Here is a 56,664-nt window from a genome sequence, read left to right as displayed (position 1 = left end):
CGCTCTCCTCGGAAAGCATCGGCACAGCGAGGACACGGTGAGGCTCGTCGTGCTCATGAGCAGGGGCACTCTGAGCGATGAACTCGAACGCTCGTTCGGCGATGTCGTGTACCTGGACACCCCGCCGTCGTCTCGGAACGTGTTCAAGATGGTGGGACAGCTGCGCGCGCAGATCCGGCAGTTTCGGCCCGACGTGGTGTCATCGCACCTCTTCCACGCCGATCTGGTCTCAGCACTGAGCTTCTGCAAGATGCCGCTCACCACGACCGTGCACACGCACGGCTTTGGCGAGAGTGACCACCCGCTGACCAAGCTCATCGCCCGAGCCGTGGGTCTCCTGTCGTTCAGATTCGCCAGCGTCATCCCGTCGAGTGACAGCGCCGAGATGCGTCGCTTCGTGGCTCAGCTCGGGTTCAAACGGGTGTCGGCGCCGATCCTGAACGGCTCTGAGCTGCCGGCGGAGCCGGGATTCTCGCCCCGGTCGAGGGCGTTCCTGTCGATTGCGCGCAACCATCCCGTCAAGGGACACGACGTCCTGTTCGGCGCCTTCGCCGACGTCGCGGACGAGGTTCCCGATTGGGAGCTTCGCGCTTACGGCCCGGGCGTCACCGAGGACGATCCGCGCATGCGCGAGCTGCTCCGCGCCGCAGCGGCCGAAGAGCTCGTGGAGGCTGGCCGGATCCGATTGCTGGGGCCCACGAGCGAGCCGGATGAGGCGCTTCGTGGGGGCGCCGCGCTCGTGATCTCGAGCCTCTACGGCGAGACCTCGCCGCTCGTCGGTTCAGAGGCAGCCGGCCAGGGAGTGCCCGTGATCACGAGCAACATCGGCAATTGCGCCGCATTTGTCGACGATCCGCGCTTCGCCGTGCCCGCGGGGGACCGCCAGGCACTGGCTGCGGCGCTGCGTGAGTACGCGCGGCTGTCCGACGAGGAACGCATGCACCTCAGCGGCGAGGCGCGCAAGCGAGCGGAGCGCGACTACTCACCAGCCAGGGTCAGCGACTCCTATCGACGCGTGTTCGCAGGGCTCGTGGCGAAGGACACCAGCAGGTGAGCCAGGGCGTGCTCTCGCGCACCATCGTGTCGACGGCCGGCATGGTGGTGCAGGGCGCTGCTCGCTTCGTGTACACCCTCGCGATCGGCAGGATCGTTGGCAAGGAGAGCCTCGGTGAGGTGAGCACGATTCTCTCGCTTGCCGTCTTCGCCTCACTGTTCTGGCCGGCCGCCGCCGGCGTCGCAGCGTCGCGCTTCATCCCCAGCCAGGGTGCCCGTGGCTCGGCGGTGCGCTGGCTGAAGCGGAGTCTGCTCGCGAGCGTCAGCGTGCTCAGCGTGCTCTCGGTCGTGGCGGCGATCGCAATGGATCAGGATGTGGCCCAGGCAATCGGTGCGGCGGCGCTCGTCATCGGCTACTCGGGGTACGTGTTCGTGCGCGGCGTGCTGCTGGGCGCTGACCGCATTGTTCGGGCAGCGGTTATCGACCTGATCACCTCGTTCGTTGCGATCGGGGCGCTCCTGCTCGTCCTGCTGGGCAAGCTCGACTGGGCGCTGCTCCTCCCTCTCGCACTGGGCTACGCCGTGTTTGCGGCGATGAGCTGGCCGGTCACCGACCACGGGGTCGCGTTGCCCGACCGACGTGAGAGCCGCGAGCTGTTCCTGTTCACCCGAGACTCGGCGATTTCGCTCGTGGCGACGGGTGCCCTGCTGCCCGCGACGATGATTCTGGTCGGCGCGACCGAGTCCAAGACTGTTGCGGGCATCTTTGCCGCTGGGCTCTCGCTCGCGACACCCGCGAACCTCGTCGCGCAGTCCGTCAATCAGGTTCTCGTCCCGCATTTCGCTCGAATGGTCGCCGCGGGCGATAGGACGATCCGGCGCTCTCAGCGGCGGCTCCTCGCCGTCACGTCGCTGGGCTTCACCCTCGTGTTTGGCCTGATCATCCTTCTCGCGCCCTGGATCCTTGGCCTCTTCTACGGTCCACGGTATGCCTCAGGGGCCCTGAGTATGCAGGTGCTGCTCCTGGCGGTGTGGCTCATGTCGGTGATGTCCGTGCCTGGCGCTTACCTCGTCGCGGTCGGTCGGCAGCGGGTGTATGCCCGGATCTGGCTGGTGTCGACGATCGTTGGGCTCGCAGTTATGGCGGTGGCCGCTCCGTTCCTGGGCCAGTGGGGCGTACTTGCGGGCTTCACCCTCGGCGCAGCGGGCGGGTCCATCGCGGTCGTCATCGCCGGGCTGGTTCTCTCCCCGAAGGCTCGCCTGGCCCCGTCCGCAGTTCAGTGAAGACAGCCTAGAATCTACTTTCGGACCGCGCGTCAACCATGGCGCGCCAATGGGTAGGGGAGCGACCGAGACATGAGCCACCTGAAGCGAATACTCGCGTGTTCGGCAATTGGGGTGCTCTCCATGCTGCTGCTCGGAGCGTGGGCGCTTTCTTCGCCCGTCGGTGCAACCCCGGACGAGGATTTCCACCTCGCCAGTATCTGGTGCGGCAGCGGAGAACGCGAGGGACTGTGCGGTCCCGGATCGGTTCCGGAGAACCGCGCCATTCCCGACAAGATCGAGGAGTCGATCTGTTACGCGCACGACGACACCGAGAGCGCTGCCTGCCAGGGGCCGAACTTCCAAGATGCGGGATTCGGCCTCACCGACACGCGTCGTGTCAATTCAGATACTCAGTACCCGAGCGGCTATTACTTCTGGTCCTCGTTGCTCGCGAGCGATAATCTCGCACTCTCAACGATCGCGCTGCGCTTCGCGCACGCGGCCGTGTTCACGGTCCTCGCCATCTCGCTCTGGCTCCTGCTGCCCCGCGGCAACAGGCCAGGGCTGCTCGGCGGGATTGCGCTCACCTTCGTGCCACTCGGGCTCTTCCTCATTCCCTCGGTCAACCCGAGCGGCTGGGCGATCGCGTCCGGTGCGCTCCTCCTCCCCGCGCTCGCCGGGTATTTCCGCTCCTCCGGGTGGCGGATGTGGGCGCTCGCGGCGTTCGCCGTTCTCGCGGCGCTGATGAGCCTCGGCTCGCGCGGTGACAGCGCCGCCTACACGGTCGTAGCCGCCCTCGCCGCATCGGTGCTCTCGTTCGAGCTGACGCGCGGGTTTTGGCTGCGGGCGATCCTGCCCATCGCCATCGTGGTGTCGGCGGGGGTCGCGTTCCTCTCCGCCGGGCAGACCGGCCTCGCGCTCGAGGGCATGACGCAGAACGGCTTCGACTACCTCAACCCGGGAGAGTTGCTGATCGAGAACATCCTCGCGCTCCCCGAGCTTTTCGTTGGCGTGCTCGGTCAGAGCTTCGACGGCACCGAGTTCACTGGACTCGGCTGGCTCGACACCCCACTGCCGGCCACCGTGTGGGGCCCCACGGTGATCGTGTTCGCCGGGGTCGTTTTCGTCTCGCTCAAGTGGATCGATTGGCGGCGAGCCGTTGCCCTCGCCGGGGTGGGCGCGGCCGCGGTTGCGGTGCCGCTCTACATTCTGAGCACGAGCCACGTGCTCGTGGGGTACCAGGTGCAGCCGCGATACATCATGCCGCTCATCACCATGTTCGCGGTGGTAGCCCTCACGCCCTCGATCGTGGCCCAGCGCGCGGGGATCGGGATCCCGGGCCTCACCCGGTTCCAGTCCTGGATCGTGGCCGCACTCCTGAGTCTCGCGAACGCCATTGCGCTCTTCGCCAACATGCGCCGCTACACCTGGCCGGGCAATTTCAACCTGAACGGTGGGGATTGGTGGTGGAACGCCGGGCCCTCGCCGATGATGACGCTTGGGATCGGCGTGCTCGCGTTCGCCGTTCTCGCCGTGATGCTCGCCGAACTCGCCTGGCGGAACCGCTCCCGACAGGAGGTAGAGGCATGACCCGCGTGACGGCGCCCACCGGCGCGAGGGCCGGAAGCCCGATCATCGGAGCGCTCATCGCAGGAGTGCTCCTGCTCCTCGGGCTCGGCGCATGGGCCATCGCCTCGCCCGTCGGCTCCAGCCCGGACGAGGACTTCCACCTCGCGAGCATCTGGTGCGGGGACGGGGAGAGGGAGGGCCTCTGCGCGCCCGGATCCGAGCCGGACACCCGGATGATCCCGGACAACATCGAGGATGCAATCTGTTTCGCCCACGAACCGGGGGAAAGCGGTGCGTGCCAGGGCGAAGGTTTCCTCGACGGTTCGTTCGGTCTCGCCGAAAGCGACCGTGTGAACGGTGACGGACTCTACCCCTCCGGGTATTACTTCTGGACCGGGCTCCTCGCGAGTGACAACATGGTTGTTTCGGTGATCGCGATGCGATTCGCCCAAGCGTTCCTGTTCACGGCGCTAAGCATTGGCCTGTGGCTCCTCCTTCCGCGCCGCAACCGTGCCGCCTATGTCGGCGCGATCGTCTCCACATTCATCCCGCTCGGCGTGTTCTTGATCCCGTCCATCAACCCGAGCGGCTGGGCGATCGCCTCCTCCGCGCTCCTCATCCCGTCGCTCGTCGGGTACCTCACCGAACGCGGCTGGCGGAGCCTGGCGCTGGGCGGCTACGCGGTGCTCGCGGTGGCGCTCGGACTCGCAGCGCGGGGCGACAGCGCGGCCTACACGATCATCGCGGTGCTCGCGGCTCTCGTGCTGACGTTCGAGCTGACCCGAGGCTACTGGGTGCGGGCCGTACTCCCGATCCTCATGGTGGTCGCGGCGGCCGTGGCCTTCCTGAGTGCAAACCAGACAAGTTCGGCTCTCGGGGGAGGCATGGCTCTGGATGGTGCCGCGGCCGTACCGAAGAAGGCACTGCTGCTCAACAATGCCATCGACCTGCCGGAGCTGCTGCTCGGCGTGCTCGGTCAGAACTTCGAGCGCAGCCCATACACGGGCCTCGGGTGGCTCGACACACCGCTCCCCGCGCTCGTCTGGGTGCCGACCACGCTCGTGTTCGGAGGCGTGCTCTTCGCCTCGTTCGCGCGGATGGACCTCCGCCGTGCGATCGCGCTCGCCGGCGTCGCACTCGCGACCGTGGGCATTCCCATGATCCTGCTGCTGCAGAACAACGTGGGCGTCGGCTGGCAGGTGCAGCCTCGCTACATCATGCCGCTCGTCGTCATGCTTATGGCGACCGCACTGACTCCCACCGGTCGCGGTGAGCGAGAGGCCATCCACGGCACGGGCATCGACGCCAGGGCACCGCTGTTCGGGATCCCGCAGCTCTGGGCCGGCGCTGCGCTGCTCGCGGTCGCGAACTCCGTCGCCCTGTACACCAACATGGTGCGCTACGTCGCGCCAGGAGAGATCGGCTTCGGCTCGATCGACTGGTGGTGGCGCGTGGGGCCCTCGCCCACCGCGGTGTGGGCGATCGGGTCACTCGCCGTTGCGGCGCTCCTGGCTCTCGGCGCGTGGCACGGCGGGCGCGAGATCGCGGCCGAGCGCGGCAGTGTGAACACCCGCGCCGACGAGCGGGCCGACGACGAGCGCGACGACAACTCGCAGCTCCAGACTGCCGAGCGGGGCGGCGAGCAGCGCGACTGAGATCGCTGCCGCGAGCAGCCAGCCGGCAGCGAAGAGTGTGTGCCGGGACGCCGCGAGCACGGCCGAGCCCGTGGCGGTAAGGATCCCGAGGCAGCCAGCCGCGGCGACGAGACCCGCGAGGGTGAGCGGGGCGAGCACGAAATCCTCTCCGAAGAACAGGCGCAGGAGCGGAACGCCCCACAACCAGGCCGCCGCGGCGAGCAGGCCACCGGCCGCGGCGATCCCGAGCACGAGCTTCGAGAGGAACCGGCCTCGGCCACCCCGGAGACCTGCGAATCGAGCAATGAGCATGCTCTGGAACGCGGTGAGAGGGACGAGGATCGGTGCCCTCGTGAGTGTGAGGGCCAGGATCACGCGACCGAGCTCGTCCTGGTCGGTGCGTGCGAAAGCGCTGATGAAGACTGGGAAACCGTTGATCAGTATCGCGGAGGCTACTGAGGCGGCAATGGTTCGGGCTACGTTCTGGGACAGCGCGGTTGCGGTCCCGGGAATCCTTGAGCGCGCTGTGATTGCGTGAAGGTTGCCGAAAAGTACGATCCCGAGCGAGATCGGGAAGGGCAGCGCGACGGCCCAGGCGAGCGCCTCACCGCCGAGCCCGAATCCGAGCACGATCCCGATGAGCACGAGGCGGATCACGCCGTCGAGCAGGGCGAGGAGCGCAAACGGCCCCCACGTGCCGCTGCCCGCAAGGATGCCGTTCGTCGCCGCGACCACCGCGTACGCTCCGATCGCAACCGCGAGAGGAATCCCCCACATTTCCGTTCCGGGGCCGAGGAGTTGACGCGCCCACAGCGGACTCGATACGGCGATGAGGAGGAGGAGTGCCGCGCCGAGCACGAGGGAGAATCGGAGCACGGAGACCGAGCCGGACCTCGCGGCGCTCGCCGGCCCGTCCTCGTGCTCGGAAGCGGCGCGGTGACGCTCCGCGGCCGCGGCGGCCGAAACGCCCCGGGTTGACTCCTGTTGCACGCCGAAGAGCACGGCGACCACCATGAAGAGTGCCGCCCAGTACACCATGAACGGCGCAGATCCAGCGGCGCCGAGCACTCTCGCCACGACGAGCAGGATGATGAAGCTGCTCGCGGCCGACACGACCGTCGACCCGAGCACGAGCATGGCGCCGGATCGGCCGCTACGCCCCTGTGGCGCGGCAGAAACCGCGGCGGGATCCCGTCCTGCCGATTCGCTCATCGGGGGCTCACCAGGGGGCTGACTCTAAGATGGAGAGAACGCATCCCTGCAATTATTGCAGGGCCGAGGAGAGGGGCGATGGGTTGACCATCGACATTCTGATGCCCTACTACGGGGATCCCGAGCAGCTGCGAGAGGCCGTCCTGAGCGTGCAGGCGCAGCGGGATGGCAACTGGCGGCTCGTCGTACTCGACGACCGCTACCCGAAGTGGGACGCGGAGCCGTGGGTGCGGGGTCTCGGAGACCCTCGCATCGTGTTCGAACGAAACCCGCAGAACCTCGGGGTGAGCGGATCCTTCAACCGCTCGATCGATCTCGCGGAGACCGAGTACGTGACGATCATGGGCTGCGACGACCGCATGCTGCCCGACTACGTTGGGACGGTGCGGGCCGCGATTGAGCGCTTCGGTCACCCGTCCTTCGTGCAGCCTGGGGTGCGTGTGATCGACGGGTCGGGGGCGCCGGCGTTCCCGCTCGTCGACCGAGTGAAGAGCTGGGTGCGCCCGCGCGTGTCTTCCGGCGGTGCGCTCCTGCGGGGGGAGCCCGTGATGACGACCCTGCTGCGGGGGGACTGGGCCTACTTCCCGTCGATCTGCTGGCGGCGCGACGTGCTCGAGCGGCACCGCTTTTCGAAGGAGTACGAGATCACGCTCGACCTGGTGCTGAAGACCGACATCCTGCTCGAGGACGGCGACCTCGCGCTGCTCTCGGAGCCGGTGTTCGAGTACCGCAGGCACGCGGAGAGCGCCTCTTCCTACACCGCGAAGGACGGCACCCGATTCGATGAGGAGCGGGCCTTTTATCGCTCGGCCGAGCCTCGGCTGCTGGCGAAGGGGTGGAAGCGGGCCGCGCGCGCCGCGCGCTGGCGCATCACCTCACGTCTGAACGCGTTGACGAAGCTGCCCTCGGCGCTCTTCTCCCGCTCGGCCGAGGCGCGGCGGACGCTGCTGCGTTACGCGTTCGGCAGGTGACGGATCCTCGGCCGAGAGGAACTATGATGTCGGATATGTCTGCCTCCCCGGAACGCGTCCTCATCGTGATGCCTGCGTTCAATGAGTCGGAGGTCATTGCGAGCGTCGTGGAAGAGGTACGCAGCACGCTCCCCGGGGCAACGGTGCTCGTCGTGAACGACGGATCTCGTGACGACACGAGCGCGATCGCCCGCGGAGCCGGAGCCCGAGTGCTCGAACTCCCGTTCAACCTGGGCGTGGGCGGGGCGATGCGCCTCGGCTTCAGATACGCGCGTGACAACGGCTTCCCTGTGGCCGTGCAGCTCGACTCTGACGGTCAGCACAACCCGGCGGACGTGCCTGCGCTCGTCGCGATGCTCGACCTCGGCAGCGGAGAGGGCGTCGATGTCGCCGTGGGCGCGCGGTTTGCAGGCAGCGGGGACTATTCCGTGAGCGGGCCTCGGAAGTGGGCGATGCGGTTCCTGTCTTCGACGCTCAGCACGGCGCTCGGCACGAGCCTGAGCGACACGACCTCGGGATTCAAGGCCCACGGTCCGCGCGCGGTGGATCTTTTTGCGCTCGACTACCCAGCTGAGTATCTCGGCGACACGATCGAGTCGATGGTGATCGGGCACCGCTCGGGCCTCCGCTACGGGCAGCTCGGTGTGACCATGCGCGAGCGCGCCGGTGGCACGCCCTCGCACAATCCGCTCAAGTCGGCCATCTATCTCGGCCGGGCTTTTCTTGCCCTCACGATCGCGTTCATGCGCCCCAAGGAGAAGGAGAGGCCCACCGCATGACGGTTGCCAGTTACGTACTCGGCATCGCGTCAGCGCTGCTCGTCCTCATCATCGTCTTTGAACTGCTGCGTCGGCGCCGGCTGCGAGAGCGCCACACGCTGTGGTGGATGATCGCGGGTGTGCTCGGACTCGTCCTTGCGATTTTCCCGCAGATCGTCGAGGAAACGGCTCACGCGCTCGGCGTCGAGGTTCCGCTCAACCTGGTGTTCTTCCTCGCCATTTTCGTGCTGTTCATGGTGCACCTGCAGCAGTCGAGCGAGCTGACCCGCCACGAGGAGCGCACTCGCGTGCTGGCTGAGCAAACGGCGCTGCTGGAGGATCGGATCCGGCAGCTTGAAAGCGAGCGCGAGACCCGCGAGGGCGAGTCGCCTCAGCAGTAGCGCGCGGGGCGCCGGCTGAGCCGCGTCCCAGAGCCACTCACCCCGCGAGGTACTCCCGCAGCGCCTCGTCAGCGTCGCGTGGCGTGAAGCCTGTCGCCGCGATTTTGTCGAGCGACAGCACGCTGTTGAGGGGCCGGGGCGCCGCCTGCTTGCCCGCGAAGTACGCGGCGGTGGTCACGCCCGTGACGCGGGCGGGGTCGTGCCCGGTCAGCTCGAACACGCGCGCGGCGATCTGGGCCCAGGAGCCGGGCTCACCCGAGTTGCTCACGTTGTAGACACCATACGCCGGTCGCTCGGCGAGCAGGTGCAGGATCGCGGCGGCGATGTCCGGGGTGAAGCTCAGGCGCCCGATCTGGTCGTCGACCACGCTCGGGTCGATCCCGCGCTCCGCGAGCGATGCCATGGTGCGCACGAAGTTACCGCCCTCGCCGATCACCCAGCTGGTGCGGACGATGTAGTGGCGGGGGAGCGTCTGCACGATCGCGTCGCCCGCGGCCTTCGTCTGCCCGTAGACGCCGAGCGGTGCGACGTTGTCGGTCTCGACGTAGGCGCCCTCGCGGGAACCGTCGAAGACGTAGTCGCTCGAGACGTGTACGAGGGTGATCCCGTGCTGCGCGACGTGGCGCGCGAGGCGCGCGACGCCCGTGACGTTCGCGTCCCAGCAGTTCGTCCGGCCCGCGGGGGTCTCGGCCTCGTCGACCGCGGTGTAGGCGGCCGCGTTGATGACGGTGTCGTAGTCGCTCCAGCGCACACGGTCGAGGCTCTCCTCGTCGAAGAGGTCGATCCGCGCGCGGTCCGCGAAGTCCGCGCCGGGGAGCGCGGCCTGCAGCGCGCGTCCGAGCTGGCCGTTCGCCCCGATCACGAGCGTGCGGCGCGGGGGCATCGGCTCGACGTCCGCGAGCTCAGGGTGCGCGAGATCCTTCGCGCTCCGCTCGGACTCCTCGAGCGGGATCGGCCACGCGATCGCCGCGGTCGGGTCGGCGAGGTTCAGGAAGGTGTACTCGCCCTGCGCCTCGGCGCTCCAGTGGTCGTTCACGAGGTAGACGTAGGCCGTGTTGTCCTCGAGCGTCTGGTACGAATTGCCGACGCCGCGCGGCACGAAGATCGCCTGCGACGGGTCGAGTTCAGCCGTGAAGACGGCGCCGAAGCTTGGCCCCTCGCGCAGGTCCACCCATGCGCCGAAGATGCGACCCGTCGCGATGGACACGAACTTGTCCCACGGCTCGGCGTGGATCCCGCGGGTGGCCCCGCGGGCGTCGTTGAAGGAGATGTTGTTCTGCACCGGCCCGAAATCGGGGAGCCCGAGCGCGACCATCTTCTCCCGCTGCCAGTTCTCCTTGAACCAGCCGCGGCTGTCGCCGTGCACGGGAAGGTCGACGAGGAGGAGGCCCGGAATCGTGGTCTCGTGGACCGCGAGCTGCTTCGCCGCCACGCTCACTGCCCCTGCTCGCGGTACTTCGCCTCGGTCGCATCCTTCTGCGGGCGCCACCACGGTTCGTTCTCGCGGTACCAGGCGATCGTGTCGGCGAGGCCGCGGTCGAAGTCCTGATAGGCGGGTGCCCAGCCGAGCTCGTCGCGCAGCTTCGAGGCGTCGATCGCGTAGCGCAGGTCGTGGCCCGGGCGGTCGACGACGTGCTCGTAGGCGTCGCGCGGCTGCCCCATGAGCTCGAGGATCGTCTCGAGCACGTCCTTGTTGTTGCGCTCGCCGTCGGCGCCGATCAGGTAGGTCTCCCCGATCCTGCCGGCCTCGACGATGCGGAGCACGGCGGAGGAGTGGTCGTCTGCGTGGATCCAGTCGCGCACGTTGAGGCCCTCGCCGTAGAGCTTCGGGCGGTCGCCGACGAGGATGTTCGTGATCTGGCGCGGGATGAACTTCTCGACGTGCTGGCGCGGGCCGTAGTTGTTGGAGCAGTTCGAGATGGTCGCCTGCAGGCCGAACGAGCGCACCCACGCGCGCACGAGCAGGTCCGAGCCCGCCTTGGTCGAGGAATAGGGGCTCGACGGGTTGTACGGGGTCTGGTCGGTGAACCGTTCGGGGTCGTCGAGCTCGAGGTCGCCGTACACCTCGTCCGTCGAGATGTGGTGGAAGCGCTTCTCGTGGCGGCGCGCCGCCTCGATCAGGGTGTAGGTGCCGATGATATTCGTGTCGAGGAAGGGGCGCGGATCGTGCAGCGAGTTGTCGTTGTGCGACTCGGCGGCGTAGTGCACCACGACGTCGGACTCGGCGATCAGCCGATCTACGAGCTCGGCGTCGCAGATGTCGCCGTGCACCACGGTGACCCTGTCCTCGGGAAGCCCCGCGAGGGAGGCCTCGTTGCCGGCGTAGGTGAACTTGTCGAGAACCGTCACGCTGTCGTCGGTGTTCGCAACGAGGTAGTGCACGAAGTTCGAGCCGATGAAGCCGGCGCCTCCGGTCACGAGAATCCTACGGGCCACGCGTTTCCTCCATGTGGGATCGGGTCGCGGCCGGCTCGGGGCGAGCACGGCACCGCCGCTAGTGTATCCGCCCGTCGCTGGAGAGGCTCAGCGGTCGGCTGACCTGCCGGTGCTGCGCCGCGTGCGCCTCAGCGCCGGACGCTCGACGATGAACCAGCTGAGCACCGCGAGCACTGCCGTCCCAGCAAGGGCGATCGCGGAGAAGGTGAAGACGTCGAGGGTCCAGAGCCCAAACACCGCGAGCAGCTGCTGTACGGGGAAAGCGTAGATGTAGACGCCGTACGAGACATCGTGCTTTGCGATCCACTTCGGCTGCGGGATCACGGTCGACAGCCACAGGATCCCGTATGCGAAGAGCGGGGCAAGGGCCTGCGCGGTCCAGAGCGGGCCGAAGTACACGGCGACGACGAGCACGACGAGCGAGAGCGAGCCCGCCCGCCAGTCGAGCCCGATGTACGGCTTCAGCACACGGATCAGGGCGCCGCCGAGGAAATAGGGGAGGAGCGAGGCGAGGAGCCAGATCGACTGGTCGCCGTTGACCGCCTTGACCGCGAGATCGGCGTTCGCGAACACCACCGCGGAGAGGACGAATGCGACCGCGATCGGCCACACGGTGGTACGTGCACGCCTCCAGATGAGGAGGATCCCGACAAAGAGATAGCAAAGGAACTCGAAATAGAGGGTCCAGAGCGACCCGTTCCAGACGTTGGCATAGGGAACCGAGGCCAGCGTGTCGCCGATGTCGTAGGTATTGATCTCGAGGAAGAGATTCGAATACACGTAGGTGAACGGTGTCGTGCCCGTCGTGAAGTATCCGGCGAGCGTGCCGTGATTCACGAGCTGGGCGATCGGGGCGAAGACCGCCGCGGTCATGAGGAGGACCACGAGGAAGGCCGGATAGATGCGGCCGACTCGGAGGAGCAGGAAGTTCGCGAACCCCGTGCGCTGGCGGCTCGCGGTGATGAGATACCCGCTCACCGCGAAGAAGCCGGCGACGGCCCAGCCGCCGAGGCCCTGTCCTGCTAGCGGGGGTGCCTGCTCGAGACGCCCGGTCAGCGGGTAGCTGTGGGCCACGAGGACGGCAGCGGCGAACACGAGCCTGATCAGATTCAGGCTGTTTGTTGTGCCGAGCGACCTACCGAAATACCGGGGCGATTTCTGATTCCACGGCTCACCCGGGTGCATCAGCGGTGTTGTCGCGGCCATCGTCCTCCCAAAATCCTGATGAGCCCGCAAAGCGACGCTCCCGGGGCAGTCTAGTCGGGTGCGTGGAATAGGCTTGACTGGTCTCGACGAAAGGGAAGTGATTCGCGTGAAGGGCATCATTCTCGCCGGCGGCTCCGGCTCCAGGCTCTGGCCAATCACCAAGGGCATCTCAAAGCAGCTCATGCCGATCTTCGACAAGCCCATGATCTACTACCCGCTGTCGACGCTCATGATGTCCGGGATCAGGGAAATCCTGGTCATCACTACTCCGGAGCACAACGCGCAGTTTCAGGCGCTGCTTGGCGACGGATCGCACCTCGGTATGCGGCTCGAGTATGCCGTGCAGCCCTCGCCTGACGGGCTGGCGCAGGCCTTCACGATCGGCGAGGAGTTCATCGGGGACGACAGTGTCGCGCTCGTGCTCGGGGACAACATCTTCCACGGCACCGGCCTCGGCACGAACCTTCGCAAGCATTCGGAGGTCGACGGCGCCGTCGTCTTCGCCCACCACGTCGCCAACCCGCGTGCCTACGGCGTGGTCGAGTTTGACGCGGACATGAAGGCGGTCTCCATCGAGGAAAAGCCGGAGCATCCGAAGAGCAATTACGCGGTGCCCGGCCTGTACTTCTACGACAACGACGTGATCCGGATCGCGAAGACGATCACACCGAGCGCCCGCGGCGAACTCGAGATCTCCACGGTGAACGAGGAGTATCTGAAGGCCGGCAAGCTGCAGGTGCAGACCCTCGACCGAGGCACGGCCTGGCTCGACACCGGCACCGTGGTGTCGATGATGCAGGCCTCAGAGTACGTGCGGGTGATCGAAGATCGCCAGGGATTCAAGATCGGATGCATCGAGGAGATCGCCTGGCGCAACGGCTGGGTGAGTAACGAAGAGCTCGAGGAGCTCGCGGCCCCACTACGCAAGAGCGGCTACGGGGTGTACCTCGATCGCCTGCTCGCCGAGTAGCGGGGCGGCGCAGGTCGGGGCCGGATCTCGACCGACCGGCCGGCCTAGCCGCAGGCGGTGAGGCGGTACAGCCTCGCCGACCCCTCGTGATCGACGAGCTCGAAGCCCTCGGCCCGGTCGAGCCGCTCGATCCCCTTGTAGCGGTGGTTCTCCTTGTGCACCTCGCGCCTGCCGAAGTCGAGGACGTAGCGCACGCCGAGCCGATCGGCGGCCTCACACACCTGGGGGTTCGTCGCGGCGTCGCGCAGGTGATCCATCACCATGATGCGGTCCGCGCTGATCTCATTCATCAGCATGTGTGGGAGCACGACCTCCCGATCGGCGAACGCGAACGCGAGCGAAGTGCCGGTCCACGGGCTGCCCGCGATGACCTCGTCCTCGCCCACCTCGCTCGGCAGCCGCTGCAGCAGCGCGAGCTCATCAGTGGAAATGAGGAGCGACCGCGGCTTCGTCTCGTAACTGAAATTCAGGCGATCAACGAGGGTGGGGTACCCGGCCAAGGCCTGGGTGCCGAGCGCCACGAGCACGAGGGCAGCGGCGGAGGGGAGCCACCGGCGTGCCTCGAAGCGGGGCCGTTCACTCAGCCACTCGGCGACCCGGCGCACCGCGATGACGGCGAGAGGGATGACCGCAATGGGGTAGAGCGCAGCGAGCCGCGGCGCGTCCCCGTACCAGATCAGCGTGGGATTCCGGAGCCAATAGTTTGAGATGCCCGCCGCGACGAAGAACAGCGCGGCCGCGATCAGCCAGATGCCCGCCGCCGAGTATCCGACGCGGTTGCGGTCTCGCAACGCGAAGAAGAGGCCGATCCACATGAGCACTGCGGTGAGCAGGGGGAGCCCGATTCCCCACAACGACAGCGAAACGGTCTGCCAGGCGGCCTCGACGGGCTTCATCCGTGCACCCCACCAGTCGCCCTGCCGCAGGAAATAGAGCAGCAGGAGCCCGATGACGACAAAGAGACCATAGCCGAGCACGCGGAACAGTCGGCGCTTGGGGGTGAGTCCCGTCCAGCCGGCGAGCATCGCGATTGTCGCGGCCGGCACGACGAGGGCCAGCGCGCTCATCATGGCCGCGGGATGCGCCATGAGGAGCGCCGCAGTCACGCCCGCGATGAGCACCGAATGCGAGGCGGGCGTGGTGAGCCTGGGCTCGCGTGTGATCCCGAGGAGATTGAGGCTGAGCGCAAGCACCGCCGGGACCATGAGCATGCTGAAGAAGTACGGGTAGAGCACGCCGTAGTGGAAAAGGTTCAGCGGGAACGCGGGGAATGCTGCGGCCAGGATCCCGGCCGCCAGCGTCGCCGTCCGCGACGATCCCGCGATCTGCCGGCTCAGCAGCATGATGCCGGTCGGCCAGGCGACTGCGATCGCAGCGAAGTTGAAGGAGTTGATGGCGAGCGGGATGCTTGCCCCGGTGACCTGCTGCGCGAGCTGCACGAGGGCATGCCAGCCGTCGGGATAAAACCCGGGGTCACCGTCGGGGGTCGTGAGTCTCGCCACCTCGAACGGCGACGCATTACCGGTATCGCCAATGAGGGCGATCGCGTTCATATGGAACACATTGTCGAAGGTCTGCGAGAAGTTCTCCGCGCTCATGATGCCCGCGATTGCCCAGGAGAACAGGATCACCGTGGGGATCGCCCAGCCGACGACGGTTGGCCAGGCGCGCCCCGACTCCGGGGGTGTCGAGATGAACTTCGTGCGAAGCAGGAGACGGAAGAGCAGCACCACGACCGCGCCGAACAGCGCCGCGAAACTCAGGGCCGTCAGTGGATTCCACGACAGCCCTGCCATCGGCAGGATGACCGAACCTGCGGTGACGAGCGTGACTGAGATAGCCGGCGCTACGGCAACGAGCCAGAGTCTCCGGAGCCCGATGAGTGCTCCCACGATGAGGCCGGGGAACAGGAGGAGCGCGGCGCTCACGATAAACGTGGGTATCGCGGACAACCAGGTCATGTGATGGGGCTCTCTCCAGGTGGGGTCGGGCTGCTACTGGAGGGATTCTAGTCTTCGGCGCCTGGGCTGAAGCGGTGACTGGCCGAGCTACTCCGCTTCCTGGCCGGGTCGCACGGTGCGCGGGCGCTGCGGCCCTGTGGAGGGTTCCGTGGGCATGAGCGCCTGCTCAGCCAGATCGATGAGCTCGGCGACCCTGAGATTGTCGCGCCGAATGTCGGTGAGCTCGGTTTCGAGTTCGCTGACGCGCTCTCGGAGGGTGTCGAGCTCGGCTGCGTTCCCTCTCGATCGCGCTCTCAGGAAGAGCTGCCTGAGTCGCTGCTTCACGGAGAGATCCTTTCGCTGATAGGGGTGTGTGTTGAGTGTGAAGACCACGCCGTAGGGGGCCCGATCCTCTTCATGGGGTCCGGGATCAAGGTCGGTGAACTCGACGACGAGCCCGAACTCCCGCGCGTGCGCGCGGAGGTCACTCTGATCCAGGTGCCAGGTCGTTGGGTCGAGCTGGTTCACGTCGTGAGCAGGATTCGCGTATGCCGTCGCGACCGCAGAGCCGCCGGAGCGGAGCGCCATGCGCGCAAGCCTGAACGCATTCGCGCGACCCAGATGCCCGACCTGTTCTAAGAGATGATTCGAGGCAACGTCGAACGGGGTGCCGATCCCGAGCCGCCTCGGGGCCGTCAGCGAGTTGAGCCGATAGAGATTGACGTGTGAGGTCTCGAGCCCAGACATGCGCGCCAGGTAAAGTGCCTCGCTCGAATAATCGCAGGCGATGACTCTGCGTCTCGGACTCGACAGGCGGGCAGACAGACCGCCCGAGCCGCTCCCGAGGTCGAGCAGCGTCGGGCTTGTGAGATTCTGCGCGGCGATCCAATCCGCGCCATGCTTCCAGGTGTCTTCGGACTCTGACATCCGCTGGGAAATAAACCGTTCGTCCCAGAACTCGCGTTGGAAGTTGAAGCCGCCGAACCAGCCGTCGAACAACTTGCGCGTCTCGTCCGGCGTTTGCAGCACGAATCCCGGGATCGGTTCGCGCCAGCGCTCGTCATAGTTGAGAGTGAGCCAGCGATCCGTGTCCGCAGGCGCAGGGAACTCGGCACCCTCGATGCTGACCGTGCCGAATGGGAGCATTTGGTCGACGCGCATCCTTCCCCGCACATGGAACGGCTGATTAATGTGTCCGTCGGAAGTGAAGAATGCGGCGAATACGTCAATGTAATGAATCACGACTTCAGCTTCGTCCCGAAAGAGCAGTTGCATGTGTGTCGCGCTGTGGCGTTGAACCTCATATCCGAGCTCTGCGAGTCGGTTGCCAACCGAAAAAGCCTCGATTGCCACGTCGGCCGGCTGCGTGAACGTCGACAGGTACGCGATGTCGGCGTCGTCGTCATGGGGAAGGAGTGAGCCGTCGCGCACGCCGCCGAGTAGCGTGCCGCCGACGACAAATGGTCGAAGGCCGAAGCTCCTGAGTTCCTCAACGAGGGCGAGCGATCGGGTGACGATGAGTTGCCGAATCTCTGCCCCGAGAGCCTCGAGCGAAGGTCCGAGGCGTCCCCACTTGTTTACTACGAGAGGCACTCCGGCGGGATCCTGCACCCTCGTGCGTTCCGTTGAGTCATCGAAAGCGACGTCGGTCGCAGAGAGTTGGGTGCCGCTCTCGGAATCTGAGATCGCGATTCGCGTCCGGCCCGTCAGGTGCGGGGCCAAAGATTCCGGCCAATCGAGCTGAACGGGATTTTCCGACTTAGGCAGATCCTCGACGTCAATCGACCAGATCCGGCGGCCGTCAAAGCTCACGTCGAGCGAGGTGGCAGACTCCGGGAGGGAGTTCACCTCGAGATGCGCCTGAGTGACAATTAACTGCATGTGAAATACCTGTTGTCTAACGGTATACGACAGTGTATCCGCGTAAGCTGGTCGGCATGGATCTACTTGTAGTCGGCTCAGGTTTCTTCGGTCTTACCATCGCCGAGCGCGCAGCGAATGACGGGAAGCAGGTGGTCGTCATCGACCGCCGCTCGCACATCGGCGGCAACGCATACTCGGAGGCGGATCCCGAGACCGGGATCGAGGTCCACAAGTACGGGGCCCACCTCTTCCACACCTCGAACCCGCGCGTGTGGGAGTACGTGAACCGCTTCACGACCTTCACGAACTACCAGCACAAGGTCTACTCGAACTTCAAGGGCGAGGTGTACCCCCTCCCCATCAACCTCGGCACGATCAACCAGTTCTTCCGCGCCGCATACGGCCCGGACGAGGCGCGCGCCCTCATCGCCGAGCAGGCCGGCGAGTTCGACACGAAGAGCGCCAAGAACCTCGAGGAGAAGGGCATCTCCCTGATCGGGCGCCCGCTCTATGAGGCGTTCATCCGCGACTACACCTCGAAGCAGTGGCAGACGCCCACGACGGAGCTCCCCGCGGAGGTCATCAGCCGCCTGCCCGTGCGCTACACCTACGACAACCGCTACTTCAGCGACGCCCACGAGGGCCTGCCGACCGAGGGCTACACGGCGTGGCTCGAGAAGATGGCGGATCACCCGAACATCGAGGTGCGTCTCAACACGGACTTCTTCGACGCGTCGCAGCCGCTCAACAAGGACGCCGTCGTCGGCAAGGTGCCCGTCGTCTACACGGGCCCTGTCGACCGCTACTTCGACTATGCGGAGGGTGAGCTCTCCTGGCGCACGCTCGACTTCGAGACCGAGGTGCTGCCGACGGGCGACTTCCAGGGCACGAGCGTCATGAACTACGCCGGATCCGACGTCCCCTACACCCGGATCCACGAGTTCCGCCACTTCCACCCCGAGCGCGAATACCCAAGCGACAAGACCGTGATCATGCGCGAGTTCTCGCGCTTCGCGTCCCGCGACGACGAGCCGTACTACCCGGTCAACACCCCCGAGGACCGCGAGCGCCTGCTCAAGTACCGCGCGCTCACGGACCAGGAGCCGCGCGTGCTCTTCGGCGGCCGGCTGGGCACCTACCAGTACCTCGACATGCACATGGCCATCGGCTCGGCGCTCTCGATGTATGACAACAAGCTGCCGGGGATTCTGTAGGGATCCCCGGACAAGACCGGGGCCTGGCGCCGCCGGCGCCCCGCGGCATTCGGAGACCCGAGTGCCGGCACATCCGACTGGGAAGGGGCGGAATCATGAGGCTTGAGGGCAAAGTCGCGATCATCACGGGAGGTGCCGGGGGAATCGGCCAGGGAATGGTCCGCCACTTCCTGACCGAGGGTGCCGACGTCGTGGTGGTCGACATCATTGAGCAGGCGGACGGCGACGCGCTCGTCGCCGAACTCGCCGGATCCATCCGCGGCGCGGAGCACGCCATGTACCTCCAGAAGGACATCGCCAAGGAGGAGAACGCGGCGGCCATCGTTGCCGCGACGGTGGAGCGCTTCGGCAAGCTCGACGCGCTCGTCAATAACGCCCACGCCTCGAAGCAGGCCCCGATCCTCGAGACCACGCAGGAGATGTGGGAGCTGTCGCTCGGGACCGGCATGTGGGCGACCTACCACCTCATGCGCGCCGCCCACGGCGAGCTCGCGAAATCGAAGGGTGCGATCGTCAACTTCGCCTCGGGCGCCGGGATGAAGGGGCTGCCGACGCAGGTCACCTACGCGGCGGCCAAGGAGGCGATCCGAGCGATCAGCCGCGTCGCTGCGAACGAGTGGGCAGCCGACGGGATCCGCGTGAACCTCGTCTCGCCGATCGCGCTCACGCCGGGCATCAAGCAGTGGGCCGAATCGTTCCCCGAGGACTACCAGGAGGTCGTCGACGGCATCCCGCTCGGACGCCTCGGCGATCCGGAGCACGACATCGCCCCGATCGCGGCGTTCCTCGCGAGCGACGACTCCCGCTACATGACGGGCCAGACGCTCATGGCGGACGGCGGGTCGATCAAGCTCTACTGAGCGCCGAAGGTGCCGCCGCGCGCTCGCGCGTGACGCTCGGGTGCGTGAAGGTTGAGGGGCCGGTTCGGGATCAAGATCCCGAACCGGCCCCACGCATAACCCGCGGGCGTGCGACTACTTCTCGCGCCCCTCGAACGTCTTCTTCCACTCCTCAACGGACGTGATCCGCGGCAGCGCCTCCCGATACTCCCGCGAGAGTCGATCCCAGTTGCGCTCAATTTCCCTGCGCAGACCGTTCGCCTCGCGGAGCAGGCGGCGGAACTTGGCGCGGTCGTGGCGATACCACATCTTGCCTGCGCCATCAGCGGAGCCGACGAGAACACTCTCGTGGTGCGGGATCTGCCACCACACCGCGTCCGGCTTCGAGTATTCGAGTTCAGGAGTCTTTGCGTCCGTCTCGTTTGACTTGCGGAACCAATGGCGAGGAAGCATGCGGGCCGTGTAGATCGCGAGCCCGAGCCCAACCGGATAGCCCTTGCGCTTTTCGCCGATGAACGGGAGGGCGCGCCCCCGTCGCGACACGGGCGCGTCCGGATCATTCGAGCGATACACGCGGGTCTCGGGAAACTCCTTCGCTCGAGCGCGCGCCGCGGGCATGTCCTTCGCGATCTGCTCGTGCAGGGCGTAGGGCCCCTGCAGCACGGAGCGCATGCCGTCCACGGCGAGCTGCGTCGCGTAGTACTGCATGTTCAGGAGCTTCTTGATGTCCTGGCGTCCGCTGTTCTGCATGAGCTTGCCGCTCTTCGGGCGATTCGAGTGCAACAGGCCGGCGATGATGCGGTTCCGCGTGTGGAAGAAGGCCTGCCAGTCCTGGCTGTCGTCCTTGTCGAGCCAGGAGACGTGCCAGAGGGCGACACCGGGGAGGGAGACCGTGCGGTAGCCGGCCTCCTTGGCGCGGAGCCCATACTCGGCGTCGTCCCACTTGATGAAGACGGGGATCGAGAGCCCGATCTCGGCGATGACCCGCTTCGGGATCATGCACATCCACCAGCCGTTGTAGTCCGAGTCGAGACGAGCGTGCATCCACCTGGTCTGCCGGAGGTTTGCTCTCCGGAAGTCGTGGCGATGCTGTTCCTTGAACGACGGGCCCCAGAGGAACGGCTCGGGGCGCACATCCTCAGCCCACGCGTGGAGCACGGGCTTGTCGAGGAGGTCGAACATGTGGCCGCCGACGATCACCGGAGTGCGGCTGAAACGACCGAACTGGAGAGCCCGGAGCGCGCTCTCCGTTTCGAACTCGACGTCGTCGTCGATGAGGAGGAGGAACTCGGTGTCCTCGCGCTCGAGGGTTTCGGCCATGGAGCGGGAGAAGCCGCCCGAGCCGCCGATGTTCCCCTGCTCGATCACTTGCAGGTGATCGCCAAGACGGGCGGCGACCTCGGCGAAGCCCTCCTGATCCCGCACCTTTTGCGTGCCCTGATCGACGAGGAAGATCCGATCGAGGCCCTCGAGGAGCGCGGGAGAGTCGGCCACGTTCTCGAGGGTCGCGACGCAGTAATCGGGTTTGTTGTAGGTGGTCATGCCGAGGCTCAGCTTGCCCGGTACGGCCGGCTCGGCATCGGTCGACCAATCGCCTGAGTCGAGGATGAGGTCCTCGTTGCTCGCGATGAGGTCGAACCAGTACCACCCGCCGTCGGTGAAGCTCGTGAGCGGCAGTTCGAAGACGCTCTCCTGAGAGCCCGAGACGCTCCGGGAGTCGACCCGCTGCGAGACTCCGCCAGCGTTCGACCGGTACACGATCACGGTGCCGGGGCCCGTGGTGTTGAGGGTCAGCGTGACGCGCTCCACGACCGTCCAGCGCTGCCAATAGGATGCGGGGAAAGCGTTGAAGTAGCTCGCGTAGGAGACTCGGGTGCCGGCGCGGACGCGCGTGCTCGTCCGGGAGAGCACGTTATCGATACTCGCGTGTTCGGTCAGGCGGACGTGCCGCTTGCCGAGCTTGGACCAGGCTTCCGCGTCTGCATACAGGGGAAGGACATCGGGGTCCTTCGCGATGGGGAAGACGACGGTCTGCAGGGTGGTTGGCATCGAACGGTGCCTCTCTTCACGGCGATTGCGAACCGGACCAGTCTACCGACCCCTGTGCCTTGCCGGTTCTGCGCTCCCTGTGTGCTCCATCCGCGATACATCGCGCATGGAGCGCAGAACCGGCAAGGTGGATCCGGTCGGGGGGGGGGGACACGGCGCCGGCGCCAGCGCGCGAGCGCGGATCAGCGCGGGGCGATCGACGCGGAGCGGCGCCACACGGCGACCGTGAGCTGCGGGGCGGCGTCCGCGATCTCGCGCAGCAGTTCGAACTCGACGCGGTCGGCGTTGCGGCGGTGCTCCTCGGCGTCGGCCCCGCCCGAGAGCGCCGCGAGCCGCGCGAGGCCGAACTCCGCGAGCCGCCCGCGCTCCTCGAGCAGTTCGTCCCGGAGCTCACGCACCACGAGGTCGTCGACCTCGGGCACCTCGGCGTACGCCGTCGCGGGGTCTTCGCCGTCGCGCACGCGATGCTCGAGCATCGTCTCCCGCTCGAGCCGCGCGTCGGCGCGCAGCCGTTGCAGGCGGTCGGTCGTCATGATCAGCATGCCGCCACCGCCTGACCCCCGAGCCTCACCGGACGATCCCGACCGGGCCGGTCTCGTGGACGATGGGTGCTCGCCGCCACGGCAGCTTCCGGGGTTCCGCGTCGAGCGACGGCAACTCGAAGTCGAACCTCGACTTCACGGCGAGCAGGATGAGGAGCACCCAGTGCCCCTCGATAAGCAGCCGGCTCTCGGTGAGCGACTGCACGAGCAGGGCGACCATCACGAGGAACGGCCACAGCGCGCTCGTCGCGTAGGGGAGCGGCGGCCCGAAGCCGCGCCGCGGCGGATCCACCGCGCGGAACCACACCCGCCACATCGTGAGCACCACGATCGGAGCGAACGCGAGCACCCCCACGATCCCGAGCTGGAACCACACGTCGAGCCAGGCGTTGTGCGCGCTCATCACGGGCACGCCGGCCTTCACGTCGAGCGACTTGAAGGGCTCGGCCCACGGGGCCCAGTAGCTGACCCAGCCCCAGCCGAACCACGGCCGCTGCTCGCCGAGCTCGATCACCTTCTGCCAGGTGTCGAGGCGGCCCGTCATGTCCCCGCTCTTGCCGAGCAGCCCGAACACGAAGTCGCGCGCGAAGAGCGCGAGCCCGAGCGCGGCGACGAGGATCGCGCCGCCCGTGACGTAGAGCGGCGTGCGCCGCTCGGGCCCGAGCCTGCGCGCCCACAGTGCGAGGGCGAGCGCCACGGCAGCCGCGGCGAGCGCCACCCACACGGTCGCGCCGCGCGTGAGCAGGATCGTCGCCGCGGCGACGATCACCCAGCACCAGCCGGCGAACGGCCGCACGAGTCCCGCGCGCAGCTGGATCCCGAACACGATGAGCCCGAGGAGCGCGATGAAGCCGAGCACGATCGAGCTCGCGACGAGACCCTGGATCGGGCCGCCGGAGAAGAGCAGGTCGCGGCTCCAGAGCAGCAGCTTCGGGATCTTCTCGCCCTCGGGCGGCAGCTCGATGAAGTTCTGGGGAACCGGGTGCCGCACGAAGGCGGAGACGATGAACTCGAAGAGGAGCGAGAGCCCGATCAGGTATCGCAGGGCGGTGCCGAGGGTGCGCAGCACCTCGTGCCAGGTCAGTACGAACGCGAGCACGACCGCGATGAGCGTGGTCGCGAGCTGTGCGAGCACGCCGAGCACGCTCTCGAGGCGGTACTGCGACCATGCGATCGACAGCACTGCGAGCGCGAGGAACCAGTAGATGGGTGACGGCAGTCGGTACCACCTGAAGCGCGCGGGCTTCTCGCGCACGAAGATCGCGATGCCGACGCCAACGAGGGCCACCGCCGTCGCGAGAAAGCCCGGCCAGCCCACGAGATTGCGGACCGCCGTGCCACCCAGGGTGACGAGGAAGACGCAGATCGCGTACGCGCTGATCCCGAGTCTCGTCTTGCTCTCCGCCATAGTCGGTATGGTAGAGCATGCCCCGGACACGTAAACGGATGCGCGCTCCGAGAAGCGAGCTGACGACCGACCGTGCTCGACTGCGAGGAGCTTCGTGCTGATCTTCATCGAGAACACCCCGAAGAGCTATGCCTGGGGCTCGAAGGACGCGATTCCCGAGATGCTCGGTGTCGCGCCGACGGGCGAGCCGCAGGCGGAGCTCTGGCTCGGCGCCCACCCCGGCAGCCCCGCCCACGTCGCGAAGGCAACGAACGCGCAGCGCACCCTCATCGACCTCATCGAGAGCGACCCCGAGCGCTGGGGCGTCGACGGCGGCCCCCTCCCCTTCCTGCTCAAGGTGCTCGCGATCGAGGCACCCCTGTCTTTGCAGGTGCATCCGGATCGGGATCAGGCGTTCGCTGGGTTTGCCGCCGAGGAGCGCGCGGGCGTGCCGCGTGAGGCGCGAGAGCGCAACTACGGCGACGCGAATCACAAGCCGGAGCTCCTCGTCGCCCTCACCGAGGTGCGGGCGCTCTGCGGCTTCCGCCCGCTCGCCGAGGTGCGGCACGATGTCGCGCGGCTCTCGGCGGCGGCGCACGCTGCCGGCGATGAGGCCGGCGCCGCGGCGCTCGCCGCCGTGGGGGACCGGCTCGCGGGGGAGGATCCTGAGCCCGTGCGCCTCGGGTTCCTGCGCTGGGTGTTCACCGGGGATCCCGCGGTGCCTGCCGCGCTCCGGGCGCTGACCGATCTCTCCGAGATTGCGCGCGGGCGCACTCCGCAGGCCCGTGCCGAGGCCGCCGCTGACTGGGATCCGGATCGCGTCGCGGCGCTCAAGGCCCTGATCGCGTCCCACCCGAGCGATCCCGGGGTGCTCGTATCCCTGCTGCTGCACGTCGTGCGCCTTGCGCCCGGCGAGGCGATCTTTCTCGGCCCGCGGCAGCTGCACGCCTACCTCGACGGCGTCGCGGTGGAGGTGATGGCGGCCTCGGACAACGTGCTGCGCGCGGGCCTCACGGAGAAGCACGTCGACGTCGCGGAGCTCACGCGGATCGTGGATCCGGGCGAGATCGAGTCGCCCAGGCAGCCGTGCGAGCGCCTCGCTCCCGGTCTCGTGGCCTGGCGGCCGGGGGTTCCCGACTTCCAGCTGTTGCGGGCGCGCCTGTTCGATCCGGATCGCGACGAGACCGTCGGGAGCGGGATCGACGAGGCCGCCGAGCAGGTAACCGTCGAGGCGCGCCGCCCGCTTGTGCTCGTGGTGGTGCAGGGAAAGATCGAGATCGACCGCCCCCTGGCCGCGCCCGCGGAGTATGCGAAGGCGAAGCGGGGCCAGTCGGTCTACGTCTCTGCGGGCGAGCCGATCGAGCTGCGGGGGCGCGGCGAGGTGTTCCTCGCGACCGTCGGCTCCTGAGTGCCTGCGGGGAGGAAACGTCCCCTGTCGCCGGTACACTTATGGGCGTGTCAAATCCCGACCGCGCAACCGCTGCTGCAGATGGCGCCGTGACCGGCGAAAACCTCGCGAACCCTGATCCCGCGACCGTGAACACGGGCGCGGCCTCGGAGCAGGATCGACTCGGCGGCCTCGGCCGCGTGCTCATCGCCGTCTACATCGTGCTCGCGATGGCCGCGACCTTCCGATCGATTTACCAGATCATCTCGAAGTTCGATGAGGCCCCGCTCGCCTACACGCTGTCGGCAGTCTCCGGCGTCGTCTACATCGTCGCCACGATCGCGCTCATCAAGCGACGCGGTGCCTGGCGCACGGTCGCCTGGGCCGCCCTCATCTTCGAGCTCTGCGGCGTGCTCGTCGTCGGTACGCTGAGCATCATCGCGCCGTCACTCTTCGGTCACCCCTCGGTGTGGTCTGGCTTCGGCAGCGGCTACCTCTTCATCCCGCTGGTGCTCCCGATCCTGGGTCTCATCTGGCTGAGCCGCACGGGCCGCGCTGCGAAGCGTTCGGAGGCCGTGAGCTGATGCAGGTGGTCGAGTCGCTCGACGGGATCGACCCCGCCGAGTTCTCTGGGGGGAGCTGCATCGCGATCGGCAAGTTCGACGGCCTGCACCGCGGCCATCAGGCGATCCTGCGTCGCCTCCGCGAGGAGTCCGAGGGCGGAGCGCTGCGCACCGTCGTTGTGACTTTTCGCAACAACCCGCTCAGCTTTCTCCGGCCTGAGGCGTGCCCGCACCCGCTCATGAGCCCGGAGCAGCGGCTCGAGGCCTTCGAGGCCGCGGGGATCGACGTCTGCGTCATGGTCGAGTTCGATGCGGCCTTCGCCTCGATTCCCGCCGAGGAGTTCGTCACCGACGTGCTCGTCGGCAAGCTGGGCGCGCGCCACGTCATCATGGGCGCCGACTTCCGCTTCGGCCACCGCGGCGCAGGTGATGGCGCCCTGCTTACGAGTCTCGGCGCTAAGTACGGCTTCGACGCCGAAATCGTCGACTGGGTCGACGACGTGAGCGGCCAGGTATCCTCCTCGCGCGTGCGCGAGGCGATGAGCCGCGGCGACGTCGAGACCGTCGCCCGCATGTTCGACCGGCTGCCCGCCGTGCGCGGCGAGGTCGTGCACGGCGACGCGCGCGGGCGCGACCTGGGATTCCCGACCGCGAATCTCGGGGGCCGGATCGAGGGGCTCGTGCCGGCCGACGGCGTCTACGCCGGCTTCGCGACGGTCGGCGGCGTACGCAGGCACGCGGCGATCTCGGTGGGCAACAACCCGACGTTCACGCCCGATGAGCAGTCGCGGGTCGAGGCGTTCGTGCTCGACTTCTCCGGCGACCTCTACGGGGAGCGGATCGTGGTCGAGTTTGCGAAGCGGCTGCGCGGCACTGAGCGCTTCGCATCGCTCGAGGCGCTCGTCGAGCAGATGCACCGCGACGTCGCGGAGACCCGCGAACTGCTTTCCTGATCAGGAACGCTGGACCGGGCGGTAATTCCTGATGGTAGAATCGACCGCAAGGTCGCGCACGTGATCGTGTTCCGAGCCCCATGCCGCGCATGAGGTCAGGCTCGGACCGGCGAAGCGGCCGAGGCAACGGTACGAATTCCGAGCCCGAAACACGCCGATCAGGAGATCAATTGGCAATCACAACTGCCACGCGCCAGGCCGTCAAGAAAGACGGTGCACAGGCCAAGGCCGCACAGTCCCGCTCGAACGGGCGTCGGAAGCATCCGCACAATGAGGGGATCATTCCGCTGCTCGCCCGCGCCGTGCGCGAGGTCGAGGCCTCCGCGCAGCGCGGCAAGGCGACGCCGGCGAACCGCACGAAGTTCCACGTCATCGCGCTGCTCATGCGCGAGGAGCGCGCGCGAGTGAAGACCGACGAGACCGTCAAGGACTCGGAGCGCGCCGAGACGCTGAAGCGGCTCGACGGCGTCGCCGCGATCCTCGCGAAGACCGCGGCCCGCGACACGAGCCTCATCACCCTGCTCGAGCCAACGGCCCCCATCACCGAGGCGACGCGGCTGCTCAAGCGCAAGATGCTCACCCAGGCCGGGATCGAACTCCCCGAGGAGGAGCAGGCGGCCCCCGAGCCCGCGCGCGCCTTCGTGCCGCCGGAGCTCGCCGAGCGCCAGGTCGAGCCCGCCGGGATCGACGCGCGCCTGCTCTCCCGCCCGTTCCACGCTCCCGACCTCACGCCGCCGAAGCAGCCGACCCCGGTCGTGCGCCTCGCGAACTGGGAGCTGCTCGGGCCGCTGCTCAAGTCGTTCGAGCAGGGCGGCGGCGGATCCGCGTGCATGGAGCTCCCTGAGCCGCCGGTCCCGGATCGCCTCGCGCCCGCCGGGCGCGAGCTCATGCCGCACCAGGCACGCTTCCTCGCGAGCGTCCGCGACGGCCACCGCAGCTTCCTCCTCGCAGACGAGCCCGGTCTCGGCAAGACCGCCCAGTCGGTCATCGCAGCGTCGGTCGCGGACGCGTACCCGCTCCTCGTCGTCGTGCCCAACGTCGTGAAGATGAACTGGGCGCGTGAGGTCGAGCGCTGGACGCCGCAGCGCAAGGTTACCGTCATCCACGGCGACGGCCGCGACGTCGACGCATTCGCCGATGTGTTCGTCGTGAACTACGAGATCCTGGATCGTCATCTGAGCTGGATCTCCCGCTTCGGTTTCAAGGGCATGGTCGTCGACGAGGCGCACATGATCAAGAACGTGCAGTCGCAGCGCTCGCGCAACGTGCTCGCGATCGCCGACCGGATCCGGGAGCGCACGCCAGGCGTCTCGCCGCTCCTCATCGCGCTCACGGGCACGCCGCTCATCAACGACATCGACGACTTCCGTGCGATCTGGCGCTTCCTCGGCTGGGCCGACGCGGAGAAGCCGGGGCCGGATCTCATGGCGCGGCTCGAGAGCAACGGCTGGACGCCGGCCGACTCCTCCTTCTATCCGGAGGCGCGCCAGAGCGTCATCGACATGGGCATCGTGCGCCGCCGCAAGGTGGACGTCGCGGCCGATCTGCCGGCGAAGCGCGTGGTCGACCTGCCGGTCGAACTCGACGACGAGCTGGGTCGCGGGATCCGCGCGGCGGAGGCGCAGCTCGCGCGCAAGCTGCTCGATCGCTTCACCGCGGTCAAGAACGGCAAGCTCGGCGAGAAGCTCTCGGACGACGCGATCATCCGCATGGTCTGCGCGCAGGAGCTCGAGGAGTCGAACGCCTCGGCTGACGGCATGAACGTCTTCACGATGGTCCGCCAGATTGGCCAGGCGAAGGCCTCGCTCGCGGTCGACTACACGGCCCAGCTCGCCCGCTCGGTCGGCAAGGTCGTATTCTTCGCGAAGCATATTGACGTGATGGACCAGGCGGAGGCGCAGCTCGCCGAGGCCGGGATCAAGACGGTCTCGATTCGTGGCGACCAGTCGGCGACGTTCCGCCAGGAGCAGATCGACGCGTTCAACAGGGATCCCGAGGTCGCGGTCGCGGTCTGCTCGCTCACGGCGGCCGGCGTCGGCGTGAACCTGCAGTCCTCCTCGAACGTCGTGCTCGCGGAGCTCTCGTGGACCGACGCCGAGCAGACGCAGGCGATCGACCGCGTGCACCGCATCGGCCAGGACGAGCCGGTCACCGCGTGGCGGATCATCGCCGCGCAGACGATCGACGCGAAGATCGCGGAGCTCATCGACGGCAAGGCGGGCCTCGCGGCGCGCGCCCTCGACGGCGCGTCCGCCCCCGCGGAGGACGCCGACTCGGTGCAGCTCCAGGCCCTCATGGCTGTGCTGCGCCGCGCGGTCGACGCTGCGGCCTGATCCGGCAGCCAGCGAGGAGATTGAGATGCGTCTCGGAGTGCTCTGCTCAGGTGGCGACAGCCCCGGGATGAACGCCGCGATCCGCGGCGCCGTGCTCCGCGGCGTCGACGTGCACGGCTTCGAGATGGTCGGCTTCATCGACGGCTGGCGCGGCTTCGTCGAGGGCGAGGCGATCCCGCTCGACCGGCCTGCGGTGCGTGGGATCTCGCCGCTCGGTGGCGTCATACTCGGCACGAGCCGGGTGCCGCCGTTCGAGAGCCGCGCGGGCACGCCGGCGGAGTGGGCGCTGTTCCGCGAGCGCATGGCCAGGCACGGCCTCGACGGTTTCCTCCTGATCGGGGGCAACGGCACGCAGACGGTGTCCGCGCTCATCGCGGGCCAGGGGATCCCCGTGATCGGGCTGCCGAAGACCATCGACAACGACCTCTCGGCCACCGACTACACCTTCGGCTTCGACACGGCCGTCTCGATCGCCGCGGAGGCGATCGACCGCCTGCGCACGACGGGGGAGTCGCACCGGCGCTGCATGGTGCTCGAGGTCATGGGCCGCGACGTCGGCTGGATCGCCCTCCACGCTGGCATGGCTGGCGGCGCCCAGGTGACGCTGATCCCCGAGTTTCCCGAGACGATCGAGCACGTCGCCGAGTGGGTCGCGAGCGTGCGCGACCGGGGTCGCTCCTCGCTCGTCGTCGTCGCGGAGGGCTTCACGCTCGCGGGCCAGGATGCCCCTGTGACCAGGGGCGGCGTCGACGGGTTCGGGCGCGCGAGGCTCGGCGGCATCGCCGAGGTGCTCGCCCCGCTCATCGAGGAGCGGACCGGGATCGAGACCCGCGCGACCGTGCTCGGGCACGTCCAGCGCGGCGGTTCGCCCACCGCGTTCGACCGCGTGCTCGCGACGCGGACCGGGATCGCGGCGGCCGACGCCGCCCTCGCTGGGCAGTGGGGCACGATGGCGGCGCTCCGGGGCGACCGGATCGAGATGGTGCCGCTCGCCGAAGCCGTGAACCGGCTGAAGACGGTGCCGGGCGAGCGCTACGCGGAGGTGCGGCTCAACTTCGGCTGAGCCGCGCGCTCGCGCGGGATCCGGCGCAGTGTGCTGGGGTTTCTGCCCGGCGACTCGCCCGGGAATCCGACTCCGGTGAACGGAGGGTAAACGTGGGGGTCCTGGCTTGACCTGATCAGGGCGAGGTGGAACCATGAATACCGGCGCGCAAGCGCGTGTCAACCCCTGGTCGCCGACCATTCGGTGAACAGCTGATGACATCGCGGGCGAACCTCGCACACACCCACGAACGAAAGACGCCGGTGGAACTCACTCTCATCGTGCTGCTGGTCATCGTACTGGCCCTCTTCTTCGACTTCACGAACGGCTTCCACGACACGGCCAACGCGATGGCCACCCCCATCGCGACGGGCGCGCTCAAGCCGAAGACTGCGGTTCTGCTCGCGGCGGTCCTGAACCTGGTCGGCGCATTCCTCTCGACCGAGGTCGCAAAGACGATCTCGGGCGGCCTCATCAACGAGGGCGAGGGCGGGGTGCTCATCACCCCCGAGATGATCTTCGCCGGGCTCATCGGCGCGATCGTGTGGAACCTCGTGACCTGGCTGTATGGCCTGCCGTCGAGCTCCTCCCACGCCCTGTTCGGCGGCCTCATCGGCGCCGCGATCGTGGGTGCGGGGCTGTCCTCCATCAACGGCGGGGTGTTCCTCTCCAAGATCGTGATCCCCGCCATCGCGGCACCGCTCACGGCGGGAATCGTCGCCTTCACGGCGACCCGCGTCGCCTACGCGATCACGCGCAGGCACGACGGTAAGAAGGACGGCCGCGGCCGCTTCCGCTACGCGCAGATCGCGTCGTCCTCGCTCATCGCTCTCGCGCACGGCACGAACGACGCGCAGAAGACGATGGGCGTGATCACGCTCACCCTCGTCGCCGCGAACCTGCAGGATCCCGGCACCGGCCCGCACCTCTGGGTCGTCGTCGCCTGCGCCCTCGCGATCGCGATCGGCACCTACTCGGGCGGCTGGCGGATCATCCGCACGCTCGGGGCTGGCCTCACGCAGGTGAAGCCGGCGCAGGGCTTCGCCGCTGAGACCGCGACGGCCGCCACGATCCTCGCGTCGAGCCACCTCGGCTTCGCGCTTTCCACGACCCAGGTCGCCTCGGGATCCGTCATCGGATCCGGCCTCGGCCGCCGCGGCTCCAGCGTGCGCTGGCGCACGGTCGGCCGCATCGCCTCGGGCTGGCTCTTCACGCTCCCGGCCGCTGGCGCGGTCGGCGCCGCCGCGGCCGCGATCGCCCACCTCGGCCTCATCGGCGTGATCGCCGACGCCGTGCTCGGGCTCGGGTTCATCGTCTTCATCTTCTGGCGCTCGCGTCGCAACCAGGTCGACTCGTCGAACGCGATCCCGGTGCCCGACGTCGCAGAGTCGGGCTACGCGGTGCGCATCCGCAAGGGCAAGGTCAAGAAGGTCAAGACCAAGACGGGCACGATCCCGCCGCTGACACCCGTGGCACAGTCCGCGGTGCGCGACGACGTGGCCGCGCGCGAGGCCGCCCGCGAGGCCGAGAAGGCGGCGCGCGAGGCCGCCCGCGGGGCCGCCCGCGATGCCGGATCCGAGGGAGACGCACGATGACCATCGACTGGCTCGCCTTCCTCATCGTCTTCGCCGCGGCGCTCGGCTCGGCGGTCTTCGTGGTCGCGCTCTACTCGCTCGGGATCCGCTTCCTGGCGACGCCGGCCCCGCCGGTGCGCCGCGCCGACGGCTCCTTCGAGCCGAACGGCCCCTCCCGCGACGACGAGGACGACGACGTCGACGACCTCGGCCGCCCCCGCTGGGCCACCGTCGCCGCCAACGTCTGCTTCGGCCTCTCGGTCGTGGCGGTCCTCGTGGGAATCTTCCTGATCATCCCGGCGCTCCACTTCTGGTGAGTGGCGCCGCGGCGCGCCGCGGCGCGCCGCCCGCCCGCGCTGCCGCCCGCCCGCGCGCGCCGCGCCGAGTCGGCCGAAAGGCCCCATTCCCGCGCGTGAAAGGGGCTCTAGGGCCGACTCGATCCCGCGAATGGGGCTCAAGGGCCGACTCGACCCCCGAATCTCCCGCGGGCCCGAGCCCCGTGCCCCGGGCCCGCGCCCCGCGCCTCCCGCGCGCCTCCCCTCCACATCCCACACCCTCCCTCGCTCTTGCCGAGTGGGCCGAAAGGCCCCATTCCCGCGCGTGAATGGGGCCTAGGGGCCGACTCGATCCCGCGAATGGGGCTCAAAGGCCGACTCGACCCCCGGATCCCCCGCGGGTTCCGGATGAGGGCCCCGCGCCCCGTGTCCCGCGCCTCCCGCACGCTTCCCCGCCCCTCCCTCACTCTTGCCGAGTGGGCCGAAAGGCCCCATTCCCTCGCGTGAATGGGGCCTAAGGGCCGACTCGATCCCGCGAATGGGGCTCAAGGGCCGACTCGACCCCCGGATCGAAACCCCGACCGAGATCGAAACCCCGCCCCGGATCGAAACCCCGCCCGGGATCCGGATCCCGACCCAGTGATCAGGTGCTTCGCGGCCCCGCGGGACTAGTCTTGGCGCATGAGTGTGCAGACCCCCGACACCGCCTACGCCGCGACCGATCTCGCTCGGATCCCCGGCCTCGTGAGCGGCGTGCGCTACGGCTTCGAGCTCGGGATCACCCGGCCGGCGGCGTGGCGCCGCGAGCAGCTGACTCGCCTGCGAAACCTCCTGATCGGCCGCGAGAAAGACTTCGAGGCCGCGCTGCAGCGTGATCTCGGCAAGTCGGCGACGGAGTCGCAGCTCACCGAGATCGGGTTCCTCGTGGTCGAGATCGACCACGCGCTCGCGCACCTGGCCTCCTGGATGCGCCCGCGCAGGGTCGCCCCGCCGCTCGCGCTGCAGCCCGCGACCGCGAAGGTGCTCCCCGAGCCCCTCGGCGTCGTGCTCGTGATCGCGCCGTGGAACTACCCGCTCATGCTCGCGCTTTCGCCCGTGATCGGGGCAATCGCCGCCGGCAACACCGTCGTTGTGAAGCCGAGCGAGCTCGCGCCCGCGACCTCGGCGCTCATCGCCAAGCTCCTCCCCGACACGCTCGATCGGCGCGCAGTCGCCGTGGTCGAGGGCGGCGTCGAGGAGACGACCGAGCTCCTCGCCCAGCGCTTCGACCACATCTTCTACACGGGCAACGGCAGGGTCGGCCGCATCGTCGCACACGCGGCGGCCGAGCACCTCACCCCGACGACCCTCGAGCTCGGCGGCAAGTCGCCCGTGTTCGTTGACGGCACCGTGCCGCTCGCGGAGGCCGCGAAGCGGATCGTGTGGGGCAAGTTCCTGAACGCGGGGCAGACCTGCGTCGCGCCCGACTACGTGCTCGCCGAGTCCGCAGTGCTGCGGGCCCTGATCCCGCACCTGCGCGACGCAATTCACGAGCTCTACGGCAGCGCGATCGCCCGCAATCCCGACTACGGCAGGATCGTGAATGCGCGGCAGTTCGAGCGCCTCGAGTCCTACCTCGCGCAGGCCGAGCGCGATCCCGCGGCGTTCGGCGAGATCGTGGCTGGTGGGGAGCGGGATCCGGAATCCCTGTTCTTCGCGCCGACCGTGCTCGCGCGCGTGCCCGCGGAGGCGCCCGTCATGCAGGAGGAGATCTTCGGCCCGATCCTGCCGCTCGTCGAGGTGCGCGACCTCGATGCCGCGCTCCGCCTCGTCTCGTCGCGCGACAAGCCGCTCGCCGCCTACGTGTTCAGCGACGATCAGGCGACCCGCGCCCGCTGGGAGCGCGAGACGAGCTCGGGCGCGCTCAATTTCGGCGTCCCGGTGCTGCATCTTTCGGTGCCAGGCCTGCCCTTCGGCGGCGTCGGCGAGAGCGGCATGGGCGCGTATCACGGCGAGCTTTCGTTCCGGATCTTCAGCCACGAGAAGCCCGTGCTGTCGAAGCCGCTCGTCCCCGACACCCTCGCGGCCACGATCATGCCGCCGTACACCGCGGGCAAGGACTCCCTTGTGCGCACCTGGCTGCGGAGGATCCTCTAGGCCTCGGCGAGCTCATTGCCGGACGGGGGGCGGGCAGTGTCACGCGACGTGCGGGAATGGCCAGATAGATAGGATGGCGAACGTGGAAAAGCGCAGTAACGAGCCAGGAGCTCCGGATCCGGGCGAGCGGCCCGACGCCGCGGTCGAGCTCCCGCTGGGCGTGCGCGTCGCCGCTGCCTGGTCGTGGCGTCTCATCGCGATCGGGCTCGCGCTTGCGGGCTTCTTGTGGCTGATCGTGCAGGTGCGGATCATCGTGATCCCGCTCCTGATCGCGATCCTGTTCACCGCACTGCTCGCCCCGATCGTGCAGTGGTTCGAGCGGCAGGGGGCGCCGCGTTGGCTCGGTGTCGTGACGGCGCTCGCCGTGTTCGTGGCGTCCGTCTGGGTGCTCATCACGCTGATCGTGAGCCAGATGCGCACGGGTTTCGACGATCTCGCGAAGCGCTCCGAACAGGTGTGGTGGGAGCTACGGCATTGGATCGAGAGCAGCCCGCTCGGGATCTCTGCCGAGGAGCTCGACAAGTTCGTCAACCAGATCTTCAAGACGATCGAGCGCCACCAGTCGGAGATCTGGAACGGCGCGCTCGGCGTCGCGACGACCTTCGGCCAGCTCGTGACGGGCGCCCTGCTCACGCTCTTCTCCCTGATCTTCCTGCTGATCGACGGCAAGCGGATCTGGAACTGGGTGCTCGGATTCCTGCCGGCCAAGGCGCATGCGCCCGTGGACGCCGCGGGGCGCGCCGGGTGGATCTCGGTCGGCCAGTACGTGCGGGTGCAGATCTTCGTCGCGTTCGTCGACGCGGTGGGCATCGGCGTCGGCGCGGCGCTCCTCGGCGTGCCGCTCCCGATCCCGATCGCGATCCTCGTGTTCCTCGGCTCGTTCATTCCGTTCCTCGGCGCCATTACGACCGGCGCCCTCGCGGCCTTCATCGCGCTCGTGTACAACGGCCCGGTCAACGCGCTCATCATGCTCGGCGTCGTGATCCTCGTGAACCAGATCGAGGGGCACATTCTGCAGCCGCTCGTCATGGGCAACGCGGTGAAGGTGCACCCGCTGGGCGTCGTGCTCGCGGTCTCGACGGGCGCGCTGCTCGCTGGCGTACCCGGGGCGCTGTTCGCCGTGCCGATCGCCGCGGCCGCGAACTCGATCGTGAACACGATCGTCGGAAAGGAGTGGATCCCGGGTTCCGACCCTGTCGCCGAGTATCACCGGCAGGACAAGATCCACCATCGCGCTAGGCACCGCGCCAGGAACGTAGCGAAGCTCCGGCGCAAGGAAGGAAACTCATGACCGAGTCGTACCAGGCACCCACGCTGGAGGAGTTCACGCGAGCCCTCGATGTCGTGCATCGGGTGACGCGGCGGACGCCGCTCGAGTCCTCGAGGTTCCTGGCCGAGATTCTGGGCGCCCCGCGCGTCTATCTGAAGTGCGAGAACCTGCAGCGGACCGGGGCTTACAAGCTGCGCGGCGCATACAACCGTCTGACGCAGCTGAGCGACGAGGAGAAGGCGCGCGGGGTGGTCGCCGCGTCTGCGGGCAACCACGCGCAGGGCGTCGCGTTCGCGGCCCGCGAGCTCGGCATCAAGGCGACAATCTTCATGCCGCTCGGCGTCGCGCTGCCGAAGCTGCAGGCCACGAAGAATTACGGCGCAGACGTGCAGCTCGTGGGCGCAAGCTTCGACGAGACGAACCGGGCGGCGCAGGACTTTGTGCGCGAAACGGGTGCCGTGTTCATCCCGCCGTTCGACGATGCTGGCGTCATCGAGGGGCAGGGCACCGTCGCGCTCGAGATGCTCGACATCGCCCCCGAGATCGAGACGCTCGTCGTGCCGATCGGCGGCGGCGGCCTCATTGCCGGCGTCGCGGCGGCGGCGAAGCAGTGGGCCGCGGCCAACGGTCGCGAGATCCGAGTCGTCGGCGTGCAGGCCGAGAACGCGGCGCCCTTCACGGCGTCGCTGGAGGCGGGGGAGCCCGTCACGATCAAGACGAAGTCGACGATCGCCGACGGGATCGCGGTCGCCCGGCCGGGTGACCGCAACTTCCAGGTCGTGCAGGAATTCGTCGACGAGGTCGTGACGGTGAGCGACGACGACATCGCCCGCGCGATCGTCATGCTGCTCGAGCGCGCGAAGCTCGTCGTGGAGCCGGCAGGCGCAGCTGGTGTCGCCGCGATGCTCGCGGGCAAGATCGACGCGCACGGCGCCCCGGCGGCCACGATCCTGTCGGGCGGAAACATCGATCCGCTGCTGCTGCAGCGCGTGATCGGTCACGGCCTCGCGGCCTCCGCGCGCTACATGAAGCTCCGGATCCTGCTCCCCGACGTGCCGGGCCAGCTCGTGCGCACGGCGTCGATCGTCGCGGATCAGAACGCGAACGTGGTCGAGGTGATTCACACGAGGCACGCGACGGAGCTCCCGGTCAGCGAGGTGGAGCTGGAGCTCCACGTCGAGACGCGCGGGCACGAGCACGGCGAGGCCGTGGCGCAGGCGCTGCGCGACGCGGGCTACGAGGTCCGCGTCGGCGAAAAGTACTAGCGGTCGCCGGTTGTTAGCGATTTCGGGGCTTCCGGGCGCCCGGAAGCCCCGAAATCGCTAACAACCCGCCCCACGGCTCCGCGCTACTCCGCGAGCGGGGCGCCGGCCTGGGCGGCGAACAGCCTGATGGCGCGCAGCGCGTCCGCGACCGTGATGCTGCCGCCAGCGACGATGTGCAGCCCGTAGGCGTCCTCGAGCGCGACGAAGTTCATGGCGACGTCGTCGAGCGGCCCGGTGAGCTCGAACTCCCCGCTGGCGACCCCGTCGGTGAGGATCGCCCGGTAGAGCCCCAGCTGCTCGCCGTAGAGCTGCTGCACGAGCTCGTCGTGCAGCGGCGACTTCCCGGCGAGCACGTCGAACTCGTACAGGATCCGCATGAGCCCGTCCTCCGGCCCGTCGGGCAGCCCGGCCTCGACGGCGGTGCGCAGCTTCGCCCGCGCCCCGGTCACCCCGGCCACGAGCTCGGCCCGCTCCGCGCCGACGCGCGCCATGCCTGCGGCGTGCGCCTCGACGAGGATCTCCTCGAGGTCCTCGTAGTAGTAGAGCAGCGCCCCGCGCGTCACGCCGGCCTGGTTGGCGACGTCGGTGAGCGAGAGGTTTCGCAGCCCGTGCACCGCCGCGGCGTCGAGTGCGGCGTCGATCATCTCGCGTCGCCGCTGCTGCTGGGTGCTCGGACGGGCCATGCCAGCAAGTATGCCAGCCGCCGCGAACGAGTTTCTTGACTTCTGAGTAAATTAATTTACTCTGGAGTGAAAGAACCGGAAGGCAGGGCGGCAGGCGCCCGGAACTCAGGAGATGACATGGCAGTCGACACGCTGTTCACGGGCGGCCGGATCAGGACATTCGATCCCGAGCAGCCCTGGGCCGAGGCCGTCGGCGTGACGGGGGACCGGATCAGCTACGTCGGCTCGGCGGAGGACGCGCCCGCGGCACGCACCACCGTCGAGCTCGACGGCCGGCTGCTCACGCCCGGCGTCGCAGACACGCACAACCACCTCCTGCTCGGCTTCGACGACCTCGCGGTCAGCCTCGACCAGGTGCAGAGCCTCGACGTCGTGCGATCCCGGATCGCCGCATTCGCCGAGCGGCACCCGGAGCTCGACTGGATCTGCGCGGAGAACGCGCTGTACTCGGTCGTCGAGGGGCGCAGGCCCAACGCCGACGACCTCGTGGGCGTCACCGACCGGCCCGTGTTCATCACGACTTACGACCAGCACTCGGTCTGGCTCAACCGGCCGGCGCTCGCGAAGCTCGGGATCCTGAACGGCGGCGACATCGCCTGGGGCAACCCCGAGATCGATGCGGCGACGGGCGAGCCGACCGGGTGGGTGACCGACTTCTACACGAGCGCCATGACGGTCGACGGCCTCGCAGAGCTCCAGCGCGACATCCCGCTGTACTCGCCCGATCGCCGCTACCGCAAGGTCACGAACAGCCTCGACATGGCGGCGCGCTTCGGCATCACGACGGTCGTGGAGCCGCAGGTGCCGCTCGCCGAGCTCGACCTCTTCGCCAGGGCCGAGCGCGAGGGCAAACTCACCTCGCGCACGATCGCCGCGATCTATCATCCGGCCGCGGCAGACGCCGACTTCCGGCGCCGGATCACCGAGGCGATCAGGGAGACGCCCCAGCACGATCGCTTCAAGCTCGGCATGGTGAAGCTCTACGCCGATGACGTGATCGAGCCGCACACGGCGGCCATGCTCGAGGACTACGCCAACCGGCCGGGCCACCGCGGGCACACGAGCCTCGAGCCGACCGAGTTCACGAAGCTCTTCGTCGAGCTCGACCGGCTCGGCTACCAGGTCCACACCCACGCGACGGGGGACTGGGGGATCCGGCTCACGCTCGACTCGATCGAGGCGGCGCAGCGCGCGAACGGTGTGCGCGACGCGCGGCACGGGATCGTGCACGTCGAGTGCCTCGCGCCCGAGGACCTGCCCCGCTTCGAGCGCCTCGGCGTCGTCGCGGCGATGCAGCCGCGGCACGCCTCGCCCGACCTCGTGGCGGGCACCTGGATGGAGAACGTCGGCGAGGCCAGGTGGGATCGCGCGTGGCGCTTCCGCTCGATGATCGACTCGGGCGCGCGCGTGACCTTCTCGAGCGACTGGCAGGTCGGCGAGATGGATCCGCTCGTCGGGATCTACAGCGCGATGACGCGCGCCCGCCTCGACGGGCGCGACGCCTGGACCGAAGACGAGCGCCTCGACCTCGACCGCACGCTCGCGGCGTACACGCGCGGCGGCGCCGAGGCCTTCCACCACGAGGGCGGGCTCGGGATCCTGCGCGAGGGTGCGCTCGCCGACGTCGTCGCCTGGTCGGGCGACCTCTACGGGATGGAGCCCGCGGAGATCCTGAGCCAGCGCGCCGAGCTCACGGTCGTCGGGGGCCGCGCGATCCACGATGCACGGGAGGAACTTCCCGCCCAATAGCCAAGGGGGTGCGAGCGGTTTCGCTCGCACCACCGCCAGACTCACCGCTGTACTTCACAACGGAGTGAAAGGAATCACCGATGTCCGTTCCGACCTCGCACTCGGCCGTCGCCGCAGGCGACGATCTGCATGCCCAGCAGAACGCGCAGAACGCGCAAGACGCGCAAGGCGCGTCCCCCGAGCCCCACCTCAAGCGCACGCTCAAGCTGCGCCACCTCGTCTTCATCGGCCTCGCCTACATGGCCCCGCTCGCGGTCTTCGACATGTTCGGGATCGTCTCGGCCGAGACCGACGGGCACGTGCCGCTCGCCTACCTCGTCGTCATGGTCGCGGTGCTCTTCACCGCGTTCAGCTACTCGCGCATGGTGCGCTTCTTCCCGATCGCAGGCTCCGCGTACACCTACGCGAAGGAGGCGATCAACGCGCACCTCGGCTTCCTCGTGGGCTGGGCGGCAACGCTCGACTACCTGCTCCTGCCGATGATCAACGCGATCCTGTCGGGGATCTACATGGGGGCGGTCTTCCCCGAGGTGCCGTTCTGGGTGTGGGTGCTCCTCACGGTCGCGATCTGCACCGCCCTGAACCTCGTCGGCGTGAAGCTCGCCGCGAGCATGAACGTGCTGCTCGTCTCGATCCAGCTCGCGGTCGCGGTCGTCTTCGTGGTGCTCACGATCGTGAACATCGCGAACGGCGCGAACGACGCGGAGGTCTCGATCCGGCCGTTCTTCTCGAGCGACATCCAGGTCGCGTCGATCGCCGCGGGGGCCGCGATCCTCGCGCTCTCCTTCCTCGGCTTCGACGCGGTGTCGACGCTCGCCGAGGAGGCTGAGAAGCCGGAGCGCGACATCCCGCGCGCGATCTTCATCATCATCGGGGTCGCCGGCGCCTTCTTCCTGACGGTCACCACCGTGATGCAGCTCCTCTTCCCGGACGTCAGCCTGCTCGAGGACGTCGTCGGCGCCTCGCCCGAGATCGCGAAGTACATCGGCGGGGCCGCGTTCCAGGCGATCTTCGTCGGCGGTTACATGATGGCCGTGCTCGGCTGCGGGATCACGCAGCAGATGAGCGCGGCGAGGCTCCTGTACGCGATGGGCCGCGACGGCGCGCTGCCGCGCAAGCCGTTCGGGCGGATCTCGGGCCGCGCGGGGGTGCCGGTCGCGAATGTGCTGATCGTGGCGGCGATCGCCCTCACCGCGCTCTTCGTGGACCTGGATCAGGCCGCGTCGATGATCAACTTCGGGGCCTTCATCGCGTTCACCTTCGTGAACCTCTCGGTGATCTTCGTGTTCTTCCGCTTCCTGAAGCGGCGGAGCGCGGGGGCGTGGCTCGGCTTCGTGCTCGTGCCAGCGGTCGGCGTCGTGATCAACGTGTGGCTGTGGCTCAGCCTCGACGCCGTGTCGATGGTGATCGGCGGGATCTGGCTCGCGCTCGGGATCGTGTACCTCGTGATCAAGACGCGCGGTTTCAGAGCCGCGCCGCCCGACCTCACCGGCCCGATCAACGTCGGGATGTACGAGTAGCGGCGATCCCGTACCCGCGGGGCGGTTGTTAGCGATTTCGGTTCGTATGAGGCCTCATACGAACCGAAATCGCTAACAACCCCCTTCAGGCGGGGAGCGGCGGTACTAGCCCGCGTACGTCTCCACGTTCAGGATCTTGACGGCGATCTCCTTGCCGTTGGGCGCCTCGTAGCTCACCTTGTCGCCGACCTTGCGGCCCAGGATCGCGACGCCGAGCGGGCTCTCCGCGCTGTACACGTCGAGGTCGGAGCCGTCGGCGAGCTCTCGGTTGCCGAGCAGGAAGCGCTCCTCGTCGCCGAAGATGTCGGCGGTGATGACCGTGCCGACCTCGACGACGCCACTCGCCTCGGGCGCCTCGCCGACGACCGCGTGCTTCAGGAGCTCCTCGAGGTCGCGGATCCGCGCCTCCATCTTGCCCTGCTCGTCCTTCGCGGCGTGGTATCCGCCGTTCTCCTTGAGGTCGCCCTCTTCGCGAGCGGCCTCAATACGTGCGGCGATGTCCTTGCGGCCGGGTCCGGCAAGCTCGTCCAGCTCCCCCTTGAGCCGGTCGTAGGCCTCCTGCGTCAGCCAGGTTGCAGTGGGGTCGGCCATAGTCGATCCTCAATTCAGTGTGCGCCCGGGGCTCGTGTGTCCGCGGGCTCGGAGGTATAGGCAACGCCCCGCACGAGTCGGGGCGCACGTTCCACACTATCAGGCGGTGCCGTGAGAGCGCCCGAGGTCGCTCAGGGAGGGCGTTACTTCTCGACGACCCAGCAGGTGCGCACGGTCGCCGCCGTCGCCGGCGTCGTCGTGATGAGGTTCGCCGTGACCGTGTGGGTGCGCACCTCGGCGTCCGGCAGCTCGACGACCTTCCAGCCGACGGTCGCCTTCGAGGTGTTGAGCGCCTCGACGGCGCACGCGACAGGGGTGTGCGCGGGGGCGCTGACCTCGAACTTCACGGCGAGGGACCCGTCGTCCTGCTCGGTGAAGCCGATGTCCTGCGCTGACACCTGATTGGTGTTCTGCCACCCGCTGAAGAGGACGAAGCCGATCCCCGCGGCCACGAGCACTGTGGCTGCGGACCACGCGAAGCGCTTGTCGAAACGGTTGCGGCGCCCGGATCCGTAGCGATCCTCGAGGGTCTGCGCTCGCGTGGGTGGTTCGCTCACAGGCCGCACTTCCTCCGCATGATCCGGAGTCGCCCCCGAAGTCGCGCTCGACACGGGTTCCTCCGATCTGTGCTGGGTAAACTGGTTCTCTGTTGCCAGCGTATCGGTGTTGCCCGGTGCGCACGTGTGAAAGGACGCGCATGACGCTCAGGTTGATCGCGGTGCACGCGCACCCTGACGATGAGTCCAGCAAGGGCGCAGCGACGTACGCGCACTACCTCGACCAGGGCGCCGAGGTGCTCATCGTGAGCTGCACGGGCGGCGAGCGCGGCGACGTGCTCAACGAGCTCGTGGCGCGGGATCCGAAGAGCAAGCGGGATCTCTCGGGCCTCCGTCGCGACGAGATGGCGCGTGCGCGAGACATCATCGGCTTCGAGCATCGCTGGCTCGGCTACCAGGACTCGGGCCTCCCCGACGAGGGCGATCCGCTGCCGCCCGGCTCCTTCGCCGACATCCCGGCGAAGATCTCGGCCGAGGCGCTCGTGCGCATCGTGCGAGACTTCCGTCCCCACGTCATGATCACCTACAACGAGCGCGGCGGCTACCCGCACCCCGATCACATCAGGTGCCACGAGATCAGCAGGATCGCCTGGGAGACGGCGGGCGACGCGACGGCCTATCCCGATGCCGGCGCCCCGTGGTCGATCAAGAAGCTGTACTACGAAGAGATCTTCAACGTCGAGCGGGTCAACACGGTCTACCAGTGGCTCGTCGACAACGACCCGGATTCGCCGCTCGTCGGACAGGTCGCCGAGATGCGCGAGTGGATGTCGAAGCGGGCGTTCCGCGGCACCGCGAAGATCGATGTCGGCCGCTTCTTCGAGCGCCGCGACGAGGCGCTGCGCGCGCACGCGAGCCAGGTGCCGCCCGACAGCCCGTTCTTCTTCTGGTCGAACGAGCTGCAGCGCGCGGCCTGGCCGTTCGAGGACTTCCGTCTTGCCGCCTCGCGCGTCGCCACGAGCGAGTTCGAGGCCGATCTGTTTCAGGGAATTGAGGAGGGCGCCTGATGGGCCTGTTGAGTGCGGCGATCCGGATCGCCGAAGAGACCGAGTTCGATCCGACCAAGGTGACGCCGGGGGTCGAGGGGTTCATCTTCACGGGGCTCATGGCAGCCGGGATCATCGTCCTGGGATTCCTGCTCGTGTCGCGGCTCCGCCGCAACAGCTACCGCCACGAGGTGCGTGAGCAGATCGCCGAGGAGCTCGCCTCGCACGAGGACGGGCGGGGCGGCGGCGGTGCGAGCAGCGGCCCGAACGGCCCTGATCCGGACGCGAAGGCGTAGCGTCCGTGCGGGCCTTCGGTGACCCGGACACCTTCGGCGATCCGGACACCTTCGGTGATCCCGACGCGGGGTACGGGCCCGGGGGCGATCGCTGGGAAGACGAGCAGTGGCCGGGGGAGGCGTGGGGTGAGCCCGCGTCCGCGCCCGTGGCCATGGCCACGCAAGCGGCGCCGGATCAGGATCCGGCATCGCTGACCGCTCCGGCCCCGGATCCCGCGCTGCCCTCGCACGCAGGGCAGGATCCGCTCGCCGTACTCTCCGAGGTCTTCGGCTACGACTCGTTCCGCGGTGAGCAGGACGAGATCATCCGGCACGTCATCGGCGGCGGCGACGCCGTCGTCCTCATGCCCACGGGCGGCGGCAAGTCGATCTGTTACCAGATCCCGTCGCTCGTGCGCGAGGGCACCGGGATCGTGCTCTCGCCCCTCGTCGCGCTCATGCACGACCAGGTCGCGGCCCTTCGCCTCGCGGGGGTGCGCGCCGCGGCGCTGAACTCGGCGATGAGCATCGACGAGCGGCGCGACGTCGAGCGCGCGTATCGCGCCGGTGAGCTGGACGTGCTCTATCTCGCGCCGGAGCGGCTGTCGTCGCCAGGCGCGGTCGAGCTGCTCTCGCAGGGCCGGATCGCGCTCTTCGCGATCGACGAAGCGCACTGCGTGTCGCAGTGGGGGCACGACTTCCGCCCCGACTATCTGCGGCTCGGGGCGCTCGCCGAGCGCTGGCCCGACGTGCCGCGCATCGCGCTGACCGCGACCGCGACGCCCGAGACGCACCGGGAGATCACGGAGCGCCTGCACCTGCAGGGTGCGCGGCACTTCGTGTCGAGCTTCGACCGGCCGAACATCCGGTATCGGATCGTGCCGAAGCAGAACGCGCGGGCGCAGCTCGTCTCGTTCGTGCGCGGCGAACACCCCGGTGAGGCCGGGATCGTGTACGCCCTCAGCCGGAAGCGGGTCGAGCAGACCGCGAAGGCGCTGCAGGATGCCGGCGTCGACGCCGTCGCCTACCACGCGGGGCTCCCGGCGGAGGTGCGCGCCGACGCGCAGAACCGCTTCCTGCGGGAGGACGGGGTGGTCGTGGTCGCGACCATCGCGTTCGGGATGGGGATCGACAAGCCCGATGTGCGCTTCGTCGCGCACATCGACCTGCCGAAGTCGGTCGAGGGGTACTACCAGGAGACGGGGCGCGCGGGCCGCGACGGCCTGCCGTCGGAGGCCTGGATGGCCTACGGGCTCGCCGATGTCGTGCAGCAGCGCCAGCTCATCGAGTCGGGCGACGGGGACCAGGCGACCCGCGCGAATCAGACGCGCCACCTGGACCAGATGCTCGCGCTCTGCGAGGGCGTGACGTGCCGCCGCGTGTTCCTGCTCGCGTACTTCGGGGAGACGGGGGCGGAGGCGTGCGGCAACTGCGACGTGTGCCTCGAGCCGCCGAAGCTCTGGGACGCCACGATCCCGAGCCAGATGCTGCTGTCGACAATCATCCGCACGCTGAAGGAGCGCGGCAGGAGCTACGCCGCCGGCCAGCACATCGACGTGCTGCGCGGTGTCGGATCCGAGCGCGTCTCGCAGATGCGGCTCGACGAGCTCACGACGTGGGGGATCGGCGCCGAATGGTCGGTCGCGCAGTGGCGCGGGATCGTGCGGCACCTGCTCGCCGTCGGGCTGCTCGAGGCGCGCGGCGAGTGGGGCGTGCTCGCGCCGACGCAGGCCGCGAAGCCCGTGCTGCGGGGCGAGGCAGAGGTGCAGATGCGCGAGGAGGTGTTCGCGCGTGGATCGGGATCCGGCGGCGGTCGCTCGCGCAGGGGCGCAGGGGGCGCCGGGGGCGGCTCCGGATCCGGCGGCGCGAAGCGCTCGGCCGCTGCCGCAGATCTCACCCCTGAGCAGGGGGAAGTGTTCGAACGCCTGCGCGAATGGCGCGCCGGCGAGGCGAAGCGGCAGGGCGTGCCGGGGTACGTGGTGTTCGGGGACGCGACGCTCGCGGCGCTCGCCGTGCACGAGCCGAAGTCGGACGAGGAACTGCTCGCGATCAGCGGGATCGGCCAGGTCAAGCTGGAGCGCTACGGCGAGGCCGTCCTCGCTCTCCTCGCCTAACCCCGTCGCTGTAGAGGTGGCGCGGGAGGTCCGCCGGGGGTGCTGTGGCTATGCGCCGCGGTTGAGGTCCATCCATTCGGCCCACGTCGAGCCGGTGCCGGAGACCGCGCCGGGATCCGTGATCGAAGCCCGCAGCCCCAGCAGGTAGTAATCGATGTGGCGCAGGTGCACCTCGGCGGCGCGCTCGGCGGGCAGCGCGAGCCGCGGTCTGAGGTGTGAGATGCCGAGCAGGAGGTCGGCCGGGGAGTACGTCGACGGCACGAAGCCCGCGTCGATGTCGTGGGCGATCAGCCGTTCGAGCACGAGCCGCAGCTCCTCGGACATCTCTGTGATCTCGGGTGACTCGCTCTCTGGCCTGCCGACGGTCATGAGGAGCGGTGTCTCGGTCCCCGCGACGTGCCCGCGCAGGAAGCGCCCGACTGCGGATCCGGAGCCCTCGACAGCGTCGCGGGCGATCCTGATGACGTCGCCGAGCACGAGGATCCGGAGCTGCCGCACCAGCTCGTCCTTGCTGGGATAGCGCCGATAGATGCTCGCGACGCCGATGCCGGCGTGCTTCGCGATGCTCGACATCGAGGCGCCCCAGCCCTCCTCGGCGAACACCTCGCGCGCCGCGTCGAGGAGGATCCGATCGTTTGCGCGCGCCTCCCGTTCGCGGCCCCTGGGTCGTCCCTCGTTCGACATGGTTCCATCGTAGCCGCGATCTTGCTACTATCTTGATCGGAACGAAGCATTCCGTTCCGCCATGAACGAAAGCCGCAGACCAGCGGCCGAATCGATCGGAAAGGGCACTCAGTGACCGCACAGCTTGAGACCGTTGGCACGCCGACCGAGGAACAACAGGGGCGCTCGGCAGCGCGGCGCACCGGGCCGCCCGCCGGATTCACCTTCGCCCTCGCCTCCGCGGTGCTCGCGTTCTCCATGATGCAGACGCTCCTCGTGCCGGCCCTCCCCGTGCTGGCCGCGCAGCTCGGCGTCAACGCGGCCACCGTCGGCTGGACGCTCACCGCCTACCTCCTGAGCGGCGCCGTCGCCGCGCCCGTGATCGGCTCGCTCGGCGATCGCTTCGGCCACCGGCGCGTGCTCATCGCGGCCATGCTCGTGTTCGTCGCGGGCGCCGCGCTTGCAGGCCTCTCCGGATCCTTCGCCGTCATGCTCATCGGCCGCGTCCTGCAGGGATCCGCCACGGCCTCGTTCCCGCTCGCGGTCGCGATCGTGCGCGCGCATCTCGTCGGCCGCGACCAGGCCGCGGCGATCGGGTGGCTCTCGGGCACGCTCGGCCTCGGCGCGGGCTTCGCGCTCGTGGTCGGCGGCCTCGTCACGGATCTCCTGGGCTGGCCCTGGCTCTTCGCGCTCGGCGGCGCCCTCGGCCTGCTGTCCGTCGGGCTCGTTGCCTGGCGCGTTCCCGCCTCCGAGCAGGGCGAACCCGCGCCCCAGGACTGGCCGGGCATCGCCCTGCTCGTCGTCACGCTGCTGCCGCTCCTCCTCGTCGTGTCGCAGGGCGCCTCATGGGGTTGGGGCACGCCGCTCGTCATCGGCCTCGCGGCGCTCGCCGCGGTGGGTCTCGTCGCGCTCATCCTCGTCGAGCGCACGCGCCCGCACCCGCTCATCGACCCGAAGCTCTTCACCTCCCGCGCGCTCGCGGCGACGAACGCGCTCACGCTCTTCCTCGGCTTCGTGCCGTACGCGTTCTACGTCGGGCTCCCGGTGCTGCTGCAGGCGGCGAGCGGCGGGATTGGCCACGACCTCGGGGTGACCGCGACCGGCATGGCGCTCCTGCCCGGGGCGGTCCTCGTCTTCCTCGGCGGGCGCCTCGCGCCGTGGCTGCTCGGGCGCCTGAGCGGGCGCGGGACCGCATCGCTGTCGCTCGCGCTCATGGCGGCCGGCGGGGTCGGGATCGGGATCCTGCCCGGCTCGCTCGCGGCGATCATCGGCTTCTTCTGCCTGATCGGCCTCGGGAATGGGATCGGCTTCGCCGTGGTGGCCGAGCTCATCGCGGGTCATGCGCCGCGCGACGGGCTGGGGGCGGCGCTCGGCGTGAACGGCGTGCTGCGCACGGTCGGGTCCGCGTTCGGCACGCCGATCGCGACGCTCATGCTGACGACCGTCGCGCTCGCCGCAGGGGGAGCGCCGACCGCGGGCACCTTCCAGGCCCTCTTCGTCATGGCCGCGGCGGTGTCCCTGCTCGGCGCCGCGCTGGCGTTCCTGATCCCGGGCCGCCCTCGAAGGGACGCCTAACCCCCTCGTACCTTGCCGGTTCTGCGCTGCATGGTAGCTGTTATCGCCGATAGAACACGCAGGCAGCGCAGAACCGGCAAGGTGGGTCGAGGTTGGAGGGGCTTCGGGCGCGTGCCCGGCTAGCGGAGGAAGACCGGATCGAGCGCGACGAGGAGCGCCGCGGTCCAGTGGCAGAGGAACGCGAGCACGGTCAGTGAGTGGAAGATCTCGTGAAACCCGAACACCCCGGGCACCGGGTTCGGGCGCTTGATCCCGTACACGACCGAGCCGAGCGTGTAGAGCAGCCCGCCCACGATCACGAGCACCATCGACGCGAGATTCGCCTGGGCGATGTCGACGATGTACATCATCGCCGCCCACCCGAGCAGCACGTAGAGCGGCACGTACAGCCAGCGCGGCGCCCCGATCCAGAACACCCGGAACCCGATCCCGAGCAGCGCCCCCACCCACACGAGCACGAGCAGCAGGATCCCCTTCGACTGCGGCAGCGCGAGCAGCGCGATGGGTGTGTAGGTGCCCGCGATCAGGAGAAAGATGTTGGCGTGGTCGAGCCGCCTGAATACCTGCTTCGTCTTCGGCTTCCAGTTGAAGCGGTGGTAGAGCGCGGAGACGCCAAACAGCAGCATGCTCGACAGCATGAAGACCGCAGACGCCCACTTCGCGACGGTGCCGTGCGCGAGCGAGATGAGCACGATGCCGGCGGCGATCGCGATCGGGAACGTCCCCGCGTGGATCCAGCCCCGCCAGAGCGGCTTCTGCTCGGCGGCCGCCGCGTCCTCGTTGGAGTGCTCCGCCGAGTGCTCGAGCGCGTCCTCGAGCAGCGGCAGTGAAAGCGAATCGGGCTCGGGAAACGACGAAGCGGCGCGCTCGGTGCTCGGGTCCTCAGTGCCTGGTGAGGTCATACTCCGAGTGTATGGTGGCGACAGAACCGAAGCGGCATGTATGTAGGGAACACCCAGATGCCGAACCCTCCTGCGCCGCCAGGGTTGAGGCCGGGCCGATAGACTCGCAGGGTGACTTCGCAGCCATCCCCGCCGCGCGCCGGTCTTCTCTACCGGCTCTATCAGCGGCGGCTCCGGCGCGAGATCGACCCAGGCCGGATCCCGCGCCACATCGCCATGATTGTCGACGGGAACAGGCGCTGGGCGAAGCAGCGCCTGCAGGAGCGCGCGGCCTTCGGCCACCGCGCGGGCGCGCGCAAGATCCCCGAGTTCCTCGGCTGGTGCGAGGAGGCCGGGGTGGGCACCGTGACCCTGTACCTGCTCTCGGCCGACAACCTCGGCGCCCGCGACCGCACCGAGCTCGAGGACCTGTTCGGGATCATCGCCGAGCTTGCCGGCCAGCTGGCCGAGAACCCGCGCTGGCGGGTCAAGCACGTCGGCTCCTGCGACGGCCTGCCCGAGGAGCTCGCGACGGCGCTCGCGAACGCCGAGCGAGAAACGGCTGATCACGTCGGCCTGCACGTCAATCTTGCGGTCGGCTACGGCGGCCGGAGCGAGATCACGGCCGCGGTGCGCGAAGTCATCGAGGAGCATCGGGAGGCGGGCGGCACGATCGAGACGCTCGCGGATCGCCTCACCCCGGAGATGATCGGCGAGCACCTGTGGACCCGCGGCCAGGCCGACCCCGACCTCATGATCAGGACCTCCGGCGAGCAGCGCCTCTCGGACTTCATGATCTGGCAGTCCGCGCACTCCGAGTTCTACTTCGTCGAGGCGCTGTACCCCGACCTGCGCAAGGTGGACCTCCTCCGCGCGCTCCGCGACTATTCGACGCGCCAGCGGCGGCTCGGAGGCTGAACGACATGATCCAGCGTGACCCCTCACTCCCCGATCTCACGGGGCAGCGGGTTCTCGTGACCGGGGCTTCCGGGGGAATCGGCGGCGGGATCGCGCGGCGCTTCGCGGCCGCGGGCGCCCGGGTCGCCGTGCACTACCGGGGCGCGGCAGAGCGGGCGTTCGCGCTCGTCGAAGAGCTGCGCGAGCGCGGGGCCGACGCGGTAGCCGTGCGCGCAGACCTCTCCCAGGAGGGGGCCGCGGCGGTGCTCGTCGAGGCGACCGTGCGCGCCCTCGGCGGCATCGACGGCCTCGTGAACAACGCGGGCATCCAGCCGCTGCAGACGCTCGACGAGACGAGCCGTTCCGACTGGGATCAGGTGCTCTCCACGAACCTCGGCGCCGTGTTCGAGCTCAGCCGCGAGGCTGCGGCGGCGATGGTCGCGGGATCCGGAGCGGGATCCGGATCCGGATCTGAAGCCGCATCCGCATCCGGCCCACCGGCGAACCGCTGGATCACCCACATCGCCTCGGTCGAGGCGAGCCGCCCGGCCCCCGCGCACGCGCACTACGCCGTCGCGAAGGCGGGCCTCGTGATGCACGCGCGCGCCGCGGCGCTTGAGCTCGGCCCTGACGGGATCAGGGTTAACACCGTATCGCCCGGACTCGTCGAGCGGCCGGGCCTCGAGGAGGCGTGGCCCGAGGGGGTCGCGAGCTGGCGCGAGCATGCGCCGCTCGGCCGCCTCGCGACGTCCCGCGACATCGGCGACGCGTGCGTGCTGCTCGCGTCCCCCGCCGCGTCGTTCATCACCGGGCAGGACCTCGCGGTCGACGGCGGGATGCTCGCGACGCCGGGCTGGTAGCGGCGCAATCGCAGGCGCCGCCCGGAGCGGGCGCGCGGACGACGGAATCTCACGAGGGGGAACAGATGCAGGATCAGGAGAACACGGCGACGCAGTCCGCCGAGTCGATGTCGAGCCGGGGCGCGGTTAGCGGAGCGGTGCTGCGCGCCGACGCGATGCTGACGCCGGCCGGGGCGATCCCGGACGCGGAGCTCGAGATCGGCGCGGACGGCCGGATCGCCTACGCCGGCCCCGCCCGCCCGGAATCGCAGGTCACGCACGATCTTGCCGGGCACGTGCTCATGTCGGGCCTCGTGAACGGGCACACCCACTCGGCGATGACGCTGCTGCGCGGCGTCTCCGACGACGAGGGCTTCATGCCCTGGCTCGCCGCCGTGCAGGGGCTCGAGCAGCACCTCACGCACGAGGACGTCGAGGTCGGCCTCGAGCTCGCGATGCTCGAGATGATCGAGACCGGAACGACCGCCTTCGCCGATATGTACCACTGGGACGCGGCGCTCATCGAGCTCGTGCGCGCCGCGGGCATGCGCGCGCTCGTGGCGCCGGCATCGTTCGCGCCGGAGGCCGTGGGATTCCCGGGAGTCTCGCCGTGGAACGGCGCTGACGCGACGGACCACACCGAGCGCCTCGCCGAGCGCTACGCCGACGATCCCCAGATCAGGCTCGCCTACGGCCCGCACGCCCCCTACACCTGCCCGCCCGAGTTCCTGCGCGACATCGCTCGCCGGGCCGTCGAGCGCGGGATCCCGATCCACACGCACATCTCGGAGTCCGCGGCCGAGGTCGAGCAGATTCTCGAGCGCTACGGCGCGACGCCAGCCGACCACCTCGACTCGCTCGGGCTCTTCGAGGCCGACGTGCTCGCCGCGCACTGCGTGCACCTCACGCCGGGCGAGATCGAGCTGTTCGCACGCACGGGCACGGCGCTCAGCCACAACCCCGTCTCGAATCTCAAGCTCGGCAACGGCATCGCGCCGCTGCCGGAGTTCATCGAGGCCGGGATCCGGCTCACGCTCGGCACCGACTCCGTCGCAAGCAACAACACCCTCGACCTCTTCGAGGAGATCAAAACCGGCACGATCCTGCACCGCGGGGCGCGCCAGGACGCGGCGATCGTGCGCGCGGCAGACGTGCTCGACATCGCGACGAGGCGCGGCGCCGAGGCGATCGGGTTCCCCGAGACCGGAGCACTCGAGGCCGGCCGCCTCGCCGACGTGATCGCGCTCGACGCGCGCGGCTCGGCCGCGACGCCGTTCACCGCCGCGTCGCTCGTCTCCCACCTAGGGTTTGCCGCGACCGGCGCCGACGTGCGGCGCGTCTTCATCGGGGGCCGCGAGGTCTACGCCGACGGCAGGCACCTCACGCTCGACGCGCCCGCGATCAGGGCACGGGCGACGGCGGCCCGGGAACGGCTCGCGGCGGCTGCTGCCGCGGCGGCCGGATCCTGATCCGGGCCCAGCCCCTGATCCCGACCTTTTTCTTCACCACCCAGTACCATCGAAAGGCGCAACGCATGGCTCCCGTCCGACTTCCCGCAGATTCTGAACTCCCGCTGCTGCGCGCGCGGGTGTCCGAGCTCGCTGATCGCGCGCTCGTCGTGGGCGATCCGGGGCGCGCGGCGCGCGTCGCCGAGCGGCTCGACGACGTGCGCCAGCTGAGCGCGAACCGCGAGTATCACGTTTACGCGGGCAGTTACCGCGGCGTGCCCGTGACGGTCGCGTCGCACGGCGTGGGCGCAGCGGGCGCCGCCGTTTGCTTCGAGGAGCTCGCGCGAGGCGGCGTGACCAGGATCATTCGCTCCGGGACCGCCGGTGGGATCCAGGCGGAGGTCGTCGACGGGGCGGTCGTCGTGGCGACGGGCGCCGTGCGCGCCGACGGCGTGAGCCACCAGCTCGTGCCGACGGAGTTCCCGGCGATCTCGACGCCGGAGCTCGCGGTCGCGCTCAAGGCGGAGGCCGAGCAGACGGGCCTCGACGTGTTCAGCGGCATCGTGCTGACCGGGGATATGTTCTACCCGAGCGACGTGATCACCGGGATCGACCACCGCATGTGGCAGCGGGCCGGCGTCGTCGCGGTCGAGATGGAGGCGGCGGCGCTCTTCGTGATCGCCTCGCTGCACGGGATCGAGGCCGGCGCGGTGTTCGCGATCGACGGCAACCCGCTCGCCGCGAAGGACGACGCGATGGACGGCTACGACCCCTACCGCGAGATCGTGACGCAGGCCGTCGACGCGGCCCTCACGACGGCCCTCAACACCCTCGTAGCCTGACCCCACCTTGCCGGTTCTGCTCGGGCGGCTAGGCCAGGCGCGTGCGGTCGAAGGGGTCGAGGCTGATGCCGCGATCCAGCACCTCGCGCGCCCACTCGCGCGCCGAGTGCAGGCTGTGGTCCCGGTAGTTGCCGCAGCTCACGGCCTCGGTGCCGGGCACGTCCTCCCAGGTCACGCGCTCGGCGATGTCCTCCAGCGAGCTCTTGATCGCGGCCGCCACCGTCTCCGGCGTCGGCTCACCCCACGCGATCAGGTGAAAGCCGGTGCGGCACCCGAACGGCGAGATGTCGATGAGCCCCTCGAAGCGCGTGCGCAGCAGCGCGGCGAGCGTGTGCTCGATCGTGTGCAGCCCGCCCGTCGGGATCTCCTGGACGTTCGGCTGCACCAGCCGGATGTCGTAGTTCGAGATCGCGTCGCCCTTCGGCCCGTGCTCGACCCCGATCAGCCGCACATACGGCGCGAGCACCTTCGTGTGGTCCAGGGAGAAGCTCTCGACTTCGGCAAGTTCGACATCACTCATGCCGAAATTGTACCGAGGGCCCCCCGGCGCGATGCCGGAGGGCCCTCAGATGTCACTGCCTTACGGCCGCGTCTACGCCGCGCGCGCGAACTCGCGTCGCGTGAGCGCGATCCGCGTTGGGTCGCCGTCGGTGCCCTCCGCGATACGCACGTCCCAGCCGGCGCGATCCAGCGTCGCGAGATCGCCGCGCGCATCCGCGAGTCGGTCGGTCTCGACGAGGTAGATCGTGCGGCCTGCGGTGCGGTAGACGGAGCGGTGCTGCGCCCACACGGGCACGCGCATCTCCTGATCAGCACCGAGCGCGTGGTACGGCGTGCGGAGCGCCGCGCCCCTGCGGCTCGGCGCGTCGTCAATGCGTGCCGGCGCGCGGCCGTGCACGTTCCTGGTGTTCTTCTTCGTGGTCATTTCCTGGGTCCTTTCCTCGCGCACCTCCCTGGTGCGCGGCCGCCGCTGCGGCGCCGGGATCCTGCTCCGGATCATGTCCGGGATCCTGCCCCTCATCGGGGCCCGATCGGCAGAGGGATCGCAACTCGGGATCCCGATTCCTCGGCGCTGTGCGCGCGGTTGCGGCGGGCTGCCCCGCCGTCGCAGGCTCATTCATGCCTGCGGATCGCGCCGCCCGAATTGCCTGTTCGGCACACCGGCGGCGGCTGGTGATTCCCGTGCGCGAATGGTGCGCCGGGATGCGCTGAATAGCGCAGCTGAAACTTCTGAGATGTGGATTCGGCCCTGTTGAGATACTCGTTGCGGAGTTCACACGCCCAGCTCCGGGCGGTGGCCGATCCTTCGGTATTCGAAGCTCAGCTGATCAGTTTAGAACATCTCTTCGAAAAACGCTAGTGTGGGTTCGTTGTCCGGCTCGACGGGCCCGCCGGACCCGGAAGGGAACCATGACGGAAACCACGACTCTGCTGGTCTTTGCGCACCGCGACGAGGCCTCGGCCTTCGACGACGTGCCGCACCTCGTCACGGGCGTCGGCAAGGTCAACGCCGCGACTCAGCTCGCGGCCGCGCTCGCCGAGGCGGCCCCGGCGCCCATCGAGCGGGTCGTCGTTCTCGGCACGGCCGGCGTCGTCGGCGACGGGCCCGAGCGCCCGAGCCTCGAGGAGATCTACCAGGTCACGGGCGTGGTGCAGCACGATTTCTCGCTGCCGTCGCCGACGATCGTGCCCGCGGGGGAGCGGATCCTGCCGCAGGATCGCACCGCGGTGATTGCTACTGGCGACGTGTTCGTGAAGAGCGACGAACAGCGCGAGGCGATCGCCGCCCTCGGCGCGACGCTCTGCGACATGGAGTGCTACGCCTACGCCGCGGTGTGCGCCCGCTTCGGGGTGCCGCTGCAGCTCTTCAAGGTGCCGTCGGATTTCGCGGACAGCTCGACGACAGACGAGGAGTGGGACACGATCGTGTTCCGCAAGAGCGAGCAGCTGCGCGCGTTCTGGGACGAGCGGCTCGCCTGAAACGGCGGTTTTTCGTCCTGATCCGGGCCGGGATCGCGTTAGGCTCGGAGATTCGGGCCGCGTTGCGACCCGGAATCCGAGCGTGTGGAGGCGCGTAGTGGCAGAGGTTTGCGTATTCCAGGACCCCGAAGAGCTCGGGCGGGCCGTTGCCGAGCGGGTCGTCTCGGTGATCCGGAGCAAGCCGCGGGCCGTCGTCGGGCTCGCGACGGGGTCCTCCCCGCTGCACGCGTATCGCGCCTGGGGCGAGATCGCCCGGGCCGAGGGGCTGGATCAGTCCGGGGTGCGCGGCTTCGCGCTCGACGAGTACGTGGGCATCGATCCCGCTGATCCGCGCAGCTATCACGCGGTCATCCGGGATGAGGCGGTCGCGCTCTCGGGCCTCGATCCGGAGCGTGTCGAGGTGCCGTTCGCGGCGACGCTGGCCGATGCGGACGGGGCCGGGATGGCCTACGAGGGTGCGATCCGCGCGGCGGGTGGTGTGGACGTGCAGTTCCTGGGCATCGGCCGCAACGGGCATCTCGCGTTCAACGAGCCGGGGTCCCCTGCCGACTCGCGCTCCCGGGGGATCGAACTCACCGCCGAGACCCGCGAGGACAACGCCCGTTTCTTCGGCGGGATCGGGGAGGTTCCCGAGTTCGCGATCACGCAGGGGCTCGGCACGATCCTCGAGGCGCGCGAGCTGCTCGTGATCGCGGTCGGGGCCGCGAAGGCCGAGGCGGTCGCCGCGGCGCTCGAGGGGCCGGTCAGCGAGGATGTGCCCGCGAGCCTGCTGCGCCGACGCGGAGGGGTGACGTGGTTCCTCGACACGGAGGCCGCAAGCCAGCTCTCGGCCTGATCGGCAGCATTTTCGGCTGATGCGCTCGCCGCCCGTGCGGCGTACGCTTGCGGCATGTGCGCATCGTATGGACTCGGGGGCGGGAGCGGGAAGCCGCTGCCCGCCGATCTGCCGCCAATGAGCGACCCGGCGAACCTCACGCTGCTCGCAGAATGGGCTGATGAGCGGAAGGGTCGGGCCGCGATCACCGGCAAGAACGCGCTCAACCTCAACCCGCTGATCCACGCGCCGGAGGGCGAGCGGCGGATCGACCTGGGCTGGTGGTGGCTGTGGCGGGATCCGAGCGGGCCCGTGAAGTATTCGGCGTTCAACAGCCGCGACGACAAGCTGCTGCGCTCGTGGAAGGGCCCGTTCCAGCACCGCGCGATTCTGCCCGCGACCTGGTACGTCGAGAAGAAGGTGCGGTTCTCGCTGCCCGACGACGAGCTGTTCGGGATCGCGGCGCTCACCTCGACGGTCACGCTCGCGGACGGAACGCAGCGGCTGTCGTACTCGATGGTGACCCGCGACGCGGTGGGCGAGGCGGCCGATACCTGGCCGAGGATGCCGCTCGTGCTGCCGCGCGAGATGCACGACGAGTGGCTCGATCCGGCGCGTCCGGGCGATGAGTCGCTCGTGGCCGAGGCCCGCCTTGCCTCGGAAGGAATCTCCCGCGACCTTGCCGGTTCTGCCCCGGCTGTGTGATGTATCGCGGATAAACCGCACATCGAGCGCAGAACCGGCAAGGTGGGCGGGCGGGAGAACAGTCCGTAACGGGTGTGCATCGAAGGGTTGACGCGGAGCGGCGGGCCGCGGATCCTAAACGCATGTCGCGTTCCCTGAGAAGGTCGATGTCCGTTTCCGCGGTGCTGCTGCTCGCGCTCGCCGCCGCGGGGTGCGCCCCCGCCTCTGCACCCGGCTCAGGATCCGGATCCGGCCCCGGACCAGGCGGCGAGGACTCGGCGAAGAACTGGCAGCAGGCCTCCGAGAAGATCGTCGAGCAGACCCTTGCAGACGAGGGCATCCCGGGGGCCGCCATCTCGGCGACGCGCGACGGAGAGGCGTGGGAGTTCGTCACGGGTGAGGCCGACACCGAGTCGAAGACCCCGGTCGAGCCCGGCACCCCGTTCGCGTACCGCTCCATCACGAAGTCCTTCACGGGAACCGCGATCCTGATGCTTGTCGACAAGGGGGAAATCGGGCTCGACGAGCCGGTGGCCACGTACGTCGAGGGCGTCCCATCGGGTGACCTGGTCACGATCCGCATGCTGCTCGGCATGCGCTCTGGGCTGCCCGAGTACACGATGAGCGAGCGCTTCCAGGCGCTGCTGAATCAGGATCCGACCAGGGAATGGAGCGACAGCGAGATCCTCGAGCTCGCCTTCCAGCAACCGATGGCGTTCGACCCTGGCACCCAGTACAAGTACACGAACACGAACACGGTCGTCCTCGGCCAGGTCCTCGAGTCGGTGAGGGGCAGGAGCTGGTCGACCGTGGTCGATGAGATGCTGCTCGGGCCGCTCAAGCTCGACTCGGTCGACTACCCGGACAATCGCGCGAAGCCCGAGGGCACGGCCGTGCCCTACCAGGTGCACGAGAACGACGAGCTCGAGACGCTCCCCGACGTGCGCGCGAGCCTGTTCTCGGCTGCCGGCGGCCTCTTTGGGACCGTCGGCGACCTGCGCACGTGGGCGGCCGCCCTCGGTTCCGCGCAGCTGCTGCAGCCGAAGACGGCGGACGAGCGCTTCGCGCACGCCTCGCCGACGGAGGGCGACCCCACGAGCCCGCTCTACGACCAGTACGGCCTCGGCATGGGCGAATTTCACGGCTGGATCGGGCACACGGGCGTCGGACTCGGCTACCAGGCGCTCGCGATGTACCACCCGGACACCGGCGACAGCATCGCCATCGTCATGAACGGGGCGGGCGCGGATCCCGACGTCCCGGCGAAGATGTTCGAGAAGCTCCTCGCGGAGTGGGACGAGAAGTAGGCCGCTCAGGGGCCTGATCCGGCGCCGGTTCCGGATCAGGATCCGGATCCGGCGCAGCGCTCAGATCTCCGGCCCGTGGTCCACTGCGCGGATCACCGCCGTGAGTTCGTCGCGCAGCGCCATGAGGCGCTCGACGGGGAGGCCGAGCCGCTTGACCACCGCGGGCGGCACCTCGAGCGCCTCGCGCTTCAGCGCCCAGCCGGACTCGGTG

The 56,664-nt window shown here is 68.9% G+C and carries 50 protein-coding genes (2 of these 50 only partly in view); 34 read left to right on the top strand and 16 right to left on the bottom strand.

Translation table 11 applies throughout. From position 1 onward, the window contains the following. The 7 genes from ACOPJ3_RS13465 to ACOPJ3_RS13435 all read left to right on the top strand — a co-directional run. Positions 1 to 1,054, top strand: partial view of a glycosyltransferase gene (locus tag ACOPJ3_RS13465; protein WP_427869673.1) — the 3' portion only. The gene continues 56 nt to the left of window position 1, outside the view; only the last 1,054 of its 1,110 coding nucleotides appear in the window; its start codon lies off the left edge, out of view; its stop codon occupies positions 1,052 to 1,054. Continuing rightward, positions 1,051 to 2,277 carry a lipopolysaccharide biosynthesis protein gene (locus ACOPJ3_RS13460; protein WP_427869672.1) on the top strand — a complete coding sequence of 409 codons (1,227 nt, stop codon included), beginning with the start codon at positions 1,051 to 1,053 and terminating at the stop codon, positions 2,275 to 2,277. The genes ACOPJ3_RS13465 and ACOPJ3_RS13460 overlap by 4 nt, the downstream gene beginning before the upstream one ends. 72 nt (positions 2,278 to 2,349) lie before the next feature. Further along, the gene (locus ACOPJ3_RS13455; protein WP_427869671.1) at positions 2,350 to 3,849 is read left to right on the top strand and encodes a DUF2142 domain-containing protein; all 1,500 of its coding nucleotides are present in this window, start codon (positions 2,350 to 2,352) and stop codon (positions 3,847 to 3,849) included. Continuing rightward, entirely contained in the window at positions 3,846 to 5,483 is a 1,638-nt protein-coding gene (locus tag ACOPJ3_RS13450) for a DUF2142 domain-containing protein (RefSeq protein ID WP_427869670.1), read from the top strand. The genes ACOPJ3_RS13455 and ACOPJ3_RS13450 overlap by 4 nt, the downstream gene beginning before the upstream one ends. Before the next feature lie 1,274 nt (positions 5,484 to 6,757). After that, positions 6,758 to 7,645, top strand: a complete 888-nt coding sequence (locus ACOPJ3_RS13445; protein WP_427869669.1) for a glycosyltransferase family 2 protein — start codon at positions 6,758 to 6,760, stop codon at positions 7,643 to 7,645. A gap of 35 nt (positions 7,646 to 7,680) precedes the next feature. Then, positions 7,681 to 8,424 (top strand): glycosyltransferase family 2 protein, encoded by a 744-nt coding sequence (locus ACOPJ3_RS13440; protein ID WP_427869668.1) that lies wholly within the window; start codon positions 7,681 to 7,683, stop codon positions 8,422 to 8,424. Further along, positions 8,421 to 8,804, top strand: coding sequence for a DUF2304 domain-containing protein (locus ACOPJ3_RS13435; RefSeq protein WP_427869667.1), 384 nt, complete (start codon positions 8,421 to 8,423; stop codon positions 8,802 to 8,804). Before ACOPJ3_RS13440 ends, ACOPJ3_RS13435 begins: the two co-directional genes overlap by 4 nt. A 37-nt stretch (positions 8,805 to 8,841) precedes the next feature. On the opposite strand, the gene ACOPJ3_RS13430 is transcribed toward ACOPJ3_RS13435, so the two are convergent. The 3 genes from ACOPJ3_RS13430 to ACOPJ3_RS13420 all read right to left on the bottom strand — a co-directional run bounded on the left by ACOPJ3_RS13430 (position 8,842) and on the right by ACOPJ3_RS13420 (position 12,446). After that, positions 8,842 to 10,236 (bottom strand): sugar nucleotide-binding protein, encoded by a 1,395-nt coding sequence (locus ACOPJ3_RS13430; RefSeq protein WP_427869666.1) that lies wholly within the window; start codon positions 10,234 to 10,236, stop codon positions 8,842 to 8,844. 2 nt (positions 10,237 to 10,238) lie between these two features. Further along, the gene (rfbB, locus tag ACOPJ3_RS13425; RefSeq protein WP_427869665.1) at positions 10,239 to 11,240 is read right to left on the bottom strand and encodes a dTDP-glucose 4,6-dehydratase; all 1,002 of its coding nucleotides are present in this window, start codon (positions 11,238 to 11,240) and stop codon (positions 10,239 to 10,241) included. Positions 11,241 to 11,327: 87 nt separating this feature from the next. After that, on the bottom strand, positions 11,328 to 12,446 hold the full coding sequence (locus ACOPJ3_RS13420) for an acyltransferase family protein (protein WP_427869664.1): 1,119 nt from the start codon (positions 12,444 to 12,446) through the stop codon (positions 11,328 to 11,330). Positions 12,447 to 12,552: 106 nt separating this feature from the next. Here ACOPJ3_RS13420 and rfbA point away from each other — a divergent pair, with 106 nt between their 5' ends. Next, entirely contained in the window at positions 12,553 to 13,416 is an 864-nt protein-coding gene (gene rfbA / locus ACOPJ3_RS13415; protein ID WP_427869663.1) for a glucose-1-phosphate thymidylyltransferase RfbA, read from the top strand. Positions 13,417 to 13,460: 44 nt separating this feature from the next. Here the strand turns inward: rfbA and ACOPJ3_RS13410 are convergent, their stop codons facing one another. Then, on the bottom strand, positions 13,461 to 15,377 hold the full coding sequence (locus ACOPJ3_RS13410) for a DUF6541 family protein (RefSeq protein ID WP_427869662.1): 1,917 nt from the start codon (positions 15,375 to 15,377) through the stop codon (positions 13,461 to 13,463). A gap of 87 nt (positions 15,378 to 15,464) precedes the next feature. Continuing rightward, the gene (locus ACOPJ3_RS13405) at positions 15,465 to 16,787 is read right to left on the bottom strand and encodes a DUF6752 domain-containing protein (protein ID WP_427869661.1); all 1,323 of its coding nucleotides are present in this window, start codon (positions 16,785 to 16,787) and stop codon (positions 15,465 to 15,467) included. Positions 16,788 to 17,293: 506 nt separating this feature from the next. On the opposite strand from ACOPJ3_RS13405, the gene glf reads away from it, so the two are divergent. Both glf and ACOPJ3_RS13395 read left to right on the top strand, forming a co-directional pair. After that, the gene (gene glf, locus ACOPJ3_RS13400; protein ID WP_427869660.1) at positions 17,294 to 18,433 is read left to right on the top strand and encodes a UDP-galactopyranose mutase; all 1,140 of its coding nucleotides are present in this window, start codon (positions 17,294 to 17,296) and stop codon (positions 18,431 to 18,433) included. 95 nt (positions 18,434 to 18,528) lie between these two features. Beyond that, on the top strand, positions 18,529 to 19,293 hold the full coding sequence (locus ACOPJ3_RS13395) for an SDR family NAD(P)-dependent oxidoreductase (RefSeq protein ID WP_427869659.1): 765 nt from the start codon (positions 18,529 to 18,531) through the stop codon (positions 19,291 to 19,293). 114 nt (positions 19,294 to 19,407) lie between these two features. Here the strand turns inward: ACOPJ3_RS13395 and ACOPJ3_RS13390 are convergent, their stop codons facing one another. The 3 genes from ACOPJ3_RS13390 to ACOPJ3_RS13380 all read right to left on the bottom strand — a co-directional run bounded on the left by ACOPJ3_RS13390 (position 19,408) and on the right by ACOPJ3_RS13380 (position 23,271). Beyond that, positions 19,408 to 21,321: a glycosyltransferase gene (locus tag ACOPJ3_RS13390; RefSeq protein WP_427869658.1), complete on the bottom strand. Its 1,914-nt coding sequence runs from the start codon at positions 21,319 to 21,321 to the stop codon at positions 19,408 to 19,410. Positions 21,322 to 21,503: 182 nt separating this feature from the next. Further along, on the bottom strand, positions 21,504 to 21,863 hold the full coding sequence (locus ACOPJ3_RS13385; RefSeq protein ID WP_427869657.1) for a hypothetical protein: 360 nt from the start codon (positions 21,861 to 21,863) through the stop codon (positions 21,504 to 21,506). A gap of 25 nt (positions 21,864 to 21,888) precedes the next feature. Continuing rightward, positions 21,889 to 23,271 carry an O-antigen ligase family protein gene (locus ACOPJ3_RS13380; RefSeq protein WP_427869656.1) on the bottom strand — a complete coding sequence of 461 codons (1,383 nt, stop codon included), beginning with the start codon at positions 23,269 to 23,271 and terminating at the stop codon, positions 21,889 to 21,891. Between the two features lie 94 nt (positions 23,272 to 23,365). Here ACOPJ3_RS13380 and manA point away from each other — a divergent pair, with 94 nt between their 5' ends. The 10 genes from manA to ilvA all read left to right on the top strand — a co-directional run bounded on the left by manA (position 23,366) and on the right by ilvA (position 36,048). Then, on the top strand, positions 23,366 to 24,658 hold the full coding sequence (manA, locus tag ACOPJ3_RS13375; protein ID WP_427869655.1) for a mannose-6-phosphate isomerase, class I: 1,293 nt from the start codon (positions 23,366 to 23,368) through the stop codon (positions 24,656 to 24,658). Positions 24,659 to 24,867: 209 nt separating this feature from the next. Continuing rightward, complete coding sequence (locus ACOPJ3_RS13370; protein ID WP_427871236.1) at positions 24,868 to 25,221, top strand: hypothetical protein; 354 nt, start codon at positions 24,868 to 24,870, stop codon at positions 25,219 to 25,221. Continuing rightward, positions 25,221 to 26,153, top strand: a complete 933-nt coding sequence (locus tag ACOPJ3_RS13365; RefSeq protein ID WP_427869654.1) for a bifunctional riboflavin kinase/FAD synthetase — start codon at positions 25,221 to 25,223, stop codon at positions 26,151 to 26,153. Before ACOPJ3_RS13370 ends, ACOPJ3_RS13365 begins: the two co-directional genes overlap by 1 nt. A gap of 170 nt (positions 26,154 to 26,323) precedes the next feature. After that, a complete protein-coding gene (locus ACOPJ3_RS13360; RefSeq protein WP_427869653.1) occupies positions 26,324 to 28,486 on the top strand; it encodes a DEAD/DEAH box helicase in 2,163 nt (720 codons plus the stop codon). Between the two features lie 25 nt (positions 28,487 to 28,511). After that, positions 28,512 to 29,549 carry a 6-phosphofructokinase gene (locus ACOPJ3_RS13355; RefSeq protein ID WP_427869652.1) on the top strand — a complete coding sequence of 346 codons (1,038 nt, stop codon included), beginning with the start codon at positions 28,512 to 28,514 and terminating at the stop codon, positions 29,547 to 29,549. Positions 29,550 to 29,791: 242 nt separating this feature from the next. Continuing rightward, entirely contained in the window at positions 29,792 to 31,123 is a 1,332-nt protein-coding gene (locus tag ACOPJ3_RS13350; protein WP_427869651.1) for an inorganic phosphate transporter, read from the top strand. Then, positions 31,120 to 31,419 carry a hypothetical protein gene (locus ACOPJ3_RS13345; protein ID WP_427869650.1) on the top strand — a complete coding sequence of 100 codons (300 nt, stop codon included), beginning with the start codon at positions 31,120 to 31,122 and terminating at the stop codon, positions 31,417 to 31,419. The genes ACOPJ3_RS13350 and ACOPJ3_RS13345 overlap by 4 nt, the downstream gene beginning before the upstream one ends. 639 nt (positions 31,420 to 32,058) lie before the next feature. Then, on the top strand, positions 32,059 to 33,513 hold the full coding sequence (locus tag ACOPJ3_RS13340; protein WP_427869649.1) for an aldehyde dehydrogenase family protein: 1,455 nt from the start codon (positions 32,059 to 32,061) through the stop codon (positions 33,511 to 33,513). A gap of 82 nt (positions 33,514 to 33,595) precedes the next feature. After that, on the top strand, positions 33,596 to 34,804 hold the full coding sequence (locus ACOPJ3_RS13335; protein ID WP_427869648.1) for an AI-2E family transporter: 1,209 nt from the start codon (positions 33,596 to 33,598) through the stop codon (positions 34,802 to 34,804). Next, positions 34,801 to 36,048, top strand: a complete 1,248-nt coding sequence (ilvA, locus tag ACOPJ3_RS13330) for a threonine ammonia-lyase (RefSeq protein WP_427869647.1) — start codon at positions 34,801 to 34,803, stop codon at positions 36,046 to 36,048. Before ACOPJ3_RS13335 ends, ilvA begins: the two co-directional genes overlap by 4 nt. A gap of 83 nt (positions 36,049 to 36,131) precedes the next feature. On the opposite strand, the gene ACOPJ3_RS13325 is transcribed toward ilvA, so the two are convergent. Beyond that, positions 36,132 to 36,731: a TetR/AcrR family transcriptional regulator gene (locus ACOPJ3_RS13325; protein WP_427869646.1), complete on the bottom strand. Its 600-nt coding sequence runs from the start codon at positions 36,729 to 36,731 to the stop codon at positions 36,132 to 36,134. Between the two features lie 117 nt (positions 36,732 to 36,848). On the opposite strand from ACOPJ3_RS13325, the gene ACOPJ3_RS13320 reads away from it, so the two are divergent. Both ACOPJ3_RS13320 and ACOPJ3_RS13315 read left to right on the top strand, forming a co-directional pair. Then, complete coding sequence (locus tag ACOPJ3_RS13320; RefSeq protein WP_427869645.1) at positions 36,849 to 38,480, top strand: amidohydrolase; 1,632 nt, start codon at positions 36,849 to 36,851, stop codon at positions 38,478 to 38,480. Positions 38,481 to 38,560: 80 nt separating this feature from the next. After that, positions 38,561 to 40,000 carry an APC family permease gene (locus ACOPJ3_RS13315; RefSeq protein WP_427869644.1) on the top strand — a complete coding sequence of 480 codons (1,440 nt, stop codon included), beginning with the start codon at positions 38,561 to 38,563 and terminating at the stop codon, positions 39,998 to 40,000. A gap of 105 nt (positions 40,001 to 40,105) precedes the next feature. On the opposite strand, the gene greA is transcribed toward ACOPJ3_RS13315, so the two are convergent. Next, the gene (gene greA, locus ACOPJ3_RS13310) at positions 40,106 to 40,591 is read right to left on the bottom strand and encodes a transcription elongation factor GreA (protein WP_427869643.1); all 486 of its coding nucleotides are present in this window, start codon (positions 40,589 to 40,591) and stop codon (positions 40,106 to 40,108) included. A 143-nt stretch (positions 40,592 to 40,734) separates the two neighbouring features. Continuing rightward, positions 40,735 to 41,148, bottom strand: coding sequence for a DUF4307 domain-containing protein (locus ACOPJ3_RS13305; protein WP_427869642.1), 414 nt, complete (start codon positions 41,146 to 41,148; stop codon positions 40,735 to 40,737). 140 nt (positions 41,149 to 41,288) lie between these two features. On the opposite strand from ACOPJ3_RS13305, the gene mca reads away from it, so the two are divergent. The 3 genes from mca to recQ all read left to right on the top strand — a co-directional run bounded on the left by mca (position 41,289) and on the right by recQ (position 44,523). Beyond that, positions 41,289 to 42,155 carry a mycothiol conjugate amidase Mca gene (gene mca, locus ACOPJ3_RS13300; RefSeq protein WP_427869641.1) on the top strand — a complete coding sequence of 289 codons (867 nt, stop codon included), beginning with the start codon at positions 41,289 to 41,291 and terminating at the stop codon, positions 42,153 to 42,155. After that, positions 42,155 to 42,430 carry a hypothetical protein gene (locus tag ACOPJ3_RS13295; RefSeq protein ID WP_427869640.1) on the top strand — a complete coding sequence of 92 codons (276 nt, stop codon included), beginning with the start codon at positions 42,155 to 42,157 and terminating at the stop codon, positions 42,428 to 42,430. Before mca ends, ACOPJ3_RS13295 begins: the two co-directional genes overlap by 1 nt. Positions 42,431 to 42,582: 152 nt before the next feature. Beyond that, positions 42,583 to 44,523 carry a DNA helicase RecQ gene (gene recQ, locus ACOPJ3_RS13290; protein ID WP_427871235.1) on the top strand — a complete coding sequence of 647 codons (1,941 nt, stop codon included), beginning with the start codon at positions 42,583 to 42,585 and terminating at the stop codon, positions 44,521 to 44,523. A 48-nt stretch (positions 44,524 to 44,571) separates the two neighbouring features. Here recQ and ACOPJ3_RS13285 read toward each other — a convergent pair whose 3' ends face one another. Then, complete coding sequence (locus ACOPJ3_RS13285; protein ID WP_427869639.1) at positions 44,572 to 45,207, bottom strand: TetR/AcrR family transcriptional regulator; 636 nt, start codon at positions 45,205 to 45,207, stop codon at positions 44,572 to 44,574. A 111-nt stretch (positions 45,208 to 45,318) separates the two neighbouring features. On the opposite strand from ACOPJ3_RS13285, the gene ACOPJ3_RS13280 reads away from it, so the two are divergent. Next, a complete protein-coding gene (locus tag ACOPJ3_RS13280; protein WP_427869638.1) occupies positions 45,319 to 46,761 on the top strand; it encodes an MFS transporter in 1,443 nt (480 codons plus the stop codon). Positions 46,762 to 46,880: 119 nt separating this feature from the next. Here ACOPJ3_RS13280 and trhA read toward each other — a convergent pair whose 3' ends face one another. After that, the gene (trhA, locus tag ACOPJ3_RS13275) at positions 46,881 to 47,663 is read right to left on the bottom strand and encodes a PAQR family membrane homeostasis protein TrhA (RefSeq protein ID WP_427869637.1); all 783 of its coding nucleotides are present in this window, start codon (positions 47,661 to 47,663) and stop codon (positions 46,881 to 46,883) included. A gap of 111 nt (positions 47,664 to 47,774) precedes the next feature. Here trhA and ACOPJ3_RS13270 point away from each other — a divergent pair, with 111 nt between their 5' ends. The 4 genes from ACOPJ3_RS13270 (at position 47,775) to ACOPJ3_RS13255 (ending at position 51,668) form a co-directional block, all read left to right on the top strand. After that, positions 47,775 to 48,560: an isoprenyl transferase gene (locus ACOPJ3_RS13270; protein ID WP_427869636.1), complete on the top strand. Its 786-nt coding sequence runs from the start codon at positions 47,775 to 47,777 to the stop codon at positions 48,558 to 48,560. Positions 48,561 to 48,565: 5 nt separating this feature from the next. Next, a complete protein-coding gene (locus ACOPJ3_RS13265) occupies positions 48,566 to 49,399 on the top strand; it encodes an SDR family NAD(P)-dependent oxidoreductase (protein ID WP_427869635.1) in 834 nt (277 codons plus the stop codon). Between the two features lie 65 nt (positions 49,400 to 49,464). Continuing rightward, on the top strand, positions 49,465 to 50,847 hold the full coding sequence (locus tag ACOPJ3_RS13260; protein WP_427869634.1) for an amidohydrolase: 1,383 nt from the start codon (positions 49,465 to 49,467) through the stop codon (positions 50,845 to 50,847). Between the two features lie 65 nt (positions 50,848 to 50,912). Beyond that, positions 50,913 to 51,668, top strand: a complete 756-nt coding sequence (locus tag ACOPJ3_RS13255; RefSeq protein ID WP_427869633.1) for a nucleoside phosphorylase — start codon at positions 50,913 to 50,915, stop codon at positions 51,666 to 51,668. A 28-nt stretch (positions 51,669 to 51,696) separates the two neighbouring features. On the opposite strand, the gene ACOPJ3_RS13250 is transcribed toward ACOPJ3_RS13255, so the two are convergent. Next, the gene (locus ACOPJ3_RS13250; RefSeq protein WP_427869632.1) at positions 51,697 to 52,188 is read right to left on the bottom strand and encodes an S-ribosylhomocysteine lyase; all 492 of its coding nucleotides are present in this window, start codon (positions 52,186 to 52,188) and stop codon (positions 51,697 to 51,699) included. 72 nt (positions 52,189 to 52,260) lie between these two features. Continuing rightward, a complete protein-coding gene (locus tag ACOPJ3_RS13245) occupies positions 52,261 to 52,593 on the bottom strand; it encodes a hypothetical protein (RefSeq protein ID WP_427869631.1) in 333 nt (110 codons plus the stop codon). A gap of 485 nt (positions 52,594 to 53,078) precedes the next feature. On the opposite strand from ACOPJ3_RS13245, the gene ACOPJ3_RS13240 reads away from it, so the two are divergent. The 4 genes from ACOPJ3_RS13240 to ACOPJ3_RS13225 all read left to right on the top strand — a co-directional run bounded on the left by ACOPJ3_RS13240 (position 53,079) and on the right by ACOPJ3_RS13225 (position 56,453). After that, positions 53,079 to 53,648, top strand: coding sequence for a purine-nucleoside phosphorylase (locus ACOPJ3_RS13240; protein ID WP_427869630.1), 570 nt, complete (start codon positions 53,079 to 53,081; stop codon positions 53,646 to 53,648). Between the two features lie 97 nt (positions 53,649 to 53,745). Then, positions 53,746 to 54,483, top strand: a complete 738-nt coding sequence (locus ACOPJ3_RS13235) for a glucosamine-6-phosphate deaminase (protein ID WP_427869629.1) — start codon at positions 53,746 to 53,748, stop codon at positions 54,481 to 54,483. A gap of 54 nt (positions 54,484 to 54,537) precedes the next feature. Next, positions 54,538 to 55,167, top strand: coding sequence for an SOS response-associated peptidase family protein (locus ACOPJ3_RS13230; RefSeq protein WP_427869628.1), 630 nt, complete (start codon positions 54,538 to 54,540; stop codon positions 55,165 to 55,167). A 146-nt stretch (positions 55,168 to 55,313) separates the two neighbouring features. Next, positions 55,314 to 56,453, top strand: a complete 1,140-nt coding sequence (locus ACOPJ3_RS13225) for a serine hydrolase domain-containing protein (protein ID WP_427869627.1) — start codon at positions 55,314 to 55,316, stop codon at positions 56,451 to 56,453. 60 nt (positions 56,454 to 56,513) lie between these two features. On the opposite strand, the gene ACOPJ3_RS13220 is transcribed toward ACOPJ3_RS13225, so the two are convergent. Then, on the bottom strand, positions 56,514 to 56,664 hold the final stretch of the coding sequence (locus ACOPJ3_RS13220; protein WP_427869626.1) for a MarR family winged helix-turn-helix transcriptional regulator. 302 nt of this gene lie beyond the right edge of the window; only the last 151 of its 453 coding nucleotides appear in the window; its start codon lies beyond the right edge, outside the window; its stop codon occupies positions 56,514 to 56,516.

It is taken from the genome of Leucobacter luti, from assembly GCF_050310065.1.
Taxonomy (GTDB): domain Bacteria; phylum Actinomycetota; class Actinomycetes; order Actinomycetales; family Microbacteriaceae; genus Leucobacter; species Leucobacter luti_B.
Note: the sequence above shows the minus strand (reverse complement) of the source record. Positions and strands in the feature narration are given on the sequence as shown.

Excerpts from the sequence above, each read along its gene's own strand:
- ACOPJ3_RS13325 (WP_427869646.1), bottom strand. The coding sequence starts at position 36,731 with ATGGCCCGTCCGAGCACCCAGCAGCAGCGGCGACGCGAGATGATCGAC.
- ACOPJ3_RS13240 (WP_427869630.1), top strand. The coding sequence starts at position 53,079 with ATGACGGAAACCACGACTCTGCTGGTCTTTGCGCACCGCGACGAGGCC.
- ACOPJ3_RS13385 (WP_427869657.1), bottom strand. The coding sequence starts at position 21,863 with ATGCTGATCATGACGACCGACCGCCTGCAACGGCTGCGCGCCGACGCG.
- glf (WP_427869660.1), top strand. The coding sequence starts at position 17,294 with ATGGATCTACTTGTAGTCGGCTCAGGTTTCTTCGGTCTTACCATCGCC.
- ACOPJ3_RS13410 (WP_427869662.1), bottom strand. The coding sequence starts at position 15,377 with ATGACCTGGTTGTCCGCGATACCCACGTTTATCGTGAGCGCCGCGCTC.
- ACOPJ3_RS13440 (WP_427869668.1), top strand. The coding sequence starts at position 7,681 with ATGTCTGCCTCCCCGGAACGCGTCCTCATCGTGATGCCTGCGTTCAAT.
- ACOPJ3_RS13230 (WP_427869628.1), top strand. The coding sequence starts at position 54,538 with ATGTGCGCATCGTATGGACTCGGGGGCGGGAGCGGGAAGCCGCTGCCC.
- ACOPJ3_RS13370 (WP_427871236.1), top strand. The coding sequence starts at position 24,868 with ATGGCCGCGACCTTCCGATCGATTTACCAGATCATCTCGAAGTTCGAT.
- ilvA (WP_427869647.1), top strand. The coding sequence starts at position 34,801 with ATGACCGAGTCGTACCAGGCACCCACGCTGGAGGAGTTCACGCGAGCC.
- ACOPJ3_RS13340 (WP_427869649.1), top strand. The coding sequence starts at position 32,059 with ATGAGTGTGCAGACCCCCGACACCGCCTACGCCGCGACCGATCTCGCT.
- mca (WP_427869641.1), top strand. The coding sequence starts at position 41,289 with ATGACGCTCAGGTTGATCGCGGTGCACGCGCACCCTGACGATGAGTCC.
- ACOPJ3_RS13245 (WP_427869631.1), bottom strand. The coding sequence starts at position 52,593 with ATGACCACGAAGAAGAACACCAGGAACGTGCACGGCCGCGCGCCGGCA.
- ACOPJ3_RS13265 (WP_427869635.1), top strand. The coding sequence starts at position 48,566 with ATGATCCAGCGTGACCCCTCACTCCCCGATCTCACGGGGCAGCGGGTT.
- ACOPJ3_RS13420 (WP_427869664.1), bottom strand. The coding sequence starts at position 12,446 with ATGGCCGCGACAACACCGCTGATGCACCCGGGTGAGCCGTGGAATCAG.
- ACOPJ3_RS13225 (WP_427869627.1), top strand. The coding sequence starts at position 55,314 with ATGTCCGTTTCCGCGGTGCTGCTGCTCGCGCTCGCCGCCGCGGGGTGC.
- ACOPJ3_RS13355 (WP_427869652.1), top strand. The coding sequence starts at position 28,512 with ATGCGTCTCGGAGTGCTCTGCTCAGGTGGCGACAGCCCCGGGATGAAC.
- ACOPJ3_RS13255 (WP_427869633.1), top strand. The coding sequence starts at position 50,913 with ATGGCTCCCGTCCGACTTCCCGCAGATTCTGAACTCCCGCTGCTGCGC.
- recQ (WP_427871235.1), top strand. The coding sequence starts at position 42,583 with ATGGCCACGCAAGCGGCGCCGGATCAGGATCCGGCATCGCTGACCGCT.
- ACOPJ3_RS13455 (WP_427869671.1), top strand. The coding sequence starts at position 2,350 with ATGAGCCACCTGAAGCGAATACTCGCGTGTTCGGCAATTGGGGTGCTC.
- greA (WP_427869643.1), bottom strand. The coding sequence starts at position 40,591 with ATGGCCGACCCCACTGCAACCTGGCTGACGCAGGAGGCCTACGACCGG.
- ACOPJ3_RS13435 (WP_427869667.1), top strand. The coding sequence starts at position 8,421 with ATGACGGTTGCCAGTTACGTACTCGGCATCGCGTCAGCGCTGCTCGTC.
- ACOPJ3_RS13250 (WP_427869632.1), bottom strand. The coding sequence starts at position 52,188 with ATGAGTGATGTCGAACTTGCCGAAGTCGAGAGCTTCTCCCTGGACCAC.
- ACOPJ3_RS13450 (WP_427869670.1), top strand. The coding sequence starts at position 3,846 with ATGACCCGCGTGACGGCGCCCACCGGCGCGAGGGCCGGAAGCCCGATC.
- ACOPJ3_RS13365 (WP_427869654.1), top strand. The coding sequence starts at position 25,221 with ATGCAGGTGGTCGAGTCGCTCGACGGGATCGACCCCGCCGAGTTCTCT.
- ACOPJ3_RS13295 (WP_427869640.1), top strand. The coding sequence starts at position 42,155 with ATGGGCCTGTTGAGTGCGGCGATCCGGATCGCCGAAGAGACCGAGTTC.
- ACOPJ3_RS13390 (WP_427869658.1), bottom strand. The coding sequence starts at position 21,321 with ATGCCAACCACCCTGCAGACCGTCGTCTTCCCCATCGCGAAGGACCCC.
- ACOPJ3_RS13315 (WP_427869644.1), top strand. The coding sequence starts at position 38,561 with ATGTCCGTTCCGACCTCGCACTCGGCCGTCGCCGCAGGCGACGATCTG.
- ACOPJ3_RS13285 (WP_427869639.1), bottom strand. The coding sequence starts at position 45,207 with ATGTCGAACGAGGGACGACCCAGGGGCCGCGAACGGGAGGCGCGCGCA.
- ACOPJ3_RS13320 (WP_427869645.1), top strand. The coding sequence starts at position 36,849 with ATGGCAGTCGACACGCTGTTCACGGGCGGCCGGATCAGGACATTCGAT.
- ACOPJ3_RS13395 (WP_427869659.1), top strand. The coding sequence starts at position 18,529 with ATGAGGCTTGAGGGCAAAGTCGCGATCATCACGGGAGGTGCCGGGGGA.
- ACOPJ3_RS13345 (WP_427869650.1), top strand. The coding sequence starts at position 31,120 with ATGACCATCGACTGGCTCGCCTTCCTCATCGTCTTCGCCGCGGCGCTC.
- ACOPJ3_RS13380 (WP_427869656.1), bottom strand. The coding sequence starts at position 23,271 with ATGGCGGAGAGCAAGACGAGACTCGGGATCAGCGCGTACGCGATCTGC.
- ACOPJ3_RS13260 (WP_427869634.1), top strand. The coding sequence starts at position 49,465 with ATGCAGGATCAGGAGAACACGGCGACGCAGTCCGCCGAGTCGATGTCG.
- trhA (WP_427869637.1), bottom strand. The coding sequence starts at position 47,663 with ATGACCTCACCAGGCACTGAGGACCCGAGCACCGAGCGCGCCGCTTCG.